This is a genomic window from Streptomyces caelestis (assembly GCF_001279005.1).
Taxonomy (GTDB): domain Bacteria; phylum Actinomycetota; class Actinomycetes; order Streptomycetales; family Streptomycetaceae; genus Streptomyces; species Streptomyces heliomycini.
The window spans coordinates 56,476-112,794 of record NZ_LGCN01000096.1; the positions used below are offsets into that span (position 1 = coordinate 56,476).

Below are 56,319 nucleotides of genomic sequence, written 5' to 3' on the forward strand. Positions count from 1 at the left end.
CCCGGTGGCTGCCTCACCGGCGAACGAATAGGCCGCCCAGGGGCCGGTGAGTTCGACCCGTATCCCGGGCACGTCGTCCTTGGTGCGGTCCACCTTCTCCACGAACTCCTCGGACTTCACCCGGGGCACCAGATAGGCGGCGTTGAGCACATTGCGCCCGGAGGCGCCGGAGAGCGTGGGATTCTGCGGTGCGTGCAGCCGGGAGTCCTCGGCGACCCCGGAAAGGGTCTCGTGCAGCCGGGTCGCGAACGTCTCGGCCCGCTGCCACAGGTCGTCCTGCGACTTCGTCTGCATACGCCGCTGACGCAGGTAGTCCCGGCCGGACGCCGGTTTCGGCGCGGGCGCGGCGGAGGTTTCCGGCGTCCGCTCCGACTCGACGTAGACCTTGACGCCCCACTCGACCCGGCCCTCCAGCCGGTCCAGGGTGCGCAGGAAGCTCTCCTCGCGCTCCTCCATCATGGTCCGTACGCCGCTGTCGTCGCGGAACACGGTGCCGAGGCGCAGCGGCAACGGGGTCGTGACGGTGGTGAGCGCGTCGATCACGCCCTGGTGGGCGCGGGCGACCGTGGTCAGCCAGTCGAGGTCCTCCAGATGCGCGCGCAGCGGTTCCTCGGAGAAGTCCGCCTCGGGCACGTGGCTGACGACGGCCACCAGACCGTGGTGGGGCAGCAGCCGGGGCGGATCGCCTCCGACCCCGGTCAGCTGTGCCTGGAGCGGTGTGCCGTAGGGGCGGCAGACCGCGTAGACGTACCGCAGTCCGGTCACGGACCCTCCTCCTGTGCGTGGCGGGACTCCAGCCCCAGTTCCTCCAGCCGGGCCAGCCGTTCACGCAGCTCCGCGTTCTCCCTGGCCAGTTCGTCACGCCTGGCGCGCGAGGACAGCGCCGGGTCGGACTCCCACCAGTCGATCCCCATCTCCTTCGCCTTGTCGACGGAGGCGACGACGAGCCGCAGTTTGATGGTGAGGAGTTCGATGTCCAGCAGGTTGATGCGGATGTCACCAGCGATCACGACACCCTTGTCGAGCACCCTTTCCAGGATGTCGGCGAGATTGGCGCCGCCGCCCTGGCCGTACGGCTCGGGAAGCCGGCTGGGGGTCGTCATCGGCGGCTCCGGCTTTCGGGCTGCTCGTCCTCGTACTCAGTCTCGTCCTCGTACTCGTCCTCGGGGTACTCGTCCTCCTCGTACCCGTCCTCGGACTCCTCAGGCTCCTCGGCTTCTTCCTCCTCGGGCTCCGGCTCGTACTCCTCCTCGGGTTCCGTGCCGGCTTCGTCCTCGGGCTCGCCCTCTTCCTCTTCCTCGTACTCGGCCTCGGCCTCTTCCTCGTCCTCGGGTTCCTCGTCGTGCTCGTCCGAAGGGGCCTCGTTCTCCTCCTCGGAGGGGCCTTCGTTCTCCTCCTCGGCGAGGGCGTCCTCGTGGCTGCGGACGACCTCCCCGTCGCGGATCTCGCCCCGCCAGCTGTCCTCGGCCTCGCCCTTGAGGGTGATGAAGCGGGCGAAGTTCTTCAGGTCGAGCCGGGCGCGGCGGCCCTGGGCGCGCCAGATGTTGCCCGTCTTCTCGAAGAAGCCCGAGGGGTAGTACTCGATGACCAGCAGGACCCGGGTGAGCCGGTCGGCGAGGCGGTGGAAGGAGACGACGCCCCTCGTCGTGCCCTTGGCGCCCTCCGAGGACCAGGCGATGCGGTCGTCGGGGACCTGCTCGGTGGTCTTCGCCTTCCAGCTGCGGTTGGACCACCAGATCTTCGCCTGCCAGTCCGACGTGGTGTCGTCGGACTTGTTGGCGCTCTTGACGCCCTTGGCGAAGGTGCTGAAGTCCTGGTACTGGGTCCACTGGTCGTACGCCGTGCGCAGCGGGACACCGACGTCGATGTACTCCATGATGACGGTGGGCTTCTGGCCGGCGGACTTCTTGCGCTTGCCCTTGCCCTTGCCGCCGCCCAGGCCCTTCAGCGCGCCCATCACGTTGTCCTTGGCCCGTGAGGCGCCGACTTCGACGGCGCTGCGCAGGGGGCTCTTGCCCTCCGCGATCTTGCGGCCGCCGTCGAGGGCGAGCTTGGCGAAGCCCGGGCTGTTGCCCTCTGCGATGTCGTTGAGCTTGTTCGTGGTCTCGCCGAGCTTGTGGCCGAGGCCGGTCAGCATCCGGGTGGCCTGGGCCGCGAGGTAGTCCTGCAGTTCGGCCTTGAGCCGTTCGGCGGCCTCGCTGTGGGCCACGTCGGCGAGCGGGTTCTTCGACGCGCCGTTCTGTGCGGCGGAGCCGGCCCGTCCGAGGGTCTCGCTCATCACTCACCGCCTCCCTTCGTGGTGCGGGAGCGGGCGCCGCGGGCCGCGGCGGCGGTCTTCTTCGCCGCCGTCCTCCTCGCGGGAGCCGTCTTCTTCGCCGCCGTCTTCTTCGCGGGGGCGGCCTTCTTCCCCGGCGCCTTCTTGGCCGCCGGCTTCTTGGCCGGCCGCTCGGAGGCCGGCTCCTCCTCGTCCGACGGCTCCCGGTCCTCCGCCTCGGCGCCTTCGGCGTCCTCGGAGCCCTCCGTGTCCTCGGCGCGTTCCTCGTCGGCCTCGTCCTCGTCCTTCGGACCACCGCCCGCCAGCCGGTCGCGCATGTCGGCGGTACGGCCGTGCAGCCGGTCGGCGAGGGAGCCGAGCTGCCGCTCGACCAGCGCGCCGGAGGCTGCCTTGCCGACACCGCGCATGTCACCGCGGAGCTGGTCGCCGAGTTCCTTGAACTGCGGGTTGTTCCGCAGCTGCTGGGACACCAGGTCGGTGACCATGCGCGGGCTGAGGTTCAGCTTCTTGCCCGCCACCATGCCTCCGACGGCGAGCGCCATCTTCAGCTTCTTGGTCCGTCCGAGGAGATATCCGGCCCCGATCGCGAGGCCCAGTCCCGTTCGATTCACTGTCCTGCCGTCCCATCCCCCGCACCTGCGCCCGTGCGCGTCGCGGTCTCCAGCCGGTCGAGGAGTTCGTCCTCCTGGCGGTCGAACTCCTCCTCGCTGATCTCTCCGGCTTCCAGCTGTTCCTCCAGCCGGGCCAGTTCGGCGCGTATCGTGGCGGGGTCGTAGTAGATGCGTTCCGCTTCCTTCAGCACCTGCCTGATGGCCCAGCCGCCACCGCGTACCGGTGCGAACGGCAGCAGCAGCACCTCCGAGATCAGGCCCATGTCGTCACCCCATTTCGGCGTCCGTTCCGCCGGCCGCGGTGCCCGCCGGCTCGGCCGGCCCGGGCTCGACGAAGCTGTACGGCGGCAGCGGTCCGTTCAGACGCACCTCGAGGTGGGGCATGTCCGCGCGGACCTGCTCCACCGCCGCCAGGAATTCCTCCGCCGTCTCCCGCTTCACCAGGTAGGAGACGTTGGCGAGCCAGCCCGTGGACTCGGGGCCCACGCTCACCGCGTCGGCCGCCCCTTCCAGCGCGTGCTCCAGCGCGGCGCCGTCCTCGGACTCCTTGGCCTTGACCGCCGCGGCGACCATCTCGCCGAGCCGGATCTTGTCCTCGTAGCTGCCGCCGCCGGACTGGCGGTTGGCCTCCGCGAGAGCGCGGATCTCCGGGTTTCCGGCCATCACGTGGTGCAGGACGGCGTCCTCGACGTGGTTGGCCTTGACGTTGTACTCGACCCGGTCGTCCAGCGCGTGCAGCCGCTCCAGGTAGTGCTCGGCGCGCTCGGCGAGGACACCGGTGACGGAGTCGTCGTCCGGGGCGACGCTCCCGAAGCGCATGGGCAGCACGCACCCGGCCGCGCCGATCTCGCTGAGCACGTTCTGGTGGGCGAGCAGTTCCCGACGCTTGGGGCGCAGCCCCTCGGGCGCGTCGCTGACGACGGCCGCCAGGTCTCCCTCCCGCAGGATGCGCACCGGACGCGACGGATCACCGACGCCGCCCATGCCCTCGGGCAGCGACGGGTGCGAGGCCGCCGTGATGCCGTAGACGTACGTGCTCACTCCTGCTCCTCCTTACGACGGGCGGCGGTGCTCTTGCGGGTGCGCGGACGCGACTCGGTCTCACGCTCGGACCCGCCCTCGCGCGCCTGCTTGAAGGCGTCGGAGATGGTGTCGGCGGCGCCGGACAGCGCCCCCTTGGACTTGCCGCGGGCGCCGGACTCGGTGACCTCCCCGACGATCTCGGGCAGCCCCGGGCTCTTGCGCGGCCCGGCCTCCAGGTCGAGGCGGTTGCACGCCTCGGCGAAGCGGAGGTAGGTGTCGACGCTCGCGACGACGACACGGACGTCGATCTTGAGGATCTCGATGCCGACCAGGGACACGCGCACGAAGGCGTCGATGACGAGCCCCCTGTCCAGGACGAGCTCGAGTACGTCGTAGAGACCGCTGCTGCCGCCTCCACCACCGGTCTGCTGTGCCGGTACGACTGTCATTCCGACTGCCCCTCCTTGTCTGTGGGTGTGGGTGTGGGTCCGGCCGGGCGGCCTAGGACCTGCGCGCGTCGGCGCGGCCCCGCTCGTAGCGGCGGACCCGCCGGTAGCCGGTGAGCTGTCCGTTCGCGTCCAGCTCCACCTGGTAGCTCGCCATCAGGCTCATCGTGTCGGGCACCCGCTCGAGTTCGAGGACCTCGACCTCGAGTGCCCAGCCCTCCTCCGTCTGCTCGAAGGACGACACGGACTCGGCTTCCATCCCGGTGAGCTCGGCGAGCTGGCCGCGTGCCTGACGCAGCACCTCCATCGGCCCCGGCTTCTTGGCGCTTCTGCTGTTCTCCGTCGACTTGCGGGTTTTCTGTGAGTCCTGGGTTTCCTGTGAACCCTGTGACTCTTCGGTGTTCTTCGTGTTCGTCATGGCCACCTCCCCCTCCGTGTGGCCGCAAGCGTGTTCGCCAAACCTCCGTGCGCCCGGCCGATCTCCGCGGCCGGGCATCGTGCCCGGTGGGAGGGGTGCGAGCGCCGTTCAGCCCCGCAGGGCCGCCAGTCGGCGGCGGGCGGGGCCCAGGGCGCGGCCCCGGCGCGGCAGATCCGACCACGGCTCGGTGCGGACCTGCTCGACGGCGTCGGCGACGGTCCAACGGCGGGCGTGCAGGTCCGGATCGTCCAGCTGGTCCCAGGAGACGGGCGTGGCGACGGGGGCGCCGGGCAGGGCGCGGACGGTGCCGGGGGCCACCGCGGTCTGCGCGTAGGCGTTGCGCTGCACGTCGAGGTAGAGCCGGTCGCCGCGGTCCTTCTTGCGGGCGGCGGTGGTGAGCCGGCCGGGGTGGGCGGCGGCGAGGGTGTCGGCGACCTCGCGGGCGAAGGCGCGCACGTCGTCGAAGTCGTGGTCGCCGGCCAGCGGCACGATCACGTGCAGGCCCCGGGAGCCGGTGGTCATCAGCGCCGAGGGCAGGTCCAGCTCGTCGAGCAGCTCCCCCAGCAGCCGGGCGGCCTCCCGCACCGTCTCGAAGTCGTCGCCGGAGGGGTCGAGGTCGAAGACCAGCCGGTCCGGCCGGTCGATCCGGCCGGTGCGGGACAGCCAGCGGTGCAGGGTGATGCCGGCCTGGTCGACGAGGTACAGAAGGGTGGCGGTGTCGTCGCACACGGTGTGCGTGACGGTGCCGCCCTCCTTGGCGACCTCGGCCCGGGTGATCCAGTCCGGGTAGCCGTCCGGGGTGTTCTTCTGCATGAACGCCGGGCCGTCGATGCCGTCCGGCCGCCGGTCCAGCATCAGCGGGCGGCCCCGCAGGTGCGGCAGCATGAACGGGGCGACGGCCCGGTGGTAGTCGACGAGATCGCCCTTGGTGTACTCCCCGGTGCCCCCGCCGCCGGGGAAGAGCACCTTCCCCGGCCGGTGGATCTCCACCCGGCGACGGCCGGCCCGTACGGTGCGCGGCCCGTCGTCGCTCACGACACGACCGCCTCCCCCACCAGCAGCCGGCCGGCCGCCGCGATCGACTCGGCGTCGATCCCGGCGGCGTGCAACTGCTCGTCCGGGGAGGCCGAGCCCGGCACGGTGCGCACGCCCAGCCGCACCAGGCGCGGTACCGGACGCCCGTCGGCGAAGGCCTCCGCGACCGCGTCCCCGAGGCCGCCCTCCGGGTGGTGGTCCTCCACCGTCACCAGGCAGCCGGTCTCCTCGGCGGCCGTGCGCAGCGTCTCCCGGTCGACCGGCTTCACCGAGTACAGGTCGATCACCCGTACGGCGATGTCCTCCTCCGCCAGGGCCTCCGCGGCGGCCAGCGCCTCGGGCACGGTGACGCCCGCCGCGACGAGGGTGAGCCGGTCGCGGTCGGAGGAGCGCAGCACCTTGCTGCCGCCGACCGGGAACTCCTCGTCGGGGCCGTAGATCACCGGGCTCGCACCGCGCGAGGTGCGCAGGTAGCGGATGCCGTCGAGGTCGGCCATCGCGGCGACCAGCCGTGCGGTCTGGTTGGCGTCGCACGGGTACAGCACGGTCGAGCCGTGCACCGCCCGCATCATCGCCAGGTCCTCCAGGCCCATCTGGCTGGGACCGTCCTGGCCGATGGCGACGCCCGCGTGCGAGCCGACGAGGTTGATCCCGGAGCCGCTGATCGACGCCATGCGGATGAAGTCGTGGGCGCGGGTGAGGAAGGCCGCGAAGGTGGCGGCGTACGGCACCCGGCCGCGGGTCGCCAGGCCGACCGCCGTGGCGACCATCTGCTGCTCGGCGATGTAGCACTCGACGTAGCGCTCGGGGTGTTCCTTGGCGAAGGCCTCCGCGCGGGTGGAGTCGCCGACCTCTCCGTCGAGGACGACGACGTCGCCGCGCGCGGCGCCGAGGGCGGTCAGCGCCTCGCCGAAGGCGTTCCTGGTGGCCACCTCCTCGCCCTTGTCCCAGCGCGGCAGTTCCAGGCGGCCGGTGTGCGGGGCGGGCGGCGCCCCGTCGGCGGGCGGCTGCGCCACCCGGACGCGCAGGTCGCGGGGGCCGCCGAGCTCGGCGATGGCCTCCTCGGCCTCGGGCAGCGGCTTGCCGTGCAGGCCCTCGCGGTCCTGGACCGCCTCGACGCCCTTGCCCTTGAGGGTGCGGGCGAGGATCGCGGTGGGCTGGCCCTTGGTGGACAGGGCCTCCCCGTAGGCGCGGTCGACGGCGTCCACGTCGTGGCCGTCCACTTCGACGGTGTGCCAGCCGAAGGCCTGGAAGCGGCGGGCGTAGGCGTCCAGGTCGTGGCCGTGGCGGGTGGGGCCGCGCTGCCCGAGCCGGTTGACGTCCACGATCGCCGTGAGGTTGTCCAGGTGCTCGTAGGCGGCCTGCTCGGCCGCCTCCCAGACGGAGCCCTCGGCCAGTTCGCTGTCACCGCACAGCACCCACACGCGGTAGTCGGCGTGGTCCGGACGCTTCCCGGCCAGCGCGATGCCGACGCCGACCGGGAGGCCCTGGCCCAGCGAGCCCGTGGCCGTCTCCACCCAGGGCAGCCGGCGCGGGGTGGGGTGGCCTTCGAGGCGGCTGTCGTTCTCGCGGAAGGTGAGCAGTTCCTCGTCGTCGATGGCGCCGACCGCCTTGTAGGTGGCGTACATCAGGGGCGAGGCGTGTCCCTTGGAGAGGACGAAGCGGTCGTTGGCCGGGTGGTCGGGGCGGTCGAAGTCGTAGCGGAAGTGGCGGGCGAACAGCACGGCCGTCAGATCGGCCGCGGACATCGACGACGTGGGGTGCCCGGAGCCCGCGGCGGCCGCGGCGCGGACACTGTCCACTCGCAACTGCTGTCCGAGCTCGACGAGTTCACCGGTGTTCATGAGTCTCCTTCGGTGGGGCGGTCGGTTCGCTTGACGGGGCCGGGCGCGACGTCAAGGCCGGGCGGCGGCTGGTCCGGGGGCGGGGTGACGGCGGGCTGGTTCCTCGCGGGCTCACCACCGGGCTGATTCCTCGCGGGCTCACCACCGGGCTGATTCCTCGCCGGCTCACCACCGGGCTGATTCCTCGCCGGCTCACCACCGGACTGCTCCTTCGCCGGCTCCGAACCCGGCCGCCCCGGCTTGCCCGGCACCCGCGCCAGTTCCGGCGACGCCGTGTCCAGCGGCACCGACCAGGACCGGACGAGCCCCAACTGGACTGCCTGGCGCGGCAGTACGGCGTCGAGGAGCCAGTCGGCGGCCACCCGGACCCGGTTCCCCGGCATCGCCGCGAGGTGGTAGCCGCGGGTGACCGCGCCCGCCGCGATCCCGGACAGGTTCACGCCGAGCGGGTTGGCGGCGGCCTTGACACCGCCCAGGTCCACCACGAACCCCATGTCCTTGTGCCGGTAGGCGCGTCGTTCGCCGTCGCCGAACGACGCGGCGACGTTGTGCGCGCACACCTTGCCCTGCCGCCAGGCGTGCTGCGCGGTCATCGGGGTGTACGAGCCGGGCTTCTCCAGGTCGGGCACCGCGGCGGCGTCCCCGCAGGCGAACACCTCGGGACGGCCCGGCACCCGCAGGTGCGGGTCGACGAGCAGCCGGCCGCGTTCCATGGGCAGTCCGAGGGACTCGACGAGCGGGTCGGGGCGTACGCCCACGCACCACACCAGGGTGCGGGTGTCGACGAACTCCCCGTCGGTCAGCAGCACTCCGTCGTGCGTGGCCTCCTTCACGGAGGTGCCCATCCGTACGTCCACGCCCCGTTCGCGCAGGACCGTGTCGGCCGTGCGGGAGAGCCGCTCGTCCAGCTCGGGCAGGACCCGGTCGGCGATGTCCAGCAGCATCCAGCGCGGCCGCATTCCGGTCCGCAGGGGGTGTCTGGCGACCTGCGCGTCGGTGAACAGCTGGCCGTGCGCGGCGACTTCGGTGCCGGTGTAACCGGCTCCGACCACGACGAAGGTGCAGCGGGAGGCGCACCGCCCGGGGTCGTCGGTGGCGGCGGCGAGCTCCACCTGACGGGTCACGTGGTCGCGCAGGTACAGGGCTTCGGGCAGGCCGCGGAAGCCGTGGGCGTGCTCGGCGACACCGGGGATCGGCAGCAGCTTGTTGACGCTGCCGGCCGCGAGGACCAGCCGGTCGTAGTCGAGGGTGCCGCTCTCGCCCTCGGGGCCGGTGTAGTGCACCTGCCGTGCGTCGAGGTCGATGCGGTCGGACTCCCCCAGCACCAGCTTCACGTGCGGCAGCGTGCCGGAGAGGGAGACGGTGACCCGGCGCGGCTCCAGGACGCCGGCGGCGACCTGGGGCAGCAGGGGCAGGTACAGGAAGTAGTCGGTGGGGTTGAGCAGGACGATCTCGGCGCGGCCCTTGGCCAGCCGGGACAGGGTCCGGGCCGTGCGGTAACCGGCGAAGCCGGCACCGACGATCACAATGCGGGGTCGACTCACGGTTCGCCTCCGGCGCTGTCGCGTACGTCGGGAGACTTCCGCGTCCCCCCCGGCGGGGTCCGCCAAACGTCCGGCCGGTTTCCGCCCGGCCCCCCGGGTACCCGCCCCGGGACCCGAACCGCCCACATCGCGGAGGCACCCCCCATGCCCGAGTACGGCTATTTCCTCTCGTGCGAGCAGTACGGCCCCGCAGAGCTGATCGAGCAGGCGCGGATGGCCGAGCAGGCCGGATTCCAGGCCCTGTGGATCTCCGACCACTACCACCCGTGGAACGACGAACAGGGGCAGAGCCCGTTCGTGTGGTCGGTGATCGGCGCGCTGTCCGAGGCGGTGTCCCTGCCGGTGGGGACGGCGGTGACCTGCCCGACCGTGCGGACGCACCCGGCGGTGGTGGCGCAGGCGGCGGCCACGGCCGCGGTCATGTCGCCGGGGGAGTTCCGGCTCGGCGTGGGCACGGGCGAGGCGCTGAACGAGCACATCCTCGGGGGCCCCTGGCCGCCCGCGCACGTACGCCTGGAGATGCTGGAGGAGGCGATCCAGGTGATGCGCCGGCTGTTCACCGGCGAGGAGGTCAACCATCACGGCACGCACTACACGGTGGAGAACGCCCGTCTGTACACCGTGCCGGACGAGCCCGTCCCGATCGACATATCGGGCTTCGGCCCGGCGGCGACCAAACTCGCCGCCCGGGTCGGCGACGGCTACATCACGATGATGCCGGACACCTCGATGGTGGAGCAGTACCGCAAGGGCGGAGGCGGCGGGAAGCCGGTCAGCGGTGGCACCAAGGTCTGTTACGGCACCGACCGTGACGCGTGCGTGCGCACCGTGCACCGGCTGTGGGCGAACGAGCAGCTGCCCGGCGAACTCGGTCAGGTGCTGCCGTCGCCGAAACACTTCGAGCAGGCGCAGACCCTGGTCACCGAGGACATGGTGCGGGAGAACCGGGTGTGCGGCGACGACGTGGACGAGCACGTCGCCGAGCTCCGGCAGTTCGCCGACGCGGGCTTCGACCGGATCTACGTCAACCAGATCGGCCCCGACCTGCGCGGCTTCTTCGACTTCTACCGCACCAAGGTGCTGCCGCAGCTCCAGCAGACCGGCTGAGCCGGGGAGGCCGGAGCGGTTTCCCGAGCGGAGGGCTCGCGCCGCTCGTGGAGGGCGCGAGCGCGCTGGACGTGCCGGGCACGGCGGCCGGCGCGTTCCCGGCGCCGGACGTCACGCCGTGGGGCTTGGGGGCACGGCCGCCGGAGCCTTTGCCGGTACGGCTGCCGAGGGGCGTGCCGGGCCCGAGGTCGTGCCCTTCGACGGCGGCCCGGCCCCCACGGGCTGCTCGACCGGCCCCACCAGGGGCCTCGGTCACGGAACAGCCGCCCCTGCGGGCCACGGCCGACCGCCCCGTCCTCATCGAACCGGCCGTACGGAACGCCACGGAGCACAGGGCGGGCCGGCCGACGGGCGGCCTCCGAGGCGGGCGCTCGGTCGTGCCCGGTCTCGGGACGGTCGCTCCCGTGGGTCGCCGCCCCGGTCGTCGCGAGGACCCCGTGGTCCCGCGGCGGAAGCCGTGCCGTCGGCTTCCCGCAGCGGGTCAGGCCCGGTGGTGGGGCGTGTCGGGGTCGGATTCCGGCCGCGGCGGCACACCGACGGTGGGCGGCGCGGACGGCGCCGGCGGAACGGGGACCGACCGGCCGCCGGGTGCGGTGGCCTGCGCGGGAACGGCCCCGGACGCCGTGGGCCGGGCCGCGCCGCGCAAGACGTACGCCAGCACGCCCAAGGCCACGGCCGTGATCAGTGCGGCGGCCCAGCCCGGCAGGACCAGGTCGAGGGCGAGGCCCACGGCCAGTGACACGGCCGCGCCCGCGTACAGGGCGGCGGCGCCGGATCCCGCGTACAGGGCGGCCCTGCGGCGCTGTCCCCGCGCCTGTTCGCGCAGTTCGTCGCGTACGGTCTCGCGGGCCGCCCGCGCCAGTTCGTCGACCAGGTGCTTGTCCAGATGCTCCAAGCGCTGCATGGGCGTCGGATACCCGTGCCCGGGGTCGCGTAACGCCCGCGAGCCCGGAGCGTGGAGATCGTCCACGCCGGGCTCCCGGCCGGAGCCGCCCCAACTAGGCTCGTAGCCATGGAGATTCTGGGTACCACACTGCGTGTCTGCGTCGACGACATCGAGACCGCCATCCCCTTCTACGAGCGACTGGCGGGCGGCAGGGCCCTCCGGTTCGAGCGGGGCGGCGTCCAGGTCGCCGCGGTCGGCTGCTTCCTGCTGATGAGCGGTCCCCCGGCCGAACTGGACGTGCTGCGCAAGGTCGCCGCGACCCTCGCGGTCGAGGACGTCGAGGAGACCCGGCGGGTGCTCGCGGAGATGGGCGCCGACATCCTCGCGGGTCCGCTCCCCACGCCCGTGGGCCGCAACCTGATCGCACGGCACCCGGACGGGGCGGTCTACGAGTACGCGGACCGCCGCTCCTGACGCGGCCGGTCACGGCGCGGGCCGCGCCCGGGAGTCGTACCGGTCCGGCGGCGGCCCGCCCGGCCGGCGACCGCGCGGCCAGGGCCCCGCGCGGCGGGGCCGGGAGTCAACGCCCCTTCGTCATCTCGCTGGTGAGCGCCCAGCGTTGGTGGTCGCGCCAGGCGCCGTCGATGAAGAGCATCTTCGGCGAGAAGCCCTCCAGGCGGAAACCGCAGGCGCGGGCGAGGGCGATGGAGGCCGTGTTGCCGGGCTGGACGTTGATCTCCAGGCGGTGCAGCCGCATCGGGCCGAAGGCGTACCGCACCACGAGGTCCAGGCCCTTCGCGCATCAGCCCGCGCCCGGCCGCGTGTGCGAAGGCGCCGTAGCCCAGCGCACCGCACAGGAAGCCGCCCTCGACGATGTTGTTGATGTTGATGAACCCGGCGAGGGCGCCGTCCGCCTCCTTCTCGCAGACCAGGAACCCCGCCTTGGCGGGGTCCTCGATCAACCGCCCCGCGTACGCGGCGTACTCGCCCCGGCTGTCCGGCGGGAACAGCCAGGGGTGGTGGAGGTCCTTGCTCTCCCGTGCGCGGGCCGTGAATTCGGCTCCGTCCGCGTGCGTGAAGTGACGGATCCCCACGCGGTGGCCCTCGGCGAGGTAGCGGGAAGCGGTGTGCGGCACCCTGCCACCCTACGACGGGCCCGCGCGCGGCGCGGGCCGGTCAGCTCAGCGCCGGTTCGTCCAGGGTCAGCGTGCCCGCGCCGGCGTCGAGTTCCGCCGTGACGCCGAACGGGACGGTGAGCGCGTCGTCGCAGTGTCCGAACCCGAACTGCTCGGCCACCGGCACGCCGAGGCCGCCGAGCCGGTCGGCGAGCAGCGCCCGCACCCCGTCGTACGGCTCGCACCGGGCCCAGGAGCCGAGCAGCAGCCCGCGGACCCCGTCCAGCCAGCCGGATCGCGACAGTTGGGTGAGGTAGCGGTCGAGGCGGTACGTCTCCTCCCCCACGTCCTCCAGGCACAGCAGTCCGCCGCGCGCGGAGGGTCGGGCGTGTGCGGTGCCCAGGTCGGCGGCGAGCAGCGAGAGGCAGCCGCCCAGGGTGACACCGCGCGCCCGCCCGGGGACGAGCGCGGCGCCGTCGGAGCGGACGGTGCGGACCGTCTCGGGGGAGAACAGCGTGGCCCTGAGGTGGTCCTGCGCCCGCGCGCTCTTCACGAAGTCGACGCCGGCGGCCATCGGGCCGTGCAGGGTGACGAGACCGAGCCGGACCGCGAACGCCTGGTGCAGTGCGGTGATGTCGCTGAACCCGACGAACGCCTTCGGCCCGGCGGCCCGCATCGCCTCCCAGTCGAGCAGGTCGACCATGCGCTGTACGCCGTAGCCGCCGCGGGCGCAGATCACCGCGTCGACGGCCGGGTCGCACCAGGCGGACTGCAGATCGGCGGCCCGGTCGGCGTCGCCGCCCGCGAGGTAGCCGAACTCGCCGTGCCGGTCCAGGACATGGCGGCCCACCACGGGGTCGAGGCCCCAGCCGCGCAGCACGTCGAGCCCGGCCTGGAGCCGCTCCTCGGGCACCGGACCGCTGGGCGCGACCACGGCCACCCGGGCGCCGGGAGCCAGGCGGGCCGGCCGGCGCAGCGGCTCGACCCGGCTCACGTGCCCAGCTCCAGGGTCGGCACGCCGGGTGGTCGCGCCCCGAACACCTGGGCGTACAGGGACAGCTCCGCCTCCAGGGCGCGCACCATGGTCTCCGCCCGCCGGAAGCCGTGCCCCTCGCCCTCGAAGGCGAGGTAGGCGTGCGGCACGCCCCGGCCGGCCAGCCGGGCCAGGAAGCGCTCGCACTGCGCGGGCGGGCAGATCACGTCGTCCAGCCCCTGGAGCATCAGGAACGGCACGGTGAGCCGGTCGGCGTGCGTGACGGGCGAGCGTTCGGTGTATCTCCCGGGCACCTCGGCGCGCGGACCGATCAGGCTCTCCAGGTACTGGGACTCGAAGTCGTGGGTCTCCCCCGAACCCCAGCCGGTGAGGTCGAGCACGGGGTAGCCGATGGTGCCGCAGGCGTAGACGTCGGTCGTGGTGAGCGAGGCGGCGGCGGTCCAGCCGCCGGCGCTGCCGCCGCGGACGGCGAGCCGGTCGCGGTCGGCGGTGCCCTCGTCGGCGAGGGCCAGCGCGACGGCGGCGCAGTCCTCGACGTCGACCACGCCCCACTGTCCGCGCAGCCGGTTGCGGTACTCCCGCCCGTATCCGGTGGAGCCGCCGTAGTCGACCTCGGCGACGCCGATGCCGCGCGAGGTGAAGTAGGCGATCTCCAGGTCGAGCACGAGCGGCGCCCGGCCGGTGGGGCCGCCGTGCGCCCGGATCACGTACGGGGGACGCTCGTCCGCGGGGCCGGTGCACCCGGGGTTGCGCGGCGGGAAGATCTGGGCGTGGATCTCGCGGCCGTCCGGCCCGGTGAACGTGCGGGCCCGCGGCTCGGGGTAGTACGCCGGGTCCACCGCGTCCTCGTGGCGGGCGCCGATCACCCGGGCGTGGCCCGTCCGGGTGTCCAGCTCCACCACCTCGTGGGAGCCGCGCGGGCCGGCCCCGACGGCGACGACCCGCTCGCCGTGTGCCGCGAGGGTGGGCGCGAACTCGCTCCACGGGCCGGCGGCGTCGACGACCTCGCAGGTCTCGGGGTCGAGCACGCCGAGCACGGGTGCGCCCCGGCCGTGCAGGACGGCGATCAGGCCGCCGTCCAGCGGCGCGAACCAGCGCAGGCCCAGCTTCCACAGCGGTCCGCCGAACTCCTCCTCGCGCGGGCAGACCGGCGTCCCGTCCCGGTAGAGGTTCCACCAGCCGGTGCGGTCGCTCGCGTACAGCAGCCGGCCGTCGGGGGTCCAGTCGACCTGGGCGACGGACTCCTCGGGTCCGCCGGCCACCGTACGGGCGTCGCGCAGGGTGCCGTCGGCGGCGACGTCGGCGACGAGCAGTTCGGTGCCGTCCCACGGCATGCGCGGATGGTCCCAGCCGAGCCAGGCGGCGCGCCGCCCGTCCGGCGCGAGGCGCGGCCCGGTGACGAACCGGTGCCGGCCGTCGCTCAGTTCCCGCACGGCGCCCCGGTCACCGGCGGCGGAGCCGTCCAGCGGTACGGCGGCCAGGACCCGGCGTACGTCGCCGGGGCCGTCGCCGGTGAACTCCTCCAGGACGCACCACACCTCGCCGCGCTCCGGCAGCAGCACCGGCTCGGCCCAGCGCAGCCCCTGCCCGACCGGGGACACGGGGGTGAGCGGCCGGGGCTCGCCGCCCGGCTCGTACCGGTGGAGGCGCTGGTCGGCGAAGTCCACGAACACCACGAGCGGGACACCGCCGCGCACGGTGCCGGCCCAGGGCCGGCCGCCGTACTCGACGACCCGGCTCCGCACGTTCCACGGCGCGGGCAGGACGGACTCCTCGGTGCCGTCGGCGTGCCGCCGCACCAGGCCGCGCCGGCCGGCCTCGGCGGGCCGGGGCTCGGTCCACCACACCTCGTCGCCGACGAAACCCACGAACTCGGGGCTGCCGTCGTGGGCCGCGGCCGTGGCCGCGTCGATGGGCGAGGGCCACTCGCCGTACGCCAGGGTCCGCACCGTCTCCCCCACTCGCTCAGGCCGTCCGCAGGAACCGGTCGAGGACGCGGACGCCGAAGTGGAGCGCCTCGACCGGGACGCGCTCGTCGACCCCGTGGAAAAGGGCCTGGTAGTCGAAGCCCTCCGGCAGCTTCAGCGGCGCGAACCCGTAGCCGGTGATGCCCAGCCGGGAGAACTGCTTGGCGTCCGTGCCGCCCGACATGCAGTACGGCACCACGTGCCCCTCGGGCGCGAACTCCTGGACGGCGGCCCGCATCCGGGCGTACGTCGGCGAGTCCAGCGGCGCCTGGAGCGCCACCTCGTGGTGCGCGAACTCCCACTCGACGTCCGGCCCGGTGAGCCGGTCCATGGTCGCGCGGAACTCGTCCTCGGCGCCCGACAGATACCGTCCGTCGACGTGCGCCACGGCCTCCCCCGGAATCACGTTGACCTTGTAGCCGGCGTCCAGCATCGTCGGGTTGGCGCTGTTGCGGACGGTGGCCTCGACGAGCCTGCCCGCCGGGCCGAGCTTGTCCAGCAGGGCGTCCACGTCGGACAGGTCCGTCTCGATGCCGTACACCGCGGCGATCTCGGTGAGCGCGGCCCGCACGGTCGGGGTGAGCCGCAGCGGCCACTGGTGCTCGCCGATGCGGGTGACGGCGGCGGCCAGGCGGCTCACCGCGTTCTCCCGGTTGACCTTGGAGCCGTGCCCGGCCCGGCCGCGCGCGGTGAGCCTCATCCAGGCCGTGCCGCGCTCGCCGGCCGCGATCGGGTAGAACTGCCGCCCGGCGCCGTCGTGGAAGGTGAACGCGCCCGACTCGCCGACGCCCTCGGTGCAGCCCTCGAAGAGGTGGGCGTGCCGGTCGGCGAGGAATCCGGAGCCGTCCTCGGCGCTGGCCTCCTCGTCGGCGGTGAACGCGACGACGACGTCCCGCCGGGGCCGCACTCCCTCGCGCGCCCAGGCCCGCACCACGGCGAGGATCATCGCGTCCATGTTCTTCATGTCGACCGCGCCGCGGCCCCAGACGACCCCGTCGCGGACCTCCCCGGAGAACGGGTGCACGCTCCAGTCGGCGGCCTCGGCCGGGACGACGTCCAGGTGCCCGTGGACGAGCAGCGCGTCGGCCGACGGGTCGGTGCCCTCCAGCCGGGCGACGACGTTGGCGCGGCCCGGCGTGCGCTCCAGGAGCACCGGCTCGAGCCCCGCCTCGGCGAGCCGTGCGGCGGCGTACTCGGCGGCGGGCCGCTCCCTGCAGTCGCCCCCGCCCCTGTTGGTCGTGTCGATCCTGATCAGGTCCGACGTGAACGTCACGACCTCGTCCAGGGCCCGCTCGTCAGCCATACTGCTCCTCCACCGCGGCCGAGGCGATCGTGGTGACCGCCTTGAAGGTGCGGATCCCGTCGTACATGGTCCCGCTGGTGTACGCCACTCTCCGCTCGCCGGTGCGGGTCACGCCCGGCACGACGGTGACGGCCATCGCCAGGTGCTCGGCGTCGAACTCCACCGCGACGGTGAACGGCCCGCCGTCGACCGGCTCCCGGCGCACCGCCAGCGCGGCCGCCTCCTCGGCCGCCGCGCGGATGTCGGCGGCCGTGCGGGCCGGGGTGCGGCACACCGCCGCGTACCGGGACACGTGGTCCTTGACGGCGACCTTCAGCGCCTCGGGCGCGTAGCCGAGCGCGTCCTCGCAGGCGACGTCGTCACCGGTCACCAGGATCACCGGCACCCCGTACTCGGCGGCCACGTGCGCGTTGAGCAGGCCCTCGCCGGCCCGTACGTCGTCGACCCAGACCCCGGTGATGGAGTTGGCGAGGAAGGTGTGCGCGAGCACGCCCTCCATGCCGGCGCCGGCGTGGTAGCCGATGAACGCGATGCCGTCCACGTCGCCGTGCTGCACGCCCTCGACCATGGACAGGGCCTTGTGCCGCCCGGTGAGCAGCTGCGCCCGCTCGTCCAGCCGCTCGAGCAGCAGGTTGCGCATGGTCCAGTGCGCCTCGTTGATCAGCACCTCGTCGGCGCCGCCGGCGAAGAACCCCCGCACGGCGGCGTCGACGTCCGAGGTGAACAGGGACCGGCACCGCTCCCACTGGGGAGTCCCCGGCAGCACGTCGGCCGGCCAGGTGACACCGGTGGCGCCCTCCATGTCGGCGCTGATGAGGATCTTCATGGTGCCTCACGTTACGCGTCGGCCGGGGTCCCGATCCACGAAGGGGAGGGGAAGGCTCCCGCGCTCACCGGAGCGCGCCGCGTCCGGCAGCGCGGGGGCCCTGGCCGCGCCGGCCGCCCGCTCGGCGTGCCGACGGCGCCAGTAGGGGTTGTCGTGGGGCAGCCGGCCGGAGACGCGGCCGTACATGCCGAACGTCGCGATGAGCAGCCCCATGACGAAGCTGAAGATCACATTGGTCATCCCGAAGTCCAGGATGTTGGCGGGGCGGTCCAGGACGAAGGTGTGGGCGAAGCCGCTCAACACGAACAGCCCGCCGACCGTCATGTTGAGGGTGGAGGCGAAGTTGCCGCCGACGACGGCGCCGACGAGCAACGCGCATCCCACGACGGTGGAGATGACGCTGAGGGCCACGTTGGTGGTCATGCCGGCGATCGTGTCGCCGGACGTGTCGAACGGACTGAGGGCGTCGGCGAAGCCGAGGCCCGCGAAGGTCAGCAGGACCAGGCCGCACAGGGCGGCTCCGTAGCGGTACACGGTCGCCAGGTGGTGGTCGACCGGAAGTTCGTCTCGCAGCTTCATGTCACCGTTTCGCCCGGGAGAGTCCCCTTGGATGCGGAATCGGGCTGTTCCTCCCCGGGTGTCCCTCCGGGGCCGGGGGCGCCGTCGGCATGCCGACGGCGTCCCCCGTGCTTACGGTGAACAGGACGAACGCCGTAACGGAACAGGAGCCGTCGCATGCCGGTCACCGGGAGCCCGTTGCACGGAAGGACCGCCGTCGTCACCGGAGCGGCGCGCGGCCTGGGAGCGGCGATGGCGCGAGAGCTGTCCGCACGGGGGGCGGGTGTGGCGCTGCTCGGCCGGGAGGAGCGGACGCTGAAGCGGGTCCAGGACACCCTGCCGGGCGCCTGCGGGTGCTGGGAGGTCGACGTCACGGACGACCGGGGCCTGGCCCGGGCCGGCGCGGACATCCGCGCACGGCTCGGTCCTCCCTCCGTCGTCGTCGCCAACGCGGGCGTCGCCGAGGGGGGACCGTTCGCCGAGTCCGATCCCGCGGTGTGGCGCCGGGTGATCGAGGTCAACCTCATCGGCAGTGCCGCCACGGCCCGGACGTTCCTCGGGGACCTGCTGGACACGTCCGGCTACTTCCTCCAGGTCGCCTCGCTCGCCTCCATCGGCGCGGCTCCCATGATGAGTGCGTACTGCGCGTCCAAGGCGGGGGTCGAGTCGTTCGCCCACGCGCTGCGGGCCGAGGTGGCCCACCGGCGCGTGGGCGTGGGCATCGCCTACATCAACTGGACCGACACCGACATGGTCCGCGACGCGGACGAGTTCGCGGTGCTCCGTGAGCTGCGCGGCCACATGCCGCCGCCGGCGCGCAGGGTGTACCCCGTCGAGTACGTCGCGGGCCGCCTGGTCACCGCGATCGAGCGGCGGCGCCCGTCGGTCTACGTGCCCGGCTGGCTGCGGTCGGCCCAGCTCGTCCGCGCCGCCCTGCCCCCGCTGGTGACGCTGCTGTCGCGACGCGAGCTGCCGCGGCTGGCCGCCGTCGAGCCGTTCGAGGCCACCGGGCTCCTGGGCGCCGGCGTCCCGGCCGGCCGGGACGCCTCCCGGCCCCCTCGTGGGTAGGCCCCGTCCCCTCGCCCGGGGGTCACGGCGAACGGGTGCATCCACCGGGCCGGCGGCCGGTGAAGTGGCTGCGCGGGGCCGCGGCCCGCGTCGGGGCGACGGGCAGGGTCGCCCTGTCGCGCTCATGATCGGGCGCAAGAGGGAAGTCGTGACGGACACATGGGAGGAACGGTCGTGGCGGTCGAGGACGAAGAGCGGAACGGCGAGCGGCTGCACTGTCTGGTCACCGGGGCGTCCGGGTACGTCGGCGGGCGCCTGGTGCCGGAACTGCTGCGGGCCGGGCACCGGGTCCGCTGCCTGGCCCGCTCCCCCGGCAAGCTCCGCGACCACCCTTGGGCCCCGGACGTCGAGACCGTCCGCGGTGACGTCACGGACGCCGCGTCCCTCGCCGGGGCCATGCGCGGGGTGGACGTCGCCTACTACCTGGTGCACGCCCTGACCACCGGCTCCGGTTTCGAGGACACCGACCGTCGCGCCGCCCGGAACTTCGCCGAGCAGGCGCACGCCGCCGGCGTACGGCGGATCGTCTACCTGGGCGGGCTCACCCCCGAGGGGGTGCCCGAGCGCTCCCTCTCCCCGCACCTGCGCTCCAGGGCCGAGGTGGGGCGGATCTTCCTCGACTCCCCGGTGCCCGCCACGGTGCTGCGGGCGGCGGTCGTCATCGGCTCGGGATCGGCGTCGTTCGAGATGCTGCGCTACCTCACCGAGCGCCTGCCCGTGATGGTGACCCCCAGCTGGGTGCAGACGCGGATCCAGCCGATCGCGGTCCGCGACGTGCTGCGCTACCTCGTCGGCTCGGCCGGCATGCCGCCCGACGTCGACCGGGCCTTCGACGTCGGCGGGCCGGACGTCCTGACCTACGAGGAGATGATGCGGCGTTACGCCGAGGTCGCCGGGCTGCGGCGACGGCTCATCGTCCGGGTGCCGGTCCTCACCCCGCGGCTCTCCAGCCACTGGGTGGGCCTGGTCACCCCGGTGCCCGCCGCCATCGCCCGTCCGCTGACCGAGTCGCTGCGCCATGAGGTCGTCTGCCGGGAACACGACATCGCCCGTTACGTGCCCGACCCGCCGGGCTGTCCACTGCCCTTCGACGAGGCGCTGGCCCAGGCGCTGCGCAAGGTCCGGGACGCCCAGGTGGACACCCGCTGGTCGTCCGCGGCCGTGCCCGGCGCGCCCAGCGACCCGCTGCCCACCGACCCCGACTGGGCCGGCGGCAGCCTCTACCGGGACGAACGGTCCCTGCCGGTCGACGCCTCCCGCGCGTCGCTGTGGAAGGTCGTCGAGGGCATCGGCGGCGAGAACGGCTGGTACTCCTTCCCGCTCGCCTGGGCGGTCCGGGGATGGCTGGACCGGCTCGTCGGCGGGGTCGGCCTGCACCGCGGACGGCGTGACGCGGCCCACCTGCGGGTCGGTGACTCCCTGGACTTCTGGCGCGTCGAGGAGATCGAGCCGGGCCACCTGCTGCGGCTGCGCGCCGAGATGCGGCTGCCCGGACTCGCCTGGCTGGAGATGTACGCCGAGACGGACCCCGCCGGCCGGACCCGCTACCGCCAGCGCGCCCTGTTCCATCCGCGCGGCCTCCTGGGCCACGCCTACTGGTGGAGCGTCTCGCCGTTCCACGCCGTCGTCTTCGGCGGCATGGCCCGCAACATCGCGCGGGCCGCCGCCAAGGACGGGGGCGCGCGCGGACCGGCGGCGCGCACGGGCCGTGCCCCGCGCGCCCGCCCCGCGCACCGGTCCCGTCCCTGACCGCCCGGCGCCGCACCGCCTCACCTCATCCCACCAGGAGCGACGACATGACCCGCGCGGTCGTCCTGTTCACCTCGGACCTGCGCCTGCACGACCATCCGCCGCTGCGCGCCGCGCTCGCGGCCGCCGAGGAGGTGGTGCCGCTCTTCGTCGACGATCCCGGCGTGCACGCGGCGGGCTTCGACGCCCCCAACCGCGCCGCCTTCCTCGCCGACTGCCTGGCGGATCCGGACGCCTCGCTGCGCCGCCGCGGCGGCCGGCTGGTCCTGCGCAGCGGCCCGGTCGCGCGGGAGGTCCGCACGGTCGCGGCCGAGTCCGGCGCCACGGAGGTCCACATGGCCGCGGCGGTGACGGGCTACGGCCGGCGGAGGGAGCGACGGCTGCACGAGGGCCTCGGCGCCCACGGCGTGGCCCTCCATGTGCACGACGCCGTGATCACCGCCGTCGCGCCCGGACGGGTGACGCCGTCCGGGCGCGACCACTACGCGGTGTTCACCCCCTACTTCCGCCGCTGGTCCGCCGAGCGGCTGCGGGAGGTGCGCCCGGCGCCGCGCACCGTGCCGGTGCCGGACGGGGTGCGCGGCGAACCGCTCCCGTCCCGCCCGGCTGCCTCCGTCCTCTCACCGGCCCTCCCCGTGGGAGGCGAGAAGGCCGGCCGGGAGCGGTTCGCCCGGTGGGCACGGTCGGGGATGCCCGCGTACGAGGACCGGCACGACGACCTGGCCGGCGACGCGACGTCACGGCTGTCGCCGTTCCTGCACTTCGGCGCCCTGTCCGCGTCGGAACTCGTGCGGCGGGCGCGCGCGCAGGGCGGTCCGGGCGCCGAGGCGTTCGTGCGGCAGCTGTGCCGGCGGGACTTCCACCACCAGGTGCCGGCGGCACGTCCCGATGCGTCCGCACGGGACTACCGCACCCGGCACGACCGGTGGCGGACCGAGGAGGAGGCCGCCGGGGACATCGCGGCCTGGCGGGAGGGCCGTACCGGCTACCCGGTCGTCGACGCGGCGATGCGCCGGCTCCGCCACGAGGGCTGGATGCACAACCGGGCCCGTCTGCTGGCGGCGAGCTTCCTGGCCAAGACGCTCTCCGTGGACTGGCGGATCGGCGCCCGGCACTTCCTCGGCCTCCTGGTCGACGGCGACATCGCCGACAACCGGCTCAACTGGCAGTGGGTCGCCGGCACCGGCACGGACACCCGCCCGCACCGCGTCCTCAACCCGGTCGTCCGGGGACGGCGCTTCGACCCGCGAGGGACCTACGTACGCCGATGGGTGCCCGAACTGCGTGACGTGGAGGACCGTTTCGTGCACGAGCCCTGGCGGCTCCCGCAGGACCGGTGCGCCCGCCTCGGCTACCCCGCGCCCCTGATCGGCCTGTCCGAGGGGCCGGCGCGCTTCGTCCGCGCCCGCGGCCGCGACTGAGAGGGGACGCGGGCGCACCCCGGCCCCCTCTCCCCCGGCTGTGCGCGATCCGTACCGCCGTCGCCACCGTACGGCCGCGGTCGGGCGCGATGTGCGCCACCGCGGGGACGGCCGTTTCAGTCCTCGTGTCCCAGCTGGAGGTCGCGTTCCGTGCGCCCTCCGCCGGCCACCTGGAGCACGGTCGCGACCGGCGGGTAACCGGCGGCGATGACGGTGTACTCGCCCGACGCCAGGTCGACGAACCGGAAGGTGCCGTCGGGTCCGGTGGTGAGGGTGTCGACGACGTTGCCCGCCGCGTCCAGCAGGGTCACGCGCGCCTCCTCGACCGGCCGCCCGCCGCCGGCCCGCACCGTGCCGCGCAGCACCGCGCCGCCGGCCAGCTCGACGTCCTGGCGGGTCTCGCGGGCGGCCTGGACGGTGACGGGGAGGGCGGCCGGGCGGAAGGCGGGCGCGCTCGCGGCGAGCGTGTACTCGCCCGCCACCAGCTCACTGATGACATAGCCGCCCTCCCGGCCGCTGCGGGTGCTCGCGACGACCTCCCCGTGGACGTTGGTGAGCGTGACGGCCGCGTCCCGCACCGGTGTGCCGTCGGCGGTGACGACACTGCCGGCCAGCCGGCCCGCGCCGCCGAGGACGACGTCGAGTTCGACGGGCCGCTCGCCGACGGTCACCGAGACCGCCTGCGGCTGGTGACCGCCCGCGGCGGCGATCAGGACGTACGAGCCCGGGCCGGGGGTGGCCAGCGCGTACCGCCCGTCCTCGCCGCTCGCACCCCGTCCGGTCTGCTGTCCGCAGACGTCGATGAGGGTGAGCGCCGCGCGCGGTACGACGGTTCCGTCGGGGTGCTGCACGGTCCCGCAGACGGGGACGCCGCCGGTGTGGGCCGAACGGGCGTACGGCACGCGTGCGGTGGAGCCGGGTGCTTCCTGCACCGGGTCGGCGGTGGGGGCGTGGTGGGACACCAGTGGTCTCTCCTTGAGGAAGAAGGCGATGAACAGGCCGAGGACGAGCACCGGCACCAGGTAGAGGAAGATGCGCGGCATGGCGTCGGCGTAGGCCTGCACGTAGGCGTCGCGCAGCTCGGGCGGCAGCGCGTGCACCAGCTCGGGGGTGATCGACTCGGCGTCGGGCGGGGTTCCCGCGCCGGCGGGCAGGCGGCCTTCGAGCGCGTCGGTGAGCCGGCCCGCGAAGAGGGTGCCGAAGACGGCGGCGCCGACGCTGCCGCCGATCTGCCGGAAGTAGGTGTGGGCGCTGGTGGCGGTGCCGAGGTCGGCGGGGCGCACGGAGTTCTGCACGGCGAGGATCAGCACCGGCATCACCATGCCGACGCCGGCGCCGAGGACGGCCGTCCAGATGCCGTAGTGCAGCCGGGGGGTGCCGGTCTCCAGACGGGACAGCAGCCACATCCCGACGACGGAGAGGGCGGTGCCGACGACGGGGTGCCACCGGTAGCGGCCGGAGCGGCTGACGAGGTGTCCGGAGACGATCGAGGCGCCGACGATCCCGCCCGTCATGGGCAGCATCAGCAGCCCGGATTCGGTGGCGGAGACCCCGTCGACCATCTGCAGGTACGTCGGCAGGTAGCCGGCGGCGCCGAACAGGGCGACGCCGGTCACCAGGCCCACCAGGCCGGTGACGTTGAAGACGGAGTCCCGGAACAGCCGCAGCGGGACGAGGGGTTCGGCGGCGAGGCGCTCGACGACGAGGAAGAGGGCGCCGGCCGCGACGGCGCACGCGCCGAGCCCCAGGACGACGCGGGAGTCCCAGGCGTACGAGGTGCCGCCCCAACTGGTCAGCAGCACCAGGCAGGTGGAGGCGGCGGCCAGCAGCAGGGCGCCGAGGACGTCGAAGCGGCCCCGGGCGGCCGGCTTGGGGAGTCTGAGCACCAGGGCGACGACGACCATGGTGACGAGGCCGAACGGCACGTTGACGTAGAAGCACCAGCGCCACGAGAGGTGATCGGTGAAGTAACCGCCGAGCAGCGGCCCGGCGACGGACGCGAGGCCGAAGGCGGCGCCGATCAGGCCCATGTACCGGCCGCGCCGGCGCGCGGGCACGATGTCCGCGATGATCGCCTGGACGCCGATCATCAGGCCGCCCGCGCCGACGCCCTGCACCGCGCGGTAGGCGATCAGCTGGTCCATGGTCGACGCGCGGCCCGCCAGCGCGGAGCCGACGACGAACACGAGGATCGCGAACTGGAAGACGCCCTTGCGGCCGAGCAGGTCGCCGAGCTTTCCGTAGACCGGCAGTCCGACGGTGGCGGTGAGCAGGTAGGCGGTGATCGCCCAGGACATCCGGTCCAGGCCGTGCAGCTCGCCGACGATCCGGGGGAGCGCGGTGGCGACGATCATCTGCTCCAGGGCGGCGAGCAGCAGCGCCATCATCAGCGCGAGGAAGACCAGCCGGACCCGGCGCGGGCTCAGGCCCGGCTCGACGACCGGCGCCGGGGGCGGAGGCCCCCCGGCGGGCGGTGCCGTGGCCGGCTCGTCCTGCGTCAGAGTGATCCCGCCCACGTGCCGCTCCCCTCGTCGCACCGCCGGACCGTTCCCGCGTGAAAGCGACAACTACGGGCAAGCACGGTGAGTTACGGGACAGGGAAGGGTCGTGACGAGATCACTCGAAACGGTGAGGAGCCAACTCCGTTGGCTTTACGCGAGGTTGCCGCCCCTCACTTCTCGACCTCCGTGGCCAGCCTGGCCAGCAGGGCGTCGTGGATGCGGGCGAGGCCCTTGGGCGCGAAGGTCCTCTCGAAGAAGCCGCCGATGCCGCCGGCGCCGTCCCAGACGGTGGTCACGACGACGCGGGAGCGGCCGTCACCGGCCGGGGTGACCCGCCAGGTGGTGACCATGGAGGAGTTGCGGTCCTTCTCGACCAGTTCGCCGTCGGTCGGCTCGGTGACCTCCAGGAGGCAGTCGCGGACGCGCTTGCTGGTGGCCTGGAGCTTCCAGTGCACGAGGGTGCCCTCGCCGTCGCCGCCCTCGCGGACCTCGTACTCGCTGTACTGCTCGGGCAGCACTTTCGCGCGGGTGCCGCTGTAGTCGGCGAGGGCGTCGAACACCGTTTCCGCGTCCGCCGCGACGATCCGCTCCGTAGTGGCTTCGACCTGCGCCATCGCTTACCTCCAGGGCATGGGTTCTCAGGGTCGGGGCAAGCCAATCACCCCCGTGCCCGGCCGCCCAAATCGGGGCTTCGGATGTGACCGGGAGGGTGACCGAAGATGTCGTTCACCCGATCAAGGGAACACGTGTTCCCTTCTGTGGCGCAGCGACACCGAGGAGGCGTCATGCGCCGGGAGAACCTCTCACCGGGCTCCGCACACAGCCGGGCCGACACCGCGCCGTTCGACGCGGGGGCGGTCACGACCCGCACCTTCGACATCCCGGAACTCCGCGGCGTTCCCGGCTCGAGCGGCGCCATCCGTATCCGGTGACCCGCCACGAGCGGCTGTACGCGGACGGCGCCTACGCCCCGAAGGGGTACCGGCGCCGCAGCACCCGCCGGGTGCACGAGCCGGCCGAGGAGTACGGCCTCGGCCCCACCGGGACGGGGACGCCCCGCCGGGTCCGCGCCGTCGGGCCCGCCGGGCCGGCCGGGTCCCCGGCGTTCGGGCCGAACCGACTGACGCTCCTCGAGGAGCGTTCGAGCGCATCCGGCGACCCGATCGGGTCAAGAATCAGCGGAACACGTTCGGATGGGGCCCCGCATCGGGACGATGCCGCGTGAACCGCGAGCCCCGCGGTCCGCCGCACCTCCGTCCCGGGAGGACCCCACCATGAGAAAACGCGCAGCCGTGCTGTGCGGTGCCGCCGTCGTCCTGGCCGCAGGCCTCACGGCCGCGCCCGCCGAGGCCGGCTCCCCGCGCGCCGCGAAGACCCCGCACACCGCGAGGCCCGTGTGGAAGGAGTGCGGCACCGACGACTACCCGACGCTGCAGTGCGCGTCCGTCGAGGCGCCGCTCGACCACACCGACCCCGCCGGGCGGAAGATCACGCTCGCGATGTCCCGCGTCCCGCACACCGCAAAGCGGTACCAGGGCCCCCTGCTGGTGAACCCGGGCGGCCCCGGCGGCAGCGGTCTGACGCTCGCCGGGTTCGTCGCGGCGGCGCTGCCGAAGCGGGTGGCCGCCCAGTACGACGTCATCGGCTTCGACCCGCGCGGGGTGGGCGCGAGCGAGCCGGCGCTGGACTGCGCACCGGGCCACTTCGGCCCGGTGCGCCCGGACCCGGTGCCGACCTCGCCCGAGGTCGAACGGGCGAACCTCGCGCGCGTGCGGTCGTTCGCCGCGGCCTGCGGGCGCGAGCACGCCGATCTGCTGCCGTACATCGACACGGACAGCACGGTGCGCGACCTGGACGTGATCCGGCGGGCGCTGGGCGCGGAGAAGCTCAACTACTTCGGGTTCTCCTACGGCACCTACCTGGGCGCCGTCTACGCCAAGCTGTTCCCGGAGCGGGTGCGGCGCCTGGTCCTGGACTCGGTCGTCGACCCCACCGGGGTCTGGTACGACGCCAACCTCGACCAGGACCACGCCTTCAACGACCGCCACCGCGCCTTCATGGCCTGGGTCGCCGAGCACGACCGGGCGTACGGGCTGGGCACCGACCCGGAGAAGGTCGAGGCCACGTGGTACGCGATGCGCGCGGCGCTGAAGAGGGATCCGGCCGGCGGGAAGGTGGGCGCCGCCGAACTGGAGGACACCTATCTCCCGGGCGGCTACTACGACGGCTACTGGCCCTACCTCGCGGAGGCGTTCTCGGCGTACGTGAACGGGCGGGACGCCGAGCCGCTGATCGAGGCGTACGAGAACTTCGGCGCGGGCGACGCCGCCGCCGACAACGGCTACAGCGTCTACACCGCGGTGCAGTGCCGGGACGCCGCCTGGCCGCGTGACTGGCGGCAGTGGCGCAAGGACACCTGGGAGGTGTACGAGCGGGCGCCCTTCCTGGCCTGGAACAACGCCTGGTACAACGCGCCGTGCGCGTTCTGGCCGACCGGGTCGCTGCGGCCGGAGCGCGTCCGCAACGACGAGCTGCCGCCGGTGCTGCTGTTCCAGGCGACGCACGACGCGGCGACCCCCTACCAGGGCGGTGTCACCGTCCACCGGCTGCTGGCCCGCTCCAGCCTGGTGGTCGAGTCGGGCGGCGGCAACCACGGCGTCACGCTGAGCGGGAACGTCTGCCTGGACCGGCATCTGACGGTCTATCTGGCGGACGGGACCGTGCCGCGCGGGGGCGGCGGCGAGGCCGACGCGGTGTGCGCGGCGCTGCCCGCCCCCGAGCCGCTGACGTCGAAGGCGGCGCCGACGTCGTCACGCGGTTCGACGCTGCACGGCCTGCTCGGCTTCCGGAGCTGAGCACCCGACCCGCCGTCGGGAGCGGACTGCCGCAGCCGTGGTCCATGAGGAGCACACGAGCGGATCCCTGCTGCGGCCGATGACCGCGGACGACTGCGACGGTGTGGCGGGGATCCGCGTACGGGGCCGGCGGCACGCCTGCCGGGGGCTCGTCCCGCAGCCGTGTCCCGGCGGCCTCGACATCACGGCGGACGCCGGGCGGCGCCGTACCCGTCCGCGGCACGGCGACGGCGGTGCGGTGAACCTCGTCGCCGAGGCCGACGGCGACGAGCTCGCCGGGTGGGCCGCGTTCGGCCCGTACCGGGACGGCGACGTGCGCACCGGGGACGCCGGATTGGACGCGCTGTGCCCGCCGCCCGAGCGCATCGGCCGGGGCGTGGGACGGACGCCGCTGCGCCGACGCCGGTCACGAGCGCGTGTACCTGTGGGTCCTCGAGGGCGACATCCGCGCCCGCCGTTTCCACGGGCGGGCGGGGTTCGGCGCGGACGGGGCGGGGGAGCCCCTCGAGGTGGACGGCGTGGTGGTGCCCGAGGTGCGGTACGCGCGGGAGCTCACCGGCTGACACCCTCTAGCGCGGCCGGGGGATCCGGGCCAGCGCGTGCACGGCCGCCTCGGCCAGTGCCGGATGGGCGAGGGCGTCGTTGAGCACGGGCTCGGCGCGCGGGTCGCCGAGTTCGCCCAGCCCCTCCACGCAGGCCAGCGCGACCCGGCGGTACGGGTCGTGGGGGCGCAGCCGCCGCCGCAAGGTGGTGATCAGGGCGGGGACCGCCTCGGGGGCGCGCAGCGCGGTCAGCAGGCGGACGGGGTGCAGGGCGTAGGCGACGCGGAGTTCGTTGGTGGCGAGGGCGGCGGCGGCGCGGGCGGTGCGCGGGTCGCCGAGGCGGGCGAGGGCGTGGGCGGCGGCGGCGCAGCGCGGCGGGTCGCGGTGGTTGAGGAGCAGCACCAGCGTCTCGAAGGCCCGCCGGTCCCCCGCCGCCCCCAGCCGGAACGCGGCCAGTTCCCGCGCCCACAGCGGCTGCCCGGCTTCGGTGAGGACGTCGGCCAGGGTGTCGAGGTCGTCCGTGGCCAGGAGACGGTCGTACGCCGTCGATCCGCCCGACTCCGCCCGTAAGCGCTCCGTGAGCGCTCGCAACTCTTCGTCCATGGTGCAGAGGTTAGGGGGTGTGCGGGGCCGCTCGGGACGTACCTCACAAAACCGGGGGCTGGTGCGCTCGTTACCCGCGAGTTAAGCTCGGATGAGCGAGTTACCCGCTCGCGATCCTCCTCATGGCGGTCTGGTGACGCGGCCGCCCTGAGGGGCAGTCGGTTCGGTACCCCGTGTACCGCGGTACGGCTCGGCCCCGGGACAGGGCCGGCCGGACAGGCCGTCGTTCACCGACGGCACCGGGCGTGTGCGCTCGCAGCCCGGACCACACCCGCACCCCGTACGCACCCGGTGCGCCCTTCGGCGCACCGGGGCGCGTTTCCCGTCGTCACCCTCATTCCTGGAGTCCCGCGATGGCCGCTCCCCTCTCCGACACCCCTCTGTCCCCGCTCCGGACCGTCGCCGTGGTCGGCCTCGGCACGATGGGCACCGGCATCGCCGAGGTCCTGGCCGGCGCCGGCCGCGACGTCATCGGCATCGACGTCAGCGAGGCCCAGGCCGCCCGGTGCGTCGCCGCCCTGGAGGCCTCCACCGCCCGCGCCGTGGAGCGCGGCCGGCTGACCGAGGAGCGGCGCGCGGACCTCCTCGCCCGCGTGACCACCTCCACCGACCTCACGGCGGCGGCCGACGCCGACCTGGTGATCGAGGTGGCGCCGGAGTCGTACGAGATCAAGCAGCAGATCCTCCGTGAACTCGACGGGATCGTGCGGCCGGACACCCTTCTGGCGACCGGTACCAACGCCCTGTCCGTCACACGTCTCGCCGCCGACTCGGCCCGCCCCGAGCGGGTGCTGGGCATGCACTTCTTCAACCCGGCGCCGGCGATGAGGCTGGTGGAGGTCGTCTCCTGCGTGCTGACCGCCCCCGCGGCGGTCACCGCGGTCACCGATCTCGCGCTGGACCTGGGCAAGGAGCCGGTGGCGGTCGGCGACCGGCCCGGATTCGTCGCCGACGGGCTGCTGTTCGGCTACCTCAACCAGGCCGCCGCGATGTACGAGGCCCACTACGCCTCCCGCGAGGACATCGACGCCGCGATGCGGCTGGGCTGCGGGCTGCCCATGGGCCCGCTGGCGCTGCTCGACCTGATCGGCGTGGACACGGCGCGCACGGTGCTGGAGGCCATGTACGCCGAGTCCCGTGACCGGCTGCACGCCCCGGCCCCGATCCTCAAGCAGCTCAGCGAGGCGGGCCTGACGGGCCGCAAGGCGGGGCGCGGTTTCTACACGTACGAGGCGCCCGGCGGCAAAACCGTCGTGCGCGACGCCCTCACCCCGCTCGGAGACGTCTTCGCGACCCCCGGCCGTACGGTGCGCTCGGTGGGCGTCGCGGGCTCCGGCACCATGGCCTCCGGCATCGCCGAGGTCTTCGCCAAGGCGGGCTACGAGGTGGTCCTGGCCGCCCGCAGCGCGGAGAAGGCGCAGAGCGCCAAGGCCCGGATCGGGAAGAACCTGGCGCGCTCGGTCGACAAGGGCCGGATGACCGCCGAGGCCGCCGCCCAGGCCCTGGAGCGGGTGCGGCCGACGGGCACGTACGACGACTTCGCCGACGTCGATCTCGCGGTCGAGGCGGTGGCCGAGGACCTGGAGGTCAAGCGGCAGCTGTTCGCGACGCTGGACAAGGTCTGCAAGCCGGGCGCGGTCCTCGCCACCACCACCTCCTCCCTCCCGGTCGTCGCCTGCGCCCGTGCCACCTCGCGCCCGCAGGACGTGATCGGCATGCACTTCTTCAACCCCGCGCCGGCCATGAAACTGGTCGAGGTGGTGCGCACGGTGCTGACCGCCGACGACGTGCACGCCACCGTGCGCGAGGTCTGCGGCACGATCCGCAAGCACGCCGTGGACTGCGGCGACCGGGCCGGGTTCATCGTGAACGCGCTGCTGTTCCCGTACCTCAACAACGCGATCAAGATGGTGCAGGAGCACTACGCGTCCCTCGACGACATCGACGCCGCGATGAGGCTGGGCGGCGGCTACCCGATGGGCCCGTTCGAACTGCTCGACGTCGTCGGCCTGGACGTCTCGCTCGCCATCGAGAAGGTGCTGCACCGCGAGTTCCGCGACCCGGGGCTCGCACCGGCGCCGCTGCTGGAGCACCTGGTGGCCGCGGGCTGCCTCGGCCGCAAGACCGGCCGCGGCTTCCGCGAATATGCCAAGCGCTGAGCGGCGTCCCGGCGACCGGTTCGAGGACGGCGCGAAGTGGGGCGGACTGCTGGACCCCGACCGGTTCCCGCCACCGGCCCGCGGCGCCCCTCCCCCGCCCGGTGGGGGCGGGGGAGCCTCCGGTCACGCGCACCGAGCTGCGCACATGCAGTACGTTCAGGGCATGTCCCAGCCCGCCAAGTCCGCACGTACACCCGCCACGACCGAGCCGCCGGAAAGCTCCGCAGGCTCCCGTGCCGCCGCCCAGCGGCTCAAAATGCGCCGGGAACTGGCGGCCGCCGCGATGGAGCTGTTCGCGACCAAGGGGTACGAGGCGACCACCGTCGACGAGATCGCGGCCGCCGCCGGGGTCGCCCGCCGCACCTTCTTCCGCCACTTCCGCTCCAAGGAGGAGGCGATCTTCCCCGACCACGACGACACCCTGGTGCGCGCCGAGGCGGTGCTCAACGCCGCCCCCGCGCACGAGCATCCGCTCGACACGGTGTGCCGCGGCATCAAGGAGGTCATGAGGATGTACGCGGCGCGGCCGGAGATCTCCGTCGCCCGCTACCAGCTGACGCGCGAGGTGCCCACCCTGCGCGAGGCGGAGATCGCGTCGGTGGCGCGGTACGAGCGCCTGTTCACCCGCTATCTGCTCGGTCACTTCGACGAGCACGCGCACGACGACGACGCGGGCGACGACCCGCTGCTGGCGGAGGTCGCCGCGTCCGCCGTGGTCACCGCGCACAACCACGTGCTGCGGCGCTGGCTGCGGGCCGACGGGCAGGGCGACGTGGAGGCCGAGCTGGACCACGCCTTCGCGATCGTCCGCAAGACCTTCGGCAGCGGGATCATGGCGGGCCGGCGCACCGCGCCGCCGAAGCCGCCGGCCGCCACGGCGTCCGCGCACGGCGAGGTCCTGGTGACGGTCGCCCACGTGGACGCCCCGCTGGACGAGGTGATGCGGACCATCGAGCAGGCGCTCAAGGAGCGCTGAACCGCCGCCGAGGAGCACGGAACAGCCTGCTCGCCGCTGTGATGACGGCCACCCCACCGGGTGGCCGTTTTGCCATGTCAGGGGCGCTTTTCCCACCTGTCTCCGGGCCGTTTCGATCGATCATCGCTCATCTGATGGGTAAAGATTTCACCTGAGCCAAGGTTCTGGCACGCAGTGCCTTGCCGGATGACACGGCGTGCCATACGTTGAAGGTGTCCGGGCGAGTCCCGGCGGGCCCGCCGCCCGCACGCCCGGACGCCTGCGTCACAGGCAACCTCCCGCGCACACCAAGCGCCGCCGAAGCACCACCGCCGGACCGACGGCATCCCCCGACCCCTCAGCAGCACACCGACGTACCCCTCAGCGCCCCTCCCTCAGGGCGCTCACCGCCGGAGGCAACACCGTGACCGTGAAGGACATCCTGGCCGCGATCCAGTCGCCCGACTCCACGTCGGAGGACTTCGCCGCCCTGCCGCTCCCCGAGTCGTACCGCGCGATCACCGTGCACAAGGACGAGACGGAGATGTTCGCGGGCCTCGAGACCCGCGACAAGGACCCCCGCAAGTCGATCCACCTCGACGACGTGCCGGTGCCCGAACTGGGCCCGGGCGAGGCCCTGGTGGCCGTCATGGCCTCCTCGGTCAACTACAACTCGGTGTGGACCTCGATCTTCGAGCCGCTGTCGACGTTCGGCTTCCTGGAGCGCTACGGCAGGCTCAGCGAGCTCACCAAGCGCCACGACCTGCCGTACCACATCATCGGCTCCGACCTCGCGGGCGTGGTGCTGCGCACCGGCCCCGGCGTCAACGCCTGGCGGCCCGGCGACGAGGTCGTCGCCCACTGCCTCTCCGTCGAGCTGGAGTCGTCCGACGGCCACAACGACACGATGCTCGACCCCGAGCAGCGCATCTGGGGCTTCGAGACCAACTTCGGCGGCCTGGCGGAGCTCGCACTGGTGAAGTCCAACCAGCTGATGCCGAAGCCGGACCACCTCAGCTGGGAGGAGGCCGCCGCGCCGGGCCTGGTCAACTCCACCGCCTACCGGCAGCTGGTGTCCCGCAACGGCGCCGGCATGAAGCAGGGCGACAACGTCCTCATCTGGGGCGCGAGCGGCGGACTCGGCTCCTACGCCACCCAGTTCGCGCTGGCCGGCGGCGCCAACCCGATCTGCGTCGTCTCCAGCGACCAGAAGGCGGACATCTGCCGGTCGATGGGGGCCGAGGCGATCATCGACCGCAACGCCGAGGGCTACCGGTTCTGGAAGGACGAGAACACCCAGGACCCGAAGGAGTGGAAGCGCTTCGGCAAGCGCATCCGCGAGCTCACCGGCGGCGAGGACATCGACATCGTCTTCGAGCACCCCGGCCGCGAGACCTTCGGCGCCTCGGTCTTCGTCACCCGCAAGGGCGGCACCATCACCACCTGCGCGTCGACCTCGGGCTATATGCACGAGTACGACAACCGCTACCTGTGGATGTCCCTGAAGCGCATCATCGGCTCGCACTTCGCCAACTACCGCGAGGCCTGGGAGGCCAACCGGCTGATCGCGAAGGGCAGGATCCACCCGACCCTGTCGAAGGTGTACCCCCTGGAGGACACCGGCCAGGCCGCCCACGACGTGCACCGCAACGCGCACCAGGGCAAGGTCGGCGTGCTGTGCATGGCGCCCGAGGAGGGCCTGGGCGTGCGCGACCGCGAGAAGCGCGCGCAGCACATCGACGCCATCAACCGCTTCCGGAACATCTGAGGGCAGTTCGATGACAGAGCGTCAGAAGGACCGTCCGTGGCTCATGCGGACCTACGCCGGCCACTCCACGGCCGAGGCGTCCAACGAGCTGTACCGGCGCAACCTCGCCAAGGGCCAGACCGGTCTGTCGGTCGCGTTCGACCTGCCGACCCAGACCGGGTACGACTCCGACCACGTCCTCGCCCGCGGCGAGGTCGGCCGGGTCGGCGTGCCGGTCGCGCACCTCGGTGACATGCGCCGGCTGTTCCAGGACATCCCCCTGGAGCAGATGAACACCTCGATGACGATCAACGCCACCGCCATGTGGCTGCTGGCGCTCTACCAGGTCGTCGCCGAGGAGCAGGGCGCGGACATCACCCGGCTCCAGGGCACGACCCAGAACGACATCGTGAAGGAGTACCTGTCCCGGGGGACGCACGTCTTCCCGCCGGGCCCGTCGCTCCGCCTCACGACGGACATGATCGCGTACACGGTCTCCCGCATCCCGAAGTGGAACCCGATCAACATCTGCAGCTACCACCTGCAGGAGGCCGGGGCCACGCCGGTGCAGGAGATCGCGTACGCGATGTCCACCGCGGTCGCCGTGCTCGACGCGGTGCGCGACAGCGGCCAGGTGCCGCAGGAGCGCATGGGCGACGTGGTCGGCCGCATCTCCTTCTTCGTCAACGCGGGAGTCCGCTTCGTCGAGGAGATGTGCAAGATGCGCGCCTTCGGCCGCATCTGGGACCGGGTCACCCGCGAGCGGTACGGCATCGAGGACCCCCGGCACCGCCGCTTCCGCTACGGCGTCCAGGTCAACTCCCTCGGGCTGACCGAGGCGCAGCCGGAGAACAACGTCCAGCGGATCGTGCTGGAGATGCTGGCCGTCACCCTCTCCAAGGACGCCCGCGCGCGTGCCGTGCAGCTGCCGGCCTGGAACGAGGCCCTGGGCCTGCCCCGCCCCTGGGACCAGCAGTGGTCGCTGCGCATCCAGCAGGTCCTGGCGTACGAGAGCGACCTGCTGGAGTACGACGACATCTTCGAGGGGTCGAAGGTGATCGAGGCGAAGGTCGAGGAACTGGTCGCTGAGGCGACGGCGGAGATCGAGCGGATCCAGGAGATGGGCGGCGCGCTGGCCGCCGTCGAGTCCGGCTACCTCAAGTCGCAGCTGGTCGCCTCGCACGCCGAGCGGCGGGCCCGGATCGAGTCGGGCGAGGAGAAGATCATCGGTGTCAACGCCTTCGAGGGCACCGAGCCCAACCCGCTGACCGCCGACCTGGACACCGCGATCCAGACGGTCGACCCCGCGGTGGAGGCCCGGGTCGTCGCCTCGCTGCGGAACTGGCGCGACACCCGCTACCAGCCGCCCTTCAACCACCCGCGCCCCTGCAAGGCGCTGGAGAAGCTGAAGGAGGCCGCGAAGGGCACCGACAACCTCATGGAGGCCACCCTGGAGTGCGCCCGCGCCGGCGTCACGACCGGCGAGTGGGCCGGGGCGCTGCGCGAGGTGTTCGGCGAGTTCCGGGCGCCGACCGGCGTCTCCTCCGCCCCGGTGGCGGTCGCCGCCGAGGAGGGCTCGGCCCTGTCGGAGGTCCGCCGCAAGGTGGAACGGACGGCCGGGGACCTCGGCGTCGGCAAGCTGCGCTTCCTGGTCGGCAAGCCGGGCCTGGACGGGCATTCCAACGGCGCCGAGCAGATCGCCGTGCGGGCCCGCGACGCCGGGTTCGAGGTGGTCTACCAGGGCATCCGGCTCACCCCGGAGCAGATCGTGGACGCCGCTCTCGCCGAGGACGTGCACGCGGTGGGCCTGTCCGTCCTCTCCGGCTCGCACGCCCAGCTGGTGCCGGACGTGCTCGAACGGCTCCGTGTGGCCGGTGCCACGGATATACCGGTGATCGCCGGTGGCATCATCCCCAGCGGTGACGCCGAACAGCTGCGGGCCGCCGGAGTGGCCGCGGTCTTCACCCCGAAGGACTTCGACATCACCGGGATCATCGGCCGCATCGTCGACGAGATCCGCACAGCGAACAAGCTCGACCCCCTGGAGGTCCCCGCATGACGACCGTCAACCGCCTTCGCCCCCGCCGCTCCTGCCTGGCGGTCCCGGGAAGCAACCCGCGCTTCCTGGAGAAGGCGCAGGGCCTCCCGGCGGACCAGGTCTTCCTGGACCTGGAGGACGCCTGCGCGCCGCTCGCCAAGCCCGAGGCGCGGCACACCATCGTGAAGTTCCTCAACGAGGGCGACTGGACCGGCAAGACCCGCGTCGTGCGCGTCAACGACTGGACCACCGAGTGGACGTACCGGGACGTCGTGACGGTCGTCGAGGGCGCCGGCCCGAACCTCGACTGCATCATGCTGCCGAAGGTCCAGGACGCCCAGCAGATCGTGGCGCTGGACCTGCTGCTGACCCAGATCGAGAAGACCATGGGCTTCGAGGTCGGCCGGATCGGCATCGAGGCGCAGATCGAGAACGCCCGCGGCCTGAACAACGTCAACGAGATCGCGCAGGCCTCCCCGCGCGTCGAGACCATCATCTTCGGCCCGGCCGACTTCATGGCGTCCATCAACATGAAGTCGCTGGTCGTGGGCGAGCAGCCGCCCGGCTACCCGGCGGACGCCTACCACTACATCCTGATGAAGATCCTGATGGCCGCCCGCGCCAACGACCTCCAGGCGATCGACGGCCCCTACCTGCAGATCCGCAACGTGGACGGCTACCGCGAGGTCGCGCGGCGCGCCGCCGCCCTCGGCTTCGACGGCAAGTGGGTGCTGCACCCGGGCCAGGTCGAGGCGTCCAACGAGATCTTCTCGCCCTCGCAGGAGGACTACGACCACGCCGAGCTGATCCTGGACGCGTACGACTACTACACCTCCGAGGCGGGCGGCAAGAAGGGCTCCGCGATGCTCGGCGACGAGATGATCGACGAGGCCAGCCGCAAGATGGCGCTGGTCGTCTCGGGCAAGGGACGCGCCGCCGGCATGCGGCGCACCAGCAAGTTCGAGATCCCGGAGGGCTGAGCGCCATGCAGTTCGGACGCACCTACGAGGAGTTCGAGGTCGGGGCGGTGTACAAGCACTGGCCGGGCAAGACGGTCACCGAGTACGACGACCACCTGTTCTGTCTCCTCACGATGAACCACCACCCGCTCCACATGGACAGCAACTACGCCGAGAGGACGACGGACTTCGGCAGGAACGTGGTGGTGGGCAACTACGTCTACTCGCTCCTTCTCGGCATGTCGGTGCCGGACGTCTCCGGCAAGGCGATCGCCAACCTGGAGATCGAGTCGCTCAGGCACGTGGCGCCGACCTTCCACGGCGACACGGTCTACGGCCAGACGACCGTGCTCGACAAGTGGCCGTCGAAGTCGAAGAACGACCGCGGGATCGTCCACGTCGAGACCAGGGGCTACAAGCAGGACGGGACCCTGGTCTGCGTGTTCCGCCGCAAGGTGATGGTGCCGACCGAGACGTACGTCAAGGAGCGCGGCGGCGAGCAGCCCGGCCGCCCCGAGCTGAAGGAACAGGGGAAGTAAGCGATGGCCCGTCTCGCCCGGACCGCCGGTCTGACCGACGTCCAGCAGGAGATCCTCTCCACCGTCCGCGACTTCGTGGACAAGGAGATCATCCCGGTCGCCACCGAGCTGGAGCACCGCGACGAGTACCCGCAGCAGATCGTCGACGGCCTCAGGGAACTCGGTCTCTTCGGCCTGATGATCCCCGAGGAGTACGGAGGTCTGGGCGAGTCGCTCCTGACCTACGCCCTGTGCGTGGAGGAGATCGCCCGCGGCTGGATGTCGGTCTCCGGCATCATCAACACGCACTTCATCGTGGCGTACATGCTCAAGCAGCACGGCACGCAGGAGCAGAAGGACCACTTCCTGCCGAGGATGGCGGCCGGCGACGTCCGGGGCGCCTTCTCGATGTCGGAGCCGGGCCTCGGCTCCGATGTGTCGGCGATCACGTCGAAGGCGGTGAAGGACGGCGAGGAGTACGTCCTGAACGGCCAGAAGATGTGGCTGACGAACGGCGGCACGTCGTCACTGGTGGCCGTTCTGGTGCGGAGTGACGAAGGACACCCCGAGGGCACCGCGCCCCACAGGTCGATGACCACCTTCCTGGTGGAGAAGGAACCGGGCTTCGGCGAGGTCCGCCCCGGCCTGACCATCCCCGGCAAGATCGACAAGATGGGCTACAAGGGGGTCGACACGACCGAGCTCATCATGGACGACCTGCGGATTCCCGCCGATCGGGTGCTCGGCGGGACCACCGGCCGAGGTTTTTACCAAATGATGGACGGGGTCGAGGTGGGCCGCGTCAATGTGGCGGCGCGTGGTTGCGGGGTCGCTCAGCGTGCCTTCGAGCTCGGCGTCCGGTACGCCCAGCAGCGTCATACTTTCGGCAAGCCGATCGCCCGGCACCAGGCCATCCAGTTCAAGCTGGCCGAGATGGCTACCAAGGTGGAGGCCGCGCATGCCATGATGGTGAACGCGGCGCGCAAAAAGGACTCCGGGGAGCGAAACGACCTCGAGGCAGGGATGGCGAAGTACCTCGCCTCCGAATACTGCAAGGAGGTCGTGGAGGACGCCTTCCGGATCCACGGCGGCTACGGCTTCTCCAAGGAGTACGAGATCGAGCGCCTCTACCGGGAGGCGCCGATGCTGCTGATCGGTGAAGGCACCGCCGAGATCCAGAAAATGATCATCGGCCGCCGACTGCTCGAAGAGTATCGATTCCAGGGCTAGATGTCCGGATACGGGGTGTTTTCTTGGAGAAGATGATCACACCCCGTATGCACTCTTCGGCCGCCGACTCGGCTGACTGGCTTACCCAGTTACGGCTCGGAACCGCTACGATCGCCGGAAAGCCGCCGTCCCCCGCAAGTGCGCGGCATCATCCGCTACGAAGGTCATCCATGCCCCACAGCCAAACCTCTGCACACCGCGACAGCCTCGCCGGCGTACGCCTCGCGCGCGGAGCATCGCCGTGGCTTCTGCCGACCGTCGCCACCGCAGCCGTCAGTCTGCTCCGCTCCCGCCGCTCGGGTGCCGCCAAGGCCGTCGCCGTCCCCGCCACCGCCCTGGCGGCGGGGATGCTGTGGTTCTTCCGCGACCCCGAGCGTGAGATCGCCCAGGGCAGGGTCATCTCGCCCGCCGACGGTGTGGTGCAGAGCATCATGCCGTGGAAGGACGGCCGTACCCGCGTCGCCATCTTCATGAGCCCGCTCAACGTCCACGTGAACCGGGCCCCGCTGTCCGGCACGGTGACGTCGGTCGAGCACATCCCCGGTGGCTTCGTTCCCGCCTTCAACAAGGAGAGCGAGAACAACGAGCGCGTCGTGTGGCACTTCGACACCGAGCTCGGCGACATCGAGATGATCCAGATCGCCGGCGCGGTGGCCCGCCGCATCGTCCCCTACGTGCCCCAGGGCACCAAGGTCGAGCAGGGCGAGCGCATCGGTCTGATCCGCTTCGGCTCACGCGTCGACGTCTACCTGCCCGAGGGCGTGGAGGTGGCCGTCGAGGTCGGCCAGAAGACCGTGGCGGGGGTGACTCGCATTGACCGTGGTTGATCCGGAGACACAGGCCGGCTGGGTGCCCGAGGCCGACGATGCGGACGACGAGGAGGAGATGCCCCTCTCGCTCCGCCTGTCGATAGCGGACACCCTCACTCTCGGCAACGCCACCTGCGGCTTCATGGCGGTGTACTTCACCACCACCGGCATCCTGATCCCGCACCTCTCGGGTGACGATTCGGGCATGGCCCGCAACAGCGCGGCCACGGCCGTGATACTCATGCTGTGCGCGGCCGTCTTCGACCTGTTCGACGGCCTCGTCGCCCGCAAGCTGCGGTCGTCGCCGATGGGCGCGGAGCTGGACAACCTCTCCGACCTGATCAGCTTCGGTCTGGCGCCCGCGTACTTCGTGCTCGTGTACGGCATGGTCGCGAGGGACGCGCACGAGCGGGTCGCGGCGGTGGGCGCGATCGTGGTGCTGCTGGCGGTGGTGCTGAGGCTGGCGAGATTCTCCTGCGTCACGGTCAAGGACGGCACGTTCCAGGGGATGCCGTCACCGTTCGGAGCGCTGACGGTCGTGTCGATCGTGCTGCTCGAGCTGCCGTTCGAGGCGACGCTGCTGGCGATCCTCGGGACGGCGTGGCTGATGGTGAGCCGCGTGGAGTACCCGAAGCCGCGGGGGCGGCTCGCGGTGGCGATGCTGTCGTGGATCGTGCTCAGCATGGGGCTGCTGGCGGCGTGGGCGTTCGACGCGCCGGGCGGTCAGCTGCTGCTGCAGACGGGCTGCGCACTGCAGCTGGTGATGGGTGCGGTGATCCCGCTGTTCGCCACGGCCCGCCGGGTGAACACCTTCCGTGACAACCGGCGCGAGAGCCGTGAGGCGCGGGCGGCGCAGATCCCGTAACCCGGCTCGTACGTCGCCCGAGGGGCCCGGACCGAATCGCTTCGGTCCGGGCCCCTCGGGCTTTCCCGCGGCATCCCCGACGCCCTACCGGCCCGGTCGGAGCCGCTCGTACACCGTCACCCGCCGTCCGCGGACCTGCTCGTCCGCCACCGCGGTGAAGGACTCCTCCAGGACGGCGATCTTCGCCCGGTCCCTTGCCGCCGACACCGGCCGGGCCACCCCGGGCACATCGGTGATCAGCACGATCCGCCGCTGCGCCGACATCGCGGCCCGTATGCGCTCCGGGCTCGCCTCCTCGCCCTTCAGCGTCCCGGACGCCACAGGGCTCTCCGCCAGCGCGACGTCCCGCAGACCCGCGAAGGCCGCGGGGGAAACCAGCGCGGTGTCGCGGCGGGCCGCCGGGACGAAGACCACCGCGTCGCCGTCCTTCTTGAGCTGTCGTACGTCCGCCGCCACCGCCAGGACGTCGTCCACGCGACTGGCGGGGGACCGCTTGGCCAGCATGTGCGGCCACAGCGCGATCACGGCCACGGCGGTCACGGCCGGCACCAGCCATGGTGCCGCTCGAGGGAACCGCGGCTCGACCATCCGTACCACCGCACCCAGTGCCGCGCCGATCAGCAGGGCCAGGCCCAGCATGCTGAACAGGATGTACCGGTCCAGGAAGAGCGGCTTGGCCAAGGAGAGGCCGATCAGGCCGATCTGCGGCACCGCCAGCAGGGGCAGGGCGACGGCTGCCGCCGACAGCCGGCCTGCCCGTGGCCGGTCCAGGAGGGCCCCGAGAGCGCCGATGGCCAGCACGATCGCCGGTCCGATCAGCATGTGCCAGGTCAGCGGCGGGATCCAGGACACTTGCCGGGACTGGGTCGAGGTGAACAGGATCATCGGCAGGACGGCCGCCACGGCGGCCGCGACGGCCGCCGCCCAGCGGATCCATGTCCCGCGCCCGGCTCTCGTCCAGGCCAGGGTCGCCGCGTGCGCGGGCAGGATCAGCAGCGACAGCCAGTTGAGCAGCGCGCACAGCAGGACCGTGCCGCCGTAGGCCACCCAGTGCGCTTTCCGGTCGCGTCCCTGCAACACGGTGACCAGCAGCAGTGTGGAGATGCCGGCTCCCGCCGAGACCAGTGCGTACGGGCGCCCCTCCTGGAGGTGGAACTGCACGGCGGGAAGCAGACCGAACGCCAGCCCTCCTCCCAGGCCCGCCCAGCCACCGGCCAGCCGGCAGCCGATGACCGTCACACACGCCGCCGCCACCGCCGTGGCCAGCACGGAGGGCAGGCGCAGTGTCGTGGTGCCCGGCCCGAAGCATTCGAAGAGCCCGTGCATCAGCAGGTAGTAGAGGCCGTGCACGGCGTCGACCTCCCCCAGCAGGCGCCAGATGTCGGTGACGGACCGGCGGGCCACCTGCCAGGTCGCGGCTTCGTCCCGCCACACGCTGTGCTGCCGGGACAGCCCCCACAGGCCCAGGGCGAGGGTCCACAGCAGTGGTACCGGCCAGAGGGGCAGGCGGTGCCGCGGGATCGTCATGCGGTGGTTCATGGAGTCGTTCGGGTCCTTGGGAAGGCGGGAGCCGGCCTCGGGCGTCCGGTGGGGCGCCCGAGGCGGGCCGATGACCGCGTGGGGAGGGAAGAGGGTCCCGGCCGTCGGGGGTGGGGACCGGCCGGATCACCGACGCGCGCGGAAACGCCCGCGTCGGGCTCGCCTCGGCCGTCGGCCCCCGGAGGCGGAACCGGGTGCCCGGGCCGAGCCGGAGGCGGGGCGGCTAAGCCCGCCAGCCGCGTGCCTGCCGCCCGGCGGTCCGAGCGGCCCACATCCCCATCGCGACGGACACGGCGAGCACCACGGTGACGGCGGTCGCCATGAGGCCCCCGGGGACGTAGTAGGTCATTCCCGGCCGGGCGACCGGCCGGGCGGTCCAGGCGGCGACGACGCACCCCGCCGGCGCGGCGAGCGCGAGCGGCGCGACGATCGACCAGGCCGCGCTGCTGCGAAAGACGCGGTGTCCGCCGGTCAACACGGTCAGCGGCGCCAGTGCCCGCCCCTGGCGCAGGAACTCGGCTTTGCCGCTGAGGCCGACGGCGAGCACGAGGATTCCCGTCCCCAGCACCCCGAAGAGCCGGATCCACCGGCCCTGGTCCCGGTCCGGGACGCCGTCCGTCAGCCACTCCTCCCCGGGGAAACGGACCTGGGCCCCGCGGGGGTAGGCCCGGTAGGAGGCTTCCTTGAGAGCCGCGACGGCGGGGACGCCGCCGTCGGCCCTCACCACCGCCAGGGTGTTGGCGCCCCGCACGGCCGACTCGGCCAGCGCGGCGTGGTCGGCCCGGACCACCTTCAGATAGGTGCCGCCCTCCGTGTTCCAGTGGAGCAACTGCTGCAGGCGCCGGTCGAGGGCGACGTCGACGCGGGCCGGTGCGGGCGAACACGGCAGCAGCAGGCTCTCCAGAGCAGCGCATCCTCCGCTGATCGTGATGGGGCCGTCGCCGGCGGTGCGGGGAGGCGCGAGGACGACGGGCACATGGTCCTCGGGAAGGAACTCGAGGTAGGCGGCGGTCTCCCCGGTGGAGACCGTCCCCCTGGGGCCGATCTCGGCCACGTTCCTGTTGGTGGTGCTGAGGACCTCCTCCATCTTGGCGTGGTAGGTCCCGAACATCGCCTGCCAGGCGAGGGCCTGCACGAGGACGATCAACGCGACCGTCACACCGGTGACCAGGCGGGCCGTGGCCGCCGGATGGTGACTGATGCGGCGGCCCGCGATCAGCGCACCGGCCCACCCCCGCTGTCGCCCGATCCGCTCCAGGCGTCCCCCGAGCCCGGCCACGACGACCGCCACCGCGGCCGGCAGGGTGAGCACGACGAGGGCAAGGCCGATCCAGCTGATCCACGCCCGGTACTGCGTGTCGTCGCCGGCGAGTTCCGGACCGCGACTGGCGAGCAGGACCGCCGGCGGGCAGAGGAACGCGAGGTACCGCTGCCGCCGTGACCTGCCCGCGCCGGCGGGTCGGGTCCCCTCGGCCCGGCCGGCCGACTGATCGCCGATGACGGCGAGGGCCGACGCCGTCACCATGACGACCACGGGAGACAGCAGTGCCGGCCAGCCGTGCTGACGCACGTCGGCGGATGACGTCACGTAGCCGACGAACGGGACCCGGACGTCGACGAGCGCGGCCATGGCGAAGAACGGGATCGACGCGAGGGCTCCCCATGCCACCGGTCGCACCGCCTCTCCCACCGCGATCAGGGCACGGTCGCGCCTCAGTCCCCCCAGGGCGTCGACCAGGGCGCCCCTGCGGTCACGGCCGTCCGCCCCGGCACGGAGCGCGGTGAACAGGAGCAGGAGGCTCGGTACGAGCAGCAGGCCGAGGACGAGACCCTGGAACATCCACTCGGGTTTGTCGTCGTCGCGCCCCGTTCCCGGTTGCAGGCCTTCGGCCGGCACGCCCGCCTCCGGCCCGAAACCGACCACGACCTCGATCGGCGCCTCGGCCTTCATGCCCTTCGCGGGCCGGACGTAGGCGAGCCACTCCCCGGGGTCGTCCAGCCCTTCCTGCCCGATCGTCCCCGAGAGCCTTCCGTAACGGCCGGCGATCCCCTCCGCGGCGCCGGCTTCCAGCAGGCCCGGGGAGAGAACGGCCTCACCCGGCCCCGGCCAGTGGTCCACCCCCGGCGGAAGGGGGGCGTCCGGCGTATGCGGCGCGATGTGGACGACGCTGAAACTCCGCCGCCCCTTCAGCGTGTCCGAGCCGACCAGCCACAACGTGGCCCGGGCGTCCCGTGACCGCTCCGTCTGCCCGACCGGGGTCCTGGCGTCACGCCGCAGTTCCTTGCCGACGTAGGAGGCGTGCACCAACGACAGCAGGCCCAGGCACAGGGCGACGGTGAAAGCCGCAAGCGCGAGGGCCGCGACCCTGGTCCCGGCCGCGTCCGAGCGCCGGCCCGCGTCGCGTCCTATGCGCAGCAGCCGAAGCGACAAGCCGGCGCGTCCGGTTCCGCTCACGCCTCCGCCACCTCCCGCGCCCGGACGGGAACCAGCTGACCGGCCTCGAGACGCAGCACCCGGTCCGCTCGTGCGGCGACCTCGACATCGTGCGTCACCAGCACCAGTGCGCACCTGCGCCGCCGGGGGAGATCGAAGAGCAGATCCGCGATGCGGGCAGTGGCGTCGGGGTCCAGGGAGCCCGTGGGCTCATCGGCCAGGACCAGTTCGGGCGAGTTGATCAGCGCACGGGCCACGGCCGTACGCTGATGCTCGCCCCCGGAGAGTTCCTCCGTGGTCTCAGCGCGCGGAACGCGCAGCTCGTCCAGCAGTTCCTGCGCCCGGCGGTACCCGCCGGCCCGGTCGGAACGCGACAACAGCGCCGCCAGCGCCACGTTGTCCAGCGGGCTGAGTTCGGGCAGCAGCTCCCCGAACTGGAAGACCGTGCCGATCGTCTCGCTGCGCAGCTCGGCGATCCGCCTGCCCCGCAGCTCCGTCACTTCCGCACCGGCCACCCTGATGCTTCCGCCGTGCGGCTTGATCAGGCCGAGGATCGACGAGAGCAGCGTGCTCTTGCCCGAACCGCTCGGCCCCGTGATCGCCACCGACTCTCCGGCGCCGACAGTGAGCCGCAGGTCCTTGAACAGGGCCCGGTCCCGGACCGAGTGGTTCAGATCCTGGATGTGGAGTACGGGGCCGGGCGCGGGCCCGGTGTCGGAGTTGCTCACGTGATGTGCCCTCGGGTAGCTGTTGCCGCGTCACCGTGCGACGTCGCGGTGGCGCTGCGGGGCAGAGGCGGCCCCCTGTCCCGCGGATGGCGGGCTCTTCCGGTGAGCATGGAACAACGCCCCCGTGAATCGTCCCCCGTTGCGCGAGGGAGGTCAGCCCCTCGCGATCGGTGCCGATGGTAGGCCAAAGTGATCACCAGGCAAAAGGATTACACCACCACGCCTTTGACGCCTTCGCGTCGCGCCGCAAAGACAAACCGGACCTAAGGATCTCGATGGGCTCTTATGGCCCTCATGCGCGAAGCGGAGTCGAGCCGATCGAAACAGCGCATGCGCGGGGTCGAATCCGCGACGCGGGACACATCGATTTCGGCATCGCCGAGACGTCTCGACACAGGGGCGGAAACGCCGGGCGCCGGCCTGGTCCGGGGTCCGGGCGCGCTCGCACCGGGAAGCCTCAACGACGCGTTCGCACAAGCCTCTTGCCTCCCGGTTCGGCCGTCCGCCGGGCATCACCATCATGTGACACATGCCACACGGCGAGGAGGTCGCGCGCGCACCGCATCTCAACTCGCCTTCCGAGCAAAGAGGTTCATTAATCAACTTAATAGATGGCAGGTCAAGTTGCTTGTTTCACAAGGAAGTTGAGGAATCACGGGAATTCCTCCCTCCTCGATTGAAGCGCACCGAGCGATGATGCGGGCCCTTCCGGAAATACGCTTGCCCGCCGTCGGCTTTGCCATATGATCTTGCACTGGTCGCGAGGGAGACCTTCCTCTCGCTCCCATGAGGGGTCCTGTATCGGAAGCCGCTTGGCGTGACCTGCCTCGCGTTCACCCCACCCATGGGTGCGTCATATCCGAAGGCCGTCATCGTGATGACCGCCAATCGCAGCCGATGAGTCGCTGCGTCAAAGGGGAGAATCATGCAGATATCCAGGAGCGCCAAGAAGGCCGCGATGGCCGTCGTCATGCTTGGCGCCGTTGCGGGGGCGTCGCCGGCCTTCGCCGACGCCGGCGAAGACGTCACATCCAGGCTCAACCACCACACCAACCCGGACATCCACATCTCCTACGCCTACAGCTGGAAGTCGTCCGGCAACAAGAACGTCGCCGTGCGCGACGAGAGGGCGGACGGCAGCGCCGTCTACTCGGAGTTCGACCGCAAGAACACCAAGGGGCTCCGTCTCTGGAACACCAAGGGCCAGGGACAGACCACGTACAGCGACTCCTCCACGAGCAACTACGTCGTGAAGGTCACCGCTTGCGTGCAGTACGACCTGACCCCGGACAAGTGCGGTCCGGACGACCGCCCCGGCGACGGACGCTGACTCCGCTCCCCGTGCGGGCGGATGCCTCATCCGTCCGCACAGGGCGTCTGCGCCCCGGGCGCCGGCCCGCCGGCGCCCGGGGCGGCTGTTCCCCCGGCTGCCCGCGCCTCCTGAGCGAGGACGACCCGAACACCGTCGGTGCGTCGCGTCCGTGTCCTGCGCCGCGCGTCCTCGTCCGGTGCGCCCACGATCGTGCCGGGGCCCCACGCGGGGCGGGCCGGGATCGGACGTGCCGCTGCCCGGAGGCGGAGCAGGGCCCGGGTCCGGCGGGATCCGTCCGGCGGGATCCGTCCGGCGGGATCCGGCTCAGGCCAGGAAGTCCCGGGCGATCCGCTCGGCGGTGCGCTCCAGGATCGGCCCCGCCTCCGCGATGCACCTCGCCACGTCCGGTTCGAGGTCCGTCAGGGCGTACGCCCGCCGGATCCCCGCCCGTCCCAGGACCTCCGGGGGCAGCGCGAGCCGTCCGCACACCGCGACCACCTCCTTGCCCGCCGCACGCGCCGCCGCGGCGACACCCGCGGGCGCCTTCCCGTGCAGCGTCTGCTCGTCCAGGGACCCTTCCCCCGTGATCACGAGATCCGCCCGCTCCAGCGCCGGCGCGAACCCGAGCACGTCCAGCATCACCTCGATGCCGGGACGGAACCCCGCGCCCAGCAGCAGCGCGCCGAACCCGATGCCGCCCGCCGCGCCCGCCCCCGGGGCCGCGGCACACCCGGCGGCCTTCGCGCCCACCGTCCCCTCCAGCACCTTCACGAAGTGCGCGAGCGCCGCGTCCAGCGTCTCCACGTCCTTCGGCGAGGCCCCCTTCTGCGGGCCGTACACCGCCGGCGCCCCCTTGGGCCCGGTCAGCGGGTTGTCGACGTCACTGGCGAGCACGAACTCCACCGACGACAGCCGCGGGTCCAGTCCGGACAGATCCGCCGACGCCAGCTCGGCGAGCCCTCCGCCCCCCGGCGCCACCGGCTCGCCGTCCGCCCTCACGAACCGCGCGCCCAGCGCGGACAGCATGCCCGCGCCGCCATCGGTGGTGGCGCTCCCGCCCACCCCGAACACGATGCTCCGCGCCCCCGCGTCCAGCGCGGCCCGCAGCAGCTCCCCCGAGCCGTACGTCGACGCGGTGAGCGGCGCGAACACCCCGGCCGGCAGCCGCTGCAGCCCGCTCGCCTCCGCCATCTCCACGACGGCCGTGTCACCGCGCAGCGCGTACGCCGCGGTCACCTCGTCCCCGAGGGGGCCGGCGACCCGCACCTCCCGCCGCTCGAACCCGGCCGCGACCGCCGCGGCCACGGTGCCGTCGCCGCCGTCGGCCACCGGCAGCGCCTCGACCTCCAGGTCCGGTACGACCCGGCGCAGCCCGGCCGTCACCCGCCCGGCGACCTCGACGGCCGTCAGCGACCCCTTGAACTTGTCCGCGGCGACGAGCACCCGCTGTGCCGATCGCGTCGTACGAGTGCCGCTCCCTGCAGCGTCCGCCACTTGCATTCCCCTCGTTCTCCGGGCCTCGCGCACCTGCCGAGGCCAGTCGCGCCGCTGTGACCTTAACCGGCGGGCCCGGTGGCCGCCATGGCCTGCCCAGCCCGTGGAACAGCACGTGAAACCACCCCGAACCGGGTAGACCGAGTCCCATGAGCGCTGTGCACACGGGGCCCGGACTCGCCGACCGCGTCCTCGGAGGCTGGCTGGGCCGGATCGCGGGCAACATGCTCGGCAAGCCGGTGGAGCAGGGCGAGGTGTGGACGCGTGAGCGCATCGACCGCTACCTGCGGCGGACGGACGCCCTCCCCCTGACCGACTACCTCCCCGGGCCGCCGACCGAGAGCGAGGGCCTCGATCTGCGCCCCGAGTGGCGGTCCTGCGTCCGCGGCCGCGTCCACGGCAGCTGCCGGGACGACGACGTCGACTACGCGATCCTCGGCCTCGACCTGCTGGAGACCCACGGCTTCGCCTTCAGCACCGAGCAGGTGGGCGACCTGTGGCTGCTGCGGCTGCCGTACCGGCAGACCTTCACGGCGGAACGGGCGGCCTACCGCAACCTCGCGAACGGCCTCAAGCCCCCGCTCACGGCCACCTACGACAACCCCTACCAGGAGTGGATCGGCGCCCTCATCCGCGCGGACGTCCACGGCTGGACCTCCCCGGGCGCCCCGCGCCGCGCCGCCTCGCTGGCCCGCAAGGACGCGGTGCTGTCCCACACGGGGAACGGGGTGTACGGCGCGATGTGGGCGGCGGCGCTGATCTCGGCCGCGTTCACGGCGCCCACGGTGCGGCACGCGGTGGACGAGGCGCTGACGGTGATCCCGGCGAGCAGCCGCCTCGCCCGCACCGTGCGCCGGGTGGCGTCCCTGCACGAGGCCGGGCTGGCCTGGGAGGACACGCTCACGACGCTCGCGGGGGAGACGGCGGGCCTCGGCTGGATCCACACGGTCCCGAACGCGGCCGTGCTCACCGCCGGTCTGCTGTACGGCGACGGCGACTTCACCTCGACCATCGCCCTGACCGTGCGCGGCGGCCTGGACACCGACTCCAACGGCGCGACGGCGGGCTCGGTGGCCGGCGTGCTGTGCGGCGCCTCCGCCGTTCCCGGCCAGTGGAAGGAGCCCCTCCAGGACACGGTCCGCAGCGCGGTCTTCGGCTTCGACGGGGTGCGCATCAGCGAGCTGGCGGAACGCACGCTGAGGCTGGCGCGAACCGAGTAACCGTACTCGGGCGCGCCGCCGTCCGTCCGCCCCGGCATGGTGTGCATGGTGCGGTGGGTCGTGGACATGGGCACGGCGGTCCGGCCGCGGGAGCCGGAGCCGCTGTCCCGGCGGCTGGTGCCGCGCCGGGAGCCGGCCGAGTCCCTCCACGGCTCCCCGGGGCGCCGCGTGTCGGCCGCGCCGGACGTCCTCGCCGACGGTTCGGGCGCCGCGGAGCCGGAGGACGGGTACCGGGTGCGCCGAGCCGGCGCGGGGCGATATCCGCTCGCCGGACCGGCGCCCCGCGGCCTACCCTCGGCCGCATGAGCAAGCCCCTCGTCGCCCTTCTCACCGGTGCCGGTGTCAGCACGGACTCCGGCATCCCGGACTACCGCGGGCCCGACGGGCTGTGGCGCCGTGATCCCGGGGCCGAGAGGCTCGTGACGTACGCGTACTACATGGGCGACCCGGAGATCCGCCGCCGCTCCTGGCGGATGCGGCGCGCGAACTTCGCGCTCGCCGCCGAGCCGAACGCCGCGCACCGCGCCGTGGTCGAGCTGGAGCGCTCGGGGGTGCCGGTGCGGGTGATCACGCAGAACGTGGACGGGCTGCACCAGCTCGCCGGGATGCCGGACCGCAAGGTGCTCGAACTCCACGGCACGGTACGGAGCGTGCTGTGCGTCGAGTGCCGGGCGCGCGGCCCGATGGAGGACGCCCTCGCCCGCGTCGAGGCCGGTGAGGACGATCCGCCGTGCCTGGAGTGCGGCGGCGTCCTCAAGCCGGCGACGGTGATGTTCGGCGAGCACCTCGATCCCGTGGTGCTCGCCGAGGCGGCGGCGATCAGCAAGGCGTGCACGGTGTTCATCGCCGCCGGGACCAGCCTCCAGGTCCACCCCGCCGCCGGGCTCGCGGAGGTGGCCGCCGGCCACGGCGCCCGCCTGATCGTCGTCAACGCGGAGCCCACCCCGTACGACGGCCTCGCCGACGAGGTGATCCGCGAACCGATCGGCACCTCGCTGCCGGCGCTGCTGCGCCGGATCGCCGCCTAGAACAGGGCGGCCGCACGCTCGAGGTCCAGCAGGCGCCGTTTCCGCTCCAGGCCGCCGCCGTAGCCGGTGAGGCCGCCGCTCGCTCCGACGACGCGGTGGCAGGGGACGACGATGCCGATCGGGTTGCGGCCGTTGGCGAGGCCGACCGCGCGCGAGGCCCGGGGATTGCCGAGGCTGTCGGCGAGCTGGCCGTAGGTGCGGGTCTCACCGTAGGGGATACGGGTCAGCTGCTCCCAGACGCGGCGCTGGAACGGGGTGCCGTGCAGGCGCAGTTCGAGGGTGAACTCCTTCAATTCGCCCGCGAAGTAGGCCGCGAGCTGCTCCCGCGCCTCGGCGAAGGGGGTGTCGTCGGGGGAGCCGAAGGTCTCCTCGGGCGGGCGGTGGCGCTGATCGGTCATGTAGAGGCCGCACAGGACGCCGTCGTCGGCGACGAGCGTCAGCGGGCCGTAGGGGCTGTCGGTCACGGTGTGCTGCTTCATCGGCTGGGGGTCCCTGGTCTCTTCACGTCGGCAGGAAGTTGACGGGGTGGTTGTCCGTCGCCCACAGGTACTGGACCGCGTACGCCCGCCAGGGCCGCCAGGCCGCCGCGCGTGCGGTGAGGGCGGCCGGGGTGGAGGGCAGACCCAGTTCGCGGGCGGCGCGGCGGACGCCGAGGTCGGTGGGGAGGAAGGCGTCGGGGTCGCCGAGCGCCCGCATGGCGATGACGTCGGCCGTCCAGGGGCCGAAGCCGGGGAGGGCGAGGAGCCGGGCGCGGGTCTCGGACCAGTCGCTGTCGGCGCCCAGGTGGAGGTCTCCGTCGGCGAGCCGCCGTACCAGGGTGGTGAGCGTGGTGCGGCGGGTGCGGGGCAGGGCGAGGGCCTCGGGGTCGAGCGCGGCCAGTGCCCCGGGGGACGGGAAGAGGTGGGTGAGGCCGCCCTCGGGGTCGTCCACGGGGGTGCCGTGCGCGGTGACCAGGCGGGCCGCGTGGGTGCGGGCGGCGGCCGTGGAGACCTGCTGGCCGAGGACGGCCCGGACGGCGAACTCCGCCGCGTCGACGGTGCGCGGCACGCGGCGGCCGGGCGCCTTGCCGACGAGGGGCGCGAGGACCGGGTCCGTGCGCAGCTGCTCGTCGACGGCGACCGGGTCGGCGTCCAGGTCGAGCAGGCGGCGGCAGCGGCTGATGGCGACGGTGAGGTCGCGGGGGTCGCCGAGGGTGAGGCGGCAGGCGATGTGGTCGGGGCGCGGGGTGAGCGCCACGACGCCGTGCCCGTACGGCAGGCGCAGGGTGCGCCGGTAGGCGCCGTCCCGCCACTCCTCCACGCCGGGCACGGCGGTGGCGGCGAGGTGGCCGAAGAGGTTGTCGGGGTTGAGCGGGGCGCGGAACGGCAGGCGCAGGGAGAGCGTTCCGGGGGTGCCGCGAAGGGTCTGCTTCGGCGCCCGGGTGCGCAGCTCGCCGGGGGCGAGCGCGTAGACCTCGCGGACGGTGTCGTTGAAGGTGCGGACGGAGGAGAAGCCGGCCGCGAAGGCGATCTGCGCCATCGGCAGGTCCGTGGTCTCGATGAGCAGCCGCGCGGTCCGGGCGCGCTGGGCGCGGGCGAGCGCGAGGGGGCCCGCGCCCAGCTCGGCGAGCAGCTGGCGTTCGACCTGCCGGGTGCTGTAGCCGAGCCGGGCGGCGAGACCGGGGACGCCCTCGCGGTCCACGACGCCGTCTGCGATCAGCCGCATGGCGCGGGCCACCGCGTCGGCACGGTGGTTCCACTCCGGTGAGCCGGGGCTGGTGTCGGGCCGGCAGCGTTTGCAGGCCCGGAATCCGGCTTGCTGACAGGCCGCCGCGCTCGGGTGGAAGACCATGTTCCCGGGCTTGGGCGGGACCACCGGGCAGCTGGGCCGGCAGTAGATGCCGGTGGTCAGGACGGCGGTGAAGAACCAGCCGTCGAACCGTGCGTCCTTGGACCGCACGGCGCGCACGCAGCGCTCGGTGTCGGTGTGCATCCCCTTCTGCATGCCTCAAGGATCGGGCACGGCGGGCGCCCCGGTCCGGCGGGAATCCGACATCGACGTCCCGTGTGCTGCGGTTGTCCGGACCGGGCGCCGCGTGCGCGCCGTATCGCCGTGCCGACGCGCGGAGCGGCCGCGGCCCGTCCGGGCCGGCGCGGTGGGGACCTCGTGGCCGGCGACGCCGAGCGGGCGCGCCCGGGCGCGGACGGCGTCGCGCGGGTCGCCACCCCGCTCCGGGCCCCGCCCACGCCCTCCCGGCCGCTGCTCCTCGCCCGGCTGCGCGCGGGCATGGTGCCGGTCACGGAGCAGTCGGCCCGCTCGCACCGGCTGCGGCCGCCACGCGGTCCGGGCCCGGTGGCCGCTCCGTGGTGTGCGCGCCGTACGACGGCCGTGTCGCCGGAGTGCTCGACCGGGCCGTCCACCCCGTGGGGCGCCTGCGGCCGGGGATCAGCGGCACGGCCGGGCGAGCAGTCCCCGCATGGTCTCGGCGGCGCGTACGGCGGCGTCCGCGCAGCAGTTGTTGAACAGCACGTGCAGCTCGTCCGTCCGCTGCGCCGCGCGGCGCAGCCGGGGGACCCAGGCGGCGAGCTCGGCCGCGTCGTAGTCGTGGCGGAAGCGGTCCTCCTTGCCGCCCCTCCCCCACGCCCTGCTGCGGCCGTGGAACCGTACGACGGCGAGGGCGGGACGGCTGACGGGCGCGACGGGCGGCAGGGATCCGGTGAGCCCCTGGGCCATGTCCACGCCGACGGCCGTCGCGTCCAGCGCGGACAGCAGCGCGAGGGTGTCCTCGGCACGTCCCGCCTCCCACCACGCCGGATGCCGGAACTCGACGGCGAGCGGCCAGCCGGCCGTGCGCCGCGCGCACTCCTCCAGCGTCCGCTCGGCCGGGGCCCCGGGCGCGAACCAGGGCGGGAACTGGAACAGTACGGCGCCCAGCCGCCCGGCCGTGCGCAGCGGCTCGACCGCCTCCGCGAACCTCCCCCACACCTCGTCCAGCAGGGCGCCGTCCACCGGCCGGTCCCGCAGGTCGGCGGGGAGCGCCTGCGGCCGGGTGGGGTGGCCGGTCAGCAGCGAGAACGCCTTGACGTCGAAGCGGAACCCGTCCGGTGTGCGCTCCACCCACAGCTCGCTGTTGCGACGGCGGGGCAGCGCGTAGTAGCCGGAGTCCACCTCGACGACGGGCAGCCTGGAGGCGTAGTGCCGCAGCCGTCCCTCGGCGTCCCGCCGGCCGCGCGGGTACCAGCCGCTCGCCACGAGCATGCGGTCCGTCCACGAACAGGCCCCGACCAGAATGTCACCCATGGGAGCCCGGTTACCCCGGGCTCCCGGGAGTGTGTCCTCCCTACTCGGTCGCCGTGGGCCGGCGTGAGGCCGCCGTCGCCCCGGCCACGTCCGACAGCGGGCGCAGGCGGTAGGTGTACGCGTAGTCGCGGTCGGCGAGGAGCTTGAATTCGTCGTGGGTGTGCGCGCCCCAGCTGTTGTCGCCGCCGACGCCCATCTGGCGGTGGTTGACCCGCAGGACGACCGCGTCCCGCGGCGTCAGCTGGTAGTCGTGCCGGACGCCGGCCGACAGGTCCTCCGGGGTGAAGTGCGAGGCGTTGATCTCCAGGAGGGGCTCACCCGACACCAGCAGACCGCGGCCCCTGCCGTCGGTCAGGGCGGCCCAGCGGACGTCGGTCCTGTTGCCGTTCTCCTGCGGGCGGATGTAGGGGGTCCACTGGTCGGCCACGGTCGAGGTGTGACGGCCCACGTCGGTACCGGTGTTGCGGTCCCAGTGGTTCTCCTCGGGGCCGCGGCCGTAGTAGTGCAGGCGGTCCAGGCGGCGCGGCAGGAACAGCAGCGTGCCGACCTCCGGGATGTACGGCAGGTTCGCCGCGCCCGGGTGCAGGGTGTTGTCGACCTTGATCTCGCCGTTGCCGAACACCGTGTAGGCGGTGGTGTACGCCGACTCCACGGTGGTGGGCAGCGTGCCGCGGACCGTGATCTCGACGGCCCGCTCACCGAGGGCCCGCACGGTGACGCCGGTGACCTTCCGCCGGGCGCCGGCGTCGCGCCAGGTCCGGTTGCGGGTGTGCTGGCCGTTGCCGCGGTCGTTGTCGGTGGGCGCCCGCCAGAAGTTCGGCACCGGACCGGAGGTGATCAGGCGGGTGCCCTCCGCCTCGTAGGAGGTGATGGTGCCGCTGCCCTTGTCGACGGTGACCGAGAAGCCCTTGCCGGTGATCCTGACGTCCTTCTCGCGCTCCTCGTGGCGCAGGGGCGGGACGTGCGACAGGGGGACGGGGGTCACGGCCGGGCTCGCGGCGCCGAGCGGGAGCTGCTGCCGGGCCACCTCGAAGCCCGCCTCGGCCCACTTCGTGGGCTCCCGCGTGGTGAAGGAGAGGTGGAGGAAGTACTCCGTGCCCGGGTCCGGGTCCTTCGGCAGGCGTACGGGCAGGGTGATGTCCTTCCCGGACAGCGGCGGCACGTCCAGCTGGTCCCGGGTCAGCCGTCCCCGCCGTACGACCTCGCCGTCGGCGACGAGTTCCCAGCGGCCGTCGAACTCGCGGAGGCCGGTGAACAGGTACTCGTTGGTGAGGGTGACGGCGCCGGGGGCGCCGTCGTCGGAGGTGCGGGCGGCGTTGATCGCCTGGTGGACGCGGGTGACCTCGGCGGCCTTGCCGGTGTGGCCGCGGTCGGCGGTGACGATGCCGTCCGCGACGAAGGCCCCGTCGTTGGGGTTGTCGCCCCAGTCGCCGCCGTAGGCGAGGAACGTCCTGTCCCGGGGCTGCTTCGTCACGGCCCCGACGGTGGCGGCGTCGAACCAGAACCGCACACCGTCGTCGCCGGGTCCCCGGTCGTCCGAGGCCAGTTCGGCGGCGGTGAGGGCGCGTGCGTAGACGCGGGCGCGGCGGACGGTGCCGCTGAACTCCCGGGTCTGGTTGTCGGCGTCGGAGGCGAGGGCGAGCGGCGCGGTGGTGCTGCCGGGGCGCCGGGTGGTGGTCCGGGTGCTCCTCACCGCGCCGTCGGCGTACAGGGTCAGCGTGCCGGCGTCCGCGTCGAAGACGCCCGCGACGTGGTGTTCGCGGCCCGTCCAGTCGTCCGGCAGCGCCCAGTTCGCGGTGATCCACTGCCCGTCGGAGTGGATGAAGAACTCCAGGGTGCCGTCGGTCTGCTTGAGCGCGTACTGGGTGTCGCCCTTGGTGAGGATGGGCTGGTGGTGTCCCGTCACTCCGGGGGTGACCCACGCCTCCAGGGTCAGTGAACCCGTGAGGTCGAGGCTGTCGTCGCGTTCGAAGACCGTGATGCCAAACAGGCCCTTGTCGCGGTCGAGGCCGCCGCGGGTGGCGAGGATCTCACCGCGCAGGCCGGCCGGTCCGGACTCGGTGAGCAGGGTGCGGGCGGGGACGGGCGTGTACAGGGACTGGTCGGCGAAGTCCCAGATCCAGCCGCCCTGGAGGACGTCGTGGCGGCGGACGACGTCCCAGTACTTCTTGAGGTTGCCGTTGGAGTTCCCCATCGCGTGGGAGTACTCGATCATGACGTACGGCCGGGTGTCGGCGGTGTCCTTCGCCCGCTGCTCGACGCGCGCGGGGCTCTCGTACATCTTCGAGCGGATGTCGCTGATCCCCGGCCGGTCGTCGCCCTCGTACTGGATGACGCGGGTGGGGTCACAGGAGCGGATCCAGTCGTGCATGGCGGTGAAGGTGGCGCCGCCGCCGGCCTCGTTGCCGAGCGACCAGATGACCACCGAGGGGTGGTTCTTGTCGCGGTGGACCATGTTCTGGGCACGGGCGACGCAGGCCGCCGTCCACTGCGGGTGGTCGCCCGGGTACTCGGAACGGATGCCGTGGGTCTCGAGGTTGGTCTCGTCGACGAGGTAGAGGCCGTACTCGTCGGCGAGTTCGTACCACAGCGGGTTGTTGGGGTAGTGCGAGGTGCGGACGGAGTTCATGTTCATCCGCTTGATGAGCGTGATGTCCTCGACCAGGTCCTCGCGGGTGAGGGCGGTGCCGCGGGCCGGGTGCATCTCGTGGCGGTTGGTGCCGCGGAAGGAGACGGGTCTGCCGTTGATCCGCATCAGTCCGTCCTTGAGCGCGAACTCGCGGAAGCCGACGCGGTGGGACAGGGTCTCGACCACCTTGCCGGCCGGGTCGCGGAGCCTGAGGACGGCCGTGTAGAGCTCCGGGTGCTCGGCCGACCACAGCCGCGGCCGCGGTACGGCCTTCGAGGCCCGTACGGTGACGTCCTCGTCGGCGCCGACCGTGCCGAGGTCGGCGCTCTGCTCGAGCGGACGGGACCAGACGGCGTGCCCGCGGGCGTCGTACAACTGCGTCTCGACGGTGTACCGGCCCGCCCCGTCGCCGCCGTACGCCCGCACGCTCGCGGTGACCGCCAGCTCGGCCCGCGTGTACGTGTCGTTCAGCGGGGTGTCCAGCTTGAAGTCGCGCAGGTGCACGGGCGGGGTGGAGTACAGGTAGACCGAGCGGAAGATGCCGCTCAGCCGGATCATGTCCTGGTCCTCCAGCCAGTCGCCGTCGGCGTAGCGGTACACCTCGACGGCGATCTGGTTGGCGCCGGGCCTGAGGTGGTCGGTGATGTCGTACTCGGAGGGCGTGTAGGAGTCCTCGTCGTAGCCG

Annotated in this window: 48 protein-coding genes and 2 pseudogenes (2 of these 50 cut by a window edge); 21 read left to right on the plus strand and 29 right to left on the minus strand. The window is 73.0% G+C overall.

The genetic code is table 11. The features are described 5' to 3' along the window. From ADK41_RS09595 to ADK41_RS09645, 11 genes are all read right to left on the minus strand, one after another. Positions 1-765, minus strand: the 5' portion of a protein-coding gene (locus ADK41_RS09595) for a GvpL/GvpF family gas vesicle protein (RefSeq protein WP_030819117.1). It extends 15 nt beyond the left edge of the window; only the first 765 of its 780 coding nucleotides appear in the window; its start codon is at positions 763-765; its stop codon lies beyond the left edge, outside the window. Continuing rightward, on the minus strand, positions 762-1,103 hold the full coding sequence (locus ADK41_RS09600; protein ID WP_030819119.1) for a gas vesicle protein: 342 nt from the start codon (positions 1,101-1,103) through the stop codon (positions 762-764). The genes ADK41_RS09595 and ADK41_RS09600 overlap by 4 nt, the downstream gene beginning before the upstream one ends. Further along, positions 1,100-2,278: an SRPBCC family protein gene (locus ADK41_RS09605; protein WP_030819121.1), complete on the minus strand. Its 1,179-nt coding sequence runs from the start codon at positions 2,276-2,278 to the stop codon at positions 1,100-1,102. The genes ADK41_RS09600 and ADK41_RS09605 overlap by 4 nt, the downstream gene beginning before the upstream one ends. Then, entirely contained in the window at positions 2,278-2,886 is a 609-nt protein-coding gene (locus tag ADK41_RS09610) for a hypothetical protein (RefSeq protein ID WP_030819123.1), read from the minus strand. Before ADK41_RS09610 ends, ADK41_RS09605 begins: the two co-directional genes overlap by 1 nt. Beyond that, positions 2,883-3,149 carry a gas vesicle protein GvpG gene (locus tag ADK41_RS09615; protein WP_030819125.1) on the minus strand — a complete coding sequence of 89 codons (267 nt, stop codon included), beginning with the start codon at positions 3,147-3,149 and terminating at the stop codon, positions 2,883-2,885. The genes ADK41_RS09610 and ADK41_RS09615 overlap by 4 nt, the downstream gene beginning before the upstream one ends. Positions 3,150-3,153: 4 nt before the next feature. Continuing rightward, complete coding sequence (locus tag ADK41_RS09620) at positions 3,154-3,927, minus strand: GvpL/GvpF family gas vesicle protein (protein ID WP_030819127.1); 774 nt, start codon at positions 3,925-3,927, stop codon at positions 3,154-3,156. Next, complete coding sequence (locus ADK41_RS09625; protein ID WP_030819129.1) at positions 3,924-4,358, minus strand: gas vesicle structural protein GvpA; 435 nt, start codon at positions 4,356-4,358, stop codon at positions 3,924-3,926. Before ADK41_RS09625 ends, ADK41_RS09620 begins: the two co-directional genes overlap by 4 nt. A gap of 52 nt (positions 4,359-4,410) precedes the next feature. Continuing rightward, a complete protein-coding gene (locus ADK41_RS09630) occupies positions 4,411-4,773 on the minus strand; it encodes a gas vesicle protein (protein ID WP_030819131.1) in 363 nt (120 codons plus the stop codon). A gap of 108 nt (positions 4,774-4,881) precedes the next feature. Then, positions 4,882-5,808 (minus strand): non-homologous end-joining DNA ligase, encoded by a 927-nt coding sequence (gene ligD, locus ADK41_RS09635; protein WP_030819133.1) that lies wholly within the window; start codon positions 5,806-5,808, stop codon positions 4,882-4,884. Continuing rightward, positions 5,805-7,652: a transketolase gene (locus tag ADK41_RS09640; protein WP_030819135.1), complete on the minus strand. Its 1,848-nt coding sequence runs from the start codon at positions 7,650-7,652 to the stop codon at positions 5,805-5,807. The genes ligD and ADK41_RS09640 overlap by 4 nt, the downstream gene beginning before the upstream one ends. Then, positions 7,649-9,196 carry an NAD(P)/FAD-dependent oxidoreductase gene (locus tag ADK41_RS09645; protein WP_030819137.1) on the minus strand — a complete coding sequence of 516 codons (1,548 nt, stop codon included), beginning with the start codon at positions 9,194-9,196 and terminating at the stop codon, positions 7,649-7,651. The genes ADK41_RS09640 and ADK41_RS09645 overlap by 4 nt, the downstream gene beginning before the upstream one ends. A gap of 144 nt (positions 9,197-9,340) precedes the next feature. On the opposite strand from ADK41_RS09645, the gene ADK41_RS09650 reads away from it, so the two are divergent. Further along, positions 9,341-10,303 (plus strand): LLM class F420-dependent oxidoreductase, encoded by a 963-nt coding sequence (locus ADK41_RS09650; protein ID WP_030819139.1) that lies wholly within the window; start codon positions 9,341-9,343, stop codon positions 10,301-10,303. A 481-nt stretch (positions 10,304-10,784) separates the two neighbouring features. Here ADK41_RS09650 and ADK41_RS09655 read toward each other — a convergent pair whose 3' ends face one another. After that, positions 10,785-11,207 (minus strand): phage holin family protein, encoded by a 423-nt coding sequence (locus tag ADK41_RS09655; RefSeq protein ID WP_030819141.1) that lies wholly within the window; start codon positions 11,205-11,207, stop codon positions 10,785-10,787. 108 nt (positions 11,208-11,315) lie between these two features. On the opposite strand from ADK41_RS09655, the gene ADK41_RS09660 reads away from it, so the two are divergent. Then, on the plus strand, positions 11,316-11,663 hold the full coding sequence (locus ADK41_RS09660) for a VOC family protein (RefSeq protein ID WP_030819143.1): 348 nt from the start codon (positions 11,316-11,318) through the stop codon (positions 11,661-11,663). A 106-nt stretch (positions 11,664-11,769) separates the two neighbouring features. Here the strand turns inward: ADK41_RS09660 and ADK41_RS09665 are convergent. The 6 genes and pseudogenes from ADK41_RS09665 to ADK41_RS09690 form a co-directional block, all read right to left on the minus strand. Then, a pseudogene (locus ADK41_RS09665) lies at positions 11,770-12,325 on the minus strand (GNAT family N-acetyltransferase). Between the two features lie 40 nt (positions 12,326-12,365). Further along, entirely contained in the window at positions 12,366-13,298 is a 933-nt protein-coding gene (locus ADK41_RS09670; protein ID WP_030819145.1) for a S66 peptidase family protein, read from the minus strand. Then, positions 13,295-15,259, minus strand: coding sequence for a prolyl oligopeptidase family serine peptidase (locus ADK41_RS09675; protein WP_030819146.1), 1,965 nt, complete (start codon positions 15,257-15,259; stop codon positions 13,295-13,297). Before ADK41_RS09675 ends, ADK41_RS09670 begins: the two co-directional genes overlap by 4 nt. Before the next feature lie 4 nt (positions 15,260-15,263). Continuing rightward, a complete protein-coding gene (locus ADK41_RS09680; protein ID WP_030819149.1) occupies positions 15,264-16,568 on the minus strand; it encodes a M20/M25/M40 family metallo-hydrolase in 1,305 nt (434 codons plus the stop codon). Next, positions 16,561-17,394, minus strand: a complete 834-nt coding sequence (locus ADK41_RS09685) for a M55 family metallopeptidase (RefSeq protein WP_030819151.1) — start codon at positions 17,392-17,394, stop codon at positions 16,561-16,563. The genes ADK41_RS09680 and ADK41_RS09685 overlap by 8 nt, the downstream gene beginning before the upstream one ends. Positions 17,395-17,400: 6 nt before the next feature. Further along, a complete protein-coding gene (locus tag ADK41_RS09690) occupies positions 17,401-17,973 on the minus strand; it encodes a DUF4383 domain-containing protein (RefSeq protein WP_051842784.1) in 573 nt (190 codons plus the stop codon). A 156-nt stretch (positions 17,974-18,129) separates the two neighbouring features. On the opposite strand from ADK41_RS09690, the gene ADK41_RS09695 reads away from it, so the two are divergent. The 3 genes from ADK41_RS09695 to ADK41_RS09705 all read left to right on the plus strand — a co-directional run bounded on the left by ADK41_RS09695 (position 18,130) and on the right by ADK41_RS09705 (position 22,190). Beyond that, positions 18,130-19,020 carry an SDR family oxidoreductase gene (locus ADK41_RS09695; RefSeq protein WP_030819155.1) on the plus strand — a complete coding sequence of 297 codons (891 nt, stop codon included), beginning with the start codon at positions 18,130-18,132 and terminating at the stop codon, positions 19,018-19,020. A 159-nt stretch (positions 19,021-19,179) separates the two neighbouring features. Next, positions 19,180-20,769: an SDR family oxidoreductase gene (locus tag ADK41_RS09700; RefSeq protein ID WP_037803258.1), complete on the plus strand. Its 1,590-nt coding sequence runs from the start codon at positions 19,180-19,182 to the stop codon at positions 20,767-20,769. Between the two features lie 47 nt (positions 20,770-20,816). Further along, a complete protein-coding gene (locus ADK41_RS09705) occupies positions 20,817-22,190 on the plus strand; it encodes a cryptochrome/photolyase family protein (protein WP_030819158.1) in 1,374 nt (457 codons plus the stop codon). A 116-nt stretch (positions 22,191-22,306) separates the two neighbouring features. Here the strand turns inward: ADK41_RS09705 and ADK41_RS09710 are convergent, their stop codons facing one another. Together ADK41_RS09710 and ADK41_RS09715 are read right to left on the minus strand one after the other, a co-directional pair. Next, positions 22,307-24,706 carry an MFS transporter gene (locus tag ADK41_RS09710; RefSeq protein WP_030819161.1) on the minus strand — a complete coding sequence of 800 codons (2,400 nt, stop codon included), beginning with the start codon at positions 24,704-24,706 and terminating at the stop codon, positions 22,307-22,309. A 155-nt stretch (positions 24,707-24,861) separates the two neighbouring features. Beyond that, positions 24,862-25,305, minus strand: a complete 444-nt coding sequence (locus ADK41_RS09715; protein WP_030819163.1) for an SRPBCC family protein — start codon at positions 25,303-25,305, stop codon at positions 24,862-24,864. Positions 25,306-25,476: 171 nt separating this feature from the next. On the opposite strand from ADK41_RS09715, the gene ADK41_RS41615 reads away from it, so the two are divergent. The 3 genes and pseudogenes from ADK41_RS41615 (at position 25,477) to ADK41_RS09730 (ending at position 28,109) form a co-directional block, all read left to right on the plus strand. Beyond that, on the plus strand, positions 25,477-25,623 hold the full coding sequence (locus tag ADK41_RS41615; RefSeq protein ID WP_158717618.1) for a hypothetical protein: 147 nt from the start codon (positions 25,477-25,479) through the stop codon (positions 25,621-25,623). A 342-nt stretch (positions 25,624-25,965) separates the two neighbouring features. Continuing rightward, positions 25,966-27,546, plus strand: coding sequence for an alpha/beta hydrolase (locus tag ADK41_RS09725; RefSeq protein WP_030819167.1), 1,581 nt, complete (start codon positions 25,966-25,968; stop codon positions 27,544-27,546). 79 nt (positions 27,547-27,625) lie between these two features. Continuing rightward, positions 27,626-28,109, plus strand: a pseudogene (locus ADK41_RS09730) (GNAT family N-acetyltransferase). A gap of 6 nt (positions 28,110-28,115) precedes the next feature. Here the strand turns inward: ADK41_RS09730 and ADK41_RS09735 are convergent. After that, positions 28,116-28,691, minus strand: a complete 576-nt coding sequence (locus ADK41_RS09735) for an adenylosuccinate lyase (RefSeq protein WP_030819169.1) — start codon at positions 28,689-28,691, stop codon at positions 28,116-28,118. 353 nt (positions 28,692-29,044) lie between these two features. Between ADK41_RS09735 and ADK41_RS09740 the strand changes: the two genes are divergently transcribed. The 9 genes from ADK41_RS09740 (at position 29,045) to pssA (ending at position 39,971) form a co-directional block, all read left to right on the plus strand. Beyond that, a complete protein-coding gene (locus ADK41_RS09740; RefSeq protein ID WP_030819171.1) occupies positions 29,045-30,850 on the plus strand; it encodes a 3-hydroxyacyl-CoA dehydrogenase family protein in 1,806 nt (601 codons plus the stop codon). A gap of 163 nt (positions 30,851-31,013) precedes the next feature. Next, the gene (locus ADK41_RS09745) at positions 31,014-31,826 is read left to right on the plus strand and encodes a TetR family transcriptional regulator (RefSeq protein ID WP_030819173.1); all 813 of its coding nucleotides are present in this window, start codon (positions 31,014-31,016) and stop codon (positions 31,824-31,826) included. A gap of 403 nt (positions 31,827-32,229) precedes the next feature. Beyond that, on the plus strand, positions 32,230-33,573 hold the full coding sequence (ccrA, locus tag ADK41_RS09750) for a crotonyl-CoA carboxylase/reductase (RefSeq protein WP_037803260.1): 1,344 nt from the start codon (positions 32,230-32,232) through the stop codon (positions 33,571-33,573). Positions 33,574-33,583: 10 nt separating this feature from the next. After that, a complete protein-coding gene (locus ADK41_RS09755) occupies positions 33,584-35,611 on the plus strand; it encodes a protein meaA (protein WP_030819177.1) in 2,028 nt (675 codons plus the stop codon). Beyond that, positions 35,608-36,570 (plus strand): HpcH/HpaI aldolase/citrate lyase family protein, encoded by a 963-nt coding sequence (locus ADK41_RS09760; RefSeq protein ID WP_030819179.1) that lies wholly within the window; start codon positions 35,608-35,610, stop codon positions 36,568-36,570. Before ADK41_RS09755 ends, ADK41_RS09760 begins: the two co-directional genes overlap by 4 nt. 5 nt (positions 36,571-36,575) lie before the next feature. Continuing rightward, complete coding sequence (locus ADK41_RS09765) at positions 36,576-37,088, plus strand: MaoC family dehydratase (RefSeq protein WP_030819181.1); 513 nt, start codon at positions 36,576-36,578, stop codon at positions 37,086-37,088. A gap of 3 nt (positions 37,089-37,091) precedes the next feature. Beyond that, positions 37,092-38,297 carry an acyl-CoA dehydrogenase family protein gene (locus ADK41_RS09770; RefSeq protein ID WP_030819183.1) on the plus strand — a complete coding sequence of 402 codons (1,206 nt, stop codon included), beginning with the start codon at positions 37,092-37,094 and terminating at the stop codon, positions 38,295-38,297. Between the two features lie 170 nt (positions 38,298-38,467). Then, complete coding sequence (locus ADK41_RS09775; RefSeq protein WP_030819185.1) at positions 38,468-39,124, plus strand: phosphatidylserine decarboxylase; 657 nt, start codon at positions 38,468-38,470, stop codon at positions 39,122-39,124. Between the two features lie 22 nt (positions 39,125-39,146). After that, complete coding sequence (gene pssA / locus ADK41_RS09780; RefSeq protein WP_030819187.1) at positions 39,147-39,971, plus strand: CDP-diacylglycerol--serine O-phosphatidyltransferase; 825 nt, start codon at positions 39,147-39,149, stop codon at positions 39,969-39,971. A gap of 84 nt (positions 39,972-40,055) precedes the next feature. Here the strand turns inward: pssA and ADK41_RS09785 are convergent, their stop codons facing one another. From ADK41_RS09785 to ADK41_RS09795, 3 genes are all read right to left on the minus strand, one after another. Continuing rightward, positions 40,056-41,498 (minus strand): glycosyltransferase family 39 protein, encoded by a 1,443-nt coding sequence (locus ADK41_RS09785; RefSeq protein WP_106979356.1) that lies wholly within the window; start codon positions 41,496-41,498, stop codon positions 40,056-40,058. Between the two features lie 235 nt (positions 41,499-41,733). Next, positions 41,734-43,965 carry a hypothetical protein gene (locus ADK41_RS09790; RefSeq protein ID WP_078661752.1) on the minus strand — a complete coding sequence of 744 codons (2,232 nt, stop codon included), beginning with the start codon at positions 43,963-43,965 and terminating at the stop codon, positions 41,734-41,736. After that, positions 43,962-44,672, minus strand: coding sequence for an ABC transporter ATP-binding protein (locus ADK41_RS09795; protein WP_030819193.1), 711 nt, complete (start codon positions 44,670-44,672; stop codon positions 43,962-43,964). The genes ADK41_RS09790 and ADK41_RS09795 overlap by 4 nt, the downstream gene beginning before the upstream one ends. 925 nt (positions 44,673-45,597) lie before the next feature. Between ADK41_RS09795 and ADK41_RS09800 the strand changes: the two genes are divergently transcribed. Beyond that, on the plus strand, positions 45,598-46,002 hold the full coding sequence (locus ADK41_RS09800; RefSeq protein WP_158717619.1) for a hypothetical protein: 405 nt from the start codon (positions 45,598-45,600) through the stop codon (positions 46,000-46,002). Positions 46,003-46,308: 306 nt separating this feature from the next. Here ADK41_RS09800 and ADK41_RS09805 read toward each other — a convergent pair whose 3' ends face one another. Continuing rightward, complete coding sequence (locus ADK41_RS09805) at positions 46,309-47,427, minus strand: glycerate kinase (RefSeq protein ID WP_030819197.1); 1,119 nt, start codon at positions 47,425-47,427, stop codon at positions 46,309-46,311. 200 nt (positions 47,428-47,627) lie between these two features. Here ADK41_RS09805 and ADK41_RS09810 point away from each other — a divergent pair, with 200 nt between their 5' ends. The 3 genes from ADK41_RS09810 to ADK41_RS09820 are packed head-to-tail and all read left to right on the plus strand — an operon-like array spanning position 47,628 to position 49,726. Further along, on the plus strand, positions 47,628-48,698 hold the full coding sequence (locus ADK41_RS09810; RefSeq protein WP_030819200.1) for an ADP-ribosylglycohydrolase family protein: 1,071 nt from the start codon (positions 47,628-47,630) through the stop codon (positions 48,696-48,698). Positions 48,699-48,743: 45 nt separating this feature from the next. Continuing rightward, a complete protein-coding gene (locus tag ADK41_RS41620) occupies positions 48,744-49,004 on the plus strand; it encodes a hypothetical protein (RefSeq protein WP_158717620.1) in 261 nt (86 codons plus the stop codon). After that, entirely contained in the window at positions 49,001-49,726 is a 726-nt protein-coding gene (locus ADK41_RS09820) for an SIR2 family NAD-dependent protein deacylase (RefSeq protein ID WP_030819203.1), read from the plus strand. Before ADK41_RS41620 ends, ADK41_RS09820 begins: the two co-directional genes overlap by 4 nt. Here the strand turns inward: ADK41_RS09820 and ADK41_RS09825 are convergent. The 4 genes from ADK41_RS09825 to ADK41_RS09840 form a co-directional block, all read right to left on the minus strand. Beyond that, positions 49,723-50,205 carry a methylated-DNA--[protein]-cysteine S-methyltransferase gene (locus ADK41_RS09825; protein WP_030819206.1) on the minus strand — a complete coding sequence of 161 codons (483 nt, stop codon included), beginning with the start codon at positions 50,203-50,205 and terminating at the stop codon, positions 49,723-49,725. The two genes, ADK41_RS09820 and ADK41_RS09825, sit on opposite strands and share 4 nt — an antisense overlap. A gap of 22 nt (positions 50,206-50,227) precedes the next feature. Then, on the minus strand, positions 50,228-51,697 hold the full coding sequence (locus ADK41_RS09830) for an AlkA N-terminal domain-containing protein (RefSeq protein WP_030819208.1): 1,470 nt from the start codon (positions 51,695-51,697) through the stop codon (positions 50,228-50,230). A gap of 453 nt (positions 51,698-52,150) precedes the next feature. Then, positions 52,151-53,005 carry a DUF72 domain-containing protein gene (locus ADK41_RS09835; protein WP_030819210.1) on the minus strand — a complete coding sequence of 285 codons (855 nt, stop codon included), beginning with the start codon at positions 53,003-53,005 and terminating at the stop codon, positions 52,151-52,153. Positions 53,006-53,045: 40 nt separating this feature from the next. Next, positions 53,046-56,319, minus strand: partial view of a glycoside hydrolase family 2 TIM barrel-domain containing protein gene (locus ADK41_RS09840; RefSeq protein ID WP_030819211.1) — the 3' portion only. It continues 644 nt past the right edge of the window; the window shows 3,274 of its 3,918 coding nt (coding positions 645-3,918); its start codon lies off the right edge, out of view; it ends in the stop codon at positions 53,046-53,048.

What these genes read in the sequence shown, in the direction of transcription:
- ADK41_RS09600 (WP_030819119.1), bottom strand. Translation starts at nt 1,103, where the DNA reads ATGACGACCCCCAGCCGGCTTCCCGAGCCGTACGGCCAGGGCGGCGGC.
- ADK41_RS09605 (WP_030819121.1), bottom strand. Translation starts at nt 2,278, where the DNA reads ATGAGCGAGACCCTCGGACGGGCCGGCTCCGCCGCACAGAACGGCGCG.
- ADK41_RS09615 (WP_030819125.1), bottom strand. Translation starts at nt 3,149, where the DNA reads ATGGGCCTGATCTCGGAGGTGCTGCTGCTGCCGTTCGCACCGGTACGC.
- ADK41_RS09625 (WP_030819129.1), bottom strand. Translation starts at nt 4,358, where the DNA reads ATGACAGTCGTACCGGCACAGCAGACCGGTGGTGGAGGCGGCAGCAGC.
- ADK41_RS09630 (WP_030819131.1), bottom strand. Translation starts at nt 4,773, where the DNA reads ATGACGAACACGAAGAACACCGAAGAGTCACAGGGTTCACAGGAAACC.
- ADK41_RS09640 (WP_030819135.1), bottom strand. Translation starts at nt 7,652, where the DNA reads ATGAACACCGGTGAACTCGTCGAGCTCGGACAGCAGTTGCGAGTGGAC.
- ADK41_RS09650 (WP_030819139.1), top strand. Translation starts at nt 9,341, where the DNA reads ATGCCCGAGTACGGCTATTTCCTCTCGTGCGAGCAGTACGGCCCCGCA.
- ADK41_RS09655 (WP_030819141.1), bottom strand. Translation starts at nt 11,207, where the DNA reads ATGCAGCGCTTGGAGCATCTGGACAAGCACCTGGTCGACGAACTGGCG.
- ADK41_RS09660 (WP_030819143.1), top strand. Translation starts at nt 11,316, where the DNA reads ATGGAGATTCTGGGTACCACACTGCGTGTCTGCGTCGACGACATCGAG.
- ADK41_RS09680 (WP_030819149.1), bottom strand. Translation starts at nt 16,568, where the DNA reads ATGGCTGACGAGCGGGCCCTGGACGAGGTCGTGACGTTCACGTCGGAC.
- ADK41_RS09685 (WP_030819151.1), bottom strand. Translation starts at nt 17,394, where the DNA reads ATGAAGATCCTCATCAGCGCCGACATGGAGGGCGCCACCGGTGTCACC.
- ADK41_RS09690 (WP_051842784.1), bottom strand. Translation starts at nt 17,973, where the DNA reads ATGAAGCTGCGAGACGAACTTCCGGTCGACCACCACCTGGCGACCGTG.
- ADK41_RS09695 (WP_030819155.1), top strand. Translation starts at nt 18,130, where the DNA reads ATGCCGGTCACCGGGAGCCCGTTGCACGGAAGGACCGCCGTCGTCACC.
- ADK41_RS09700 (WP_037803258.1), top strand. Translation starts at nt 19,180, where the DNA reads ATGGGAGGAACGGTCGTGGCGGTCGAGGACGAAGAGCGGAACGGCGAG.
- ADK41_RS09705 (WP_030819158.1), top strand. Translation starts at nt 20,817, where the DNA reads ATGACCCGCGCGGTCGTCCTGTTCACCTCGGACCTGCGCCTGCACGAC.
- ADK41_RS09715 (WP_030819163.1), bottom strand. Translation starts at nt 25,305, where the DNA reads ATGGCGCAGGTCGAAGCCACTACGGAGCGGATCGTCGCGGCGGACGCG.
- ADK41_RS41615 (WP_158717618.1), top strand. Translation starts at nt 25,477, where the DNA reads ATGCGCCGGGAGAACCTCTCACCGGGCTCCGCACACAGCCGGGCCGAC.
- ADK41_RS09725 (WP_030819167.1), top strand. Translation starts at nt 25,966, where the DNA reads ATGAGAAAACGCGCAGCCGTGCTGTGCGGTGCCGCCGTCGTCCTGGCC.
- ADK41_RS09735 (WP_030819169.1), bottom strand. Translation starts at nt 28,691, where the DNA reads ATGGACGAAGAGTTGCGAGCGCTCACGGAGCGCTTACGGGCGGAGTCG.
- ADK41_RS09740 (WP_030819171.1), top strand. Translation starts at nt 29,045, where the DNA reads ATGGCCGCTCCCCTCTCCGACACCCCTCTGTCCCCGCTCCGGACCGTC.
- ADK41_RS09745 (WP_030819173.1), top strand. Translation starts at nt 31,014, where the DNA reads ATGTCCCAGCCCGCCAAGTCCGCACGTACACCCGCCACGACCGAGCCG.
- ADK41_RS09755 (WP_030819177.1), top strand. Translation starts at nt 33,584, where the DNA reads ATGACAGAGCGTCAGAAGGACCGTCCGTGGCTCATGCGGACCTACGCC.
- ADK41_RS09760 (WP_030819179.1), top strand. Translation starts at nt 35,608, where the DNA reads ATGACGACCGTCAACCGCCTTCGCCCCCGCCGCTCCTGCCTGGCGGTC.
- ADK41_RS09765 (WP_030819181.1), top strand. Translation starts at nt 36,576, where the DNA reads ATGCAGTTCGGACGCACCTACGAGGAGTTCGAGGTCGGGGCGGTGTAC.
- ADK41_RS09770 (WP_030819183.1), top strand. Translation starts at nt 37,092, where the DNA reads ATGGCCCGTCTCGCCCGGACCGCCGGTCTGACCGACGTCCAGCAGGAG.
- ADK41_RS09775 (WP_030819185.1), top strand. Translation starts at nt 38,468, where the DNA reads ATGCCCCACAGCCAAACCTCTGCACACCGCGACAGCCTCGCCGGCGTA.
- ADK41_RS09785 (WP_106979356.1), bottom strand. Translation starts at nt 41,498, where the DNA reads ATGACGATCCCGCGGCACCGCCTGCCCCTCTGGCCGGTACCACTGCTG.
- ADK41_RS09800 (WP_158717619.1), top strand. Translation starts at nt 45,598, where the DNA reads ATGCAGATATCCAGGAGCGCCAAGAAGGCCGCGATGGCCGTCGTCATG.
- ADK41_RS09810 (WP_030819200.1), top strand. Translation starts at nt 47,628, where the DNA reads ATGAGCGCTGTGCACACGGGGCCCGGACTCGCCGACCGCGTCCTCGGA.
- ADK41_RS41620 (WP_158717620.1), top strand. Translation starts at nt 48,744, where the DNA reads ATGGTGCGGTGGGTCGTGGACATGGGCACGGCGGTCCGGCCGCGGGAG.
- ADK41_RS09820 (WP_030819203.1), top strand. Translation starts at nt 49,001, where the DNA reads ATGAGCAAGCCCCTCGTCGCCCTTCTCACCGGTGCCGGTGTCAGCACG.
- ADK41_RS09825 (WP_030819206.1), bottom strand. Translation starts at nt 50,205, where the DNA reads ATGAAGCAGCACACCGTGACCGACAGCCCCTACGGCCCGCTGACGCTC.
- ADK41_RS09830 (WP_030819208.1), bottom strand. Translation starts at nt 51,697, where the DNA reads ATGCACACCGACACCGAGCGCTGCGTGCGCGCCGTGCGGTCCAAGGAC.
- ADK41_RS09835 (WP_030819210.1), bottom strand. Translation starts at nt 53,005, where the DNA reads ATGGGTGACATTCTGGTCGGGGCCTGTTCGTGGACGGACCGCATGCTC.